Source organism: Actinocorallia sp. A-T 12471 (assembly GCF_033875155.1).
Classification (GTDB): domain Bacteria; phylum Actinomycetota; class Actinomycetes; order Streptosporangiales; family Streptosporangiaceae; genus Actinocorallia.
In genome coordinates this window covers 113,142-168,357 of record NZ_JAWZTE010000004.1, presented here as the reverse complement: position 1 = coordinate 168,357, position 55,216 = coordinate 113,142, and the positions used below count along the sequence as shown (strand labels likewise).

Genomic DNA, 55,216 nt, shown 5'->3' with positions numbered 1-55,216 from the left:
TCGCGGCTCGCGCGCGGCAGCAGTGACGCGTGGCCGGACACCGAGAACCCCGCGTTCGCCGAGGCCAAGGCGCGCACTGGGCGTTCCGCACGCGGGGAGCTGGCGTGGAGGGACCCGCGTCTGACGGGGGACGCGCCCGATCCGTATATCGCGGTCGGCCTTGCCGCCGAGAACGTCGCCGATCATTACGGGATCAGTCGGGAGGAGATGGACGCGTATGCGGCACGGTCGCACCAGCGCGCTCAGCGGCACGCGCGGGCGCACCGGATGATCGCGTTGAAGACTCCGGACGGTGTCCGCGTCACGGGCGACGACTGTCCGCGTGCGGGCGTCACTCCGGCGACGTTGTCCGGGCTCGTGCCCAGGTTCCGGGATGGGGGACGGGTGACGGCGGGGAACAGCGCGCCGCTCTCGGACGGCGCGGCCGCCGCCGTCGTCATGGCCGGGGACGCGGCACGCGCCCGGGGGATCAGGCCGCTGGCCCGGATTCTGGCGACGGGCGTGTCGGCGATGTCCCCCGAGATCGAAGGGCCCGCGCCCGTCGCCGCGACCCGGGAGGCGCTGGCGAAAGCGGGCATGGCCCTTGACGACGTCGACGTGCTCACCGGGAACGAGCCGTTCGCCGCCCAGGTCCTCGCCTACTGCGCGGAACTCGGCATCGACCCGGCCCGGATGAACCCGCTCGGCGGCTCGATCGCGCTCGGCGAACCCTACGGGGCCGCCGGGGTCCGCAACGTCAGCACCGCCCTTGACGCCCTGCACCACACCGGCGCGGCGACGGCCCTCGTCTCGATCGTCGCGGCCGGAGGGCAGGGGATGGCCCTCGTCCTCGAGCGGATCTGAGGCGTCAGGGGAGGAAGAAGGCCGCGCCCGCCTCGGCGGCGAGGCCGGGGCCGAACGCGGGGGTGGGGGTGTGCGCCCCGGGCTCGGCATCGCCGCGTAGGAGGCGGAGCGCGGCGGCGGTGGTGACGTCGGCGGTGAAGTCCATGCCGTCGCCGGTGCGGAGCCAGCCTTCGCGGACCGTCCCGTCGGGCCAGGTGACGACGGCGCGGCCCCACGAGTGCGCGCGGGGCATCGGCGCGGCCTTGATCGGGGCCTTGGCCAGCTGGCTGAGGGCGGCGCGGCGCAGCGCGGGCACCTTCAGCAGCGCTCCGGCGAGCGGGAGGGCCGCGCGGATGACGGCGCCCGTCGGGGCGAGTCCCGAGGTCGCGATGACGTCGGGCGCGCCGCTCGCGCGCTGGGCCGCGACGAGTTCGGCGGAGGGGGCGGACGCGGAGCGCACGGTTTCGCCGTCGGGCAGGACGAGGGTCGACGCGTGCGCGCCGAGCCGGGTCCGCACGAGCCGTCCGCCCGCGTACGCGCGGCCGCCCGTGGTGAGCACGTCGACGATGGTCGCGGCGAAGGCTTCGCCCGTCAGCCCGGCCTCGGAAGCGACCGAGGACAGCGCGTCGACCCGCACCGCGCGCGGCGTGGGCCGTCCGTCGCACAGCTCCGCGACCACGGCCTCGGTGGCAAGGACGCCGAAGCCCGCTCCGGTGACCAGGGTGCTGCCGCCCTCGACCGCCTCGCGGTGGAGGCCGAAGAGCCGGGCCGTCCAGTCGAGATCGGCCCCCTGGTCGAGGTAGTGGCCGCCGGGCAGACAGGCCCTGGCGATCGGCTCAGCCGTCCGCGCGTACCCGCCGAGCGTGTTCACCACGACGGCCGGACGGCGTCGCCGGATCTCCGCGACCATCCGGTCGACGGAGTCGGTGACGAGGATCTTCGCGCCGCTCCCCGACGGCACGACCGCGCCAAGCCGGTCGGCGTCACGCCCAACGAGCACAAGCGGGCAGCCCCGCCCGGCCAGCCGCTCAACGACGGCACGCCCAATGCGCCCCGCCGCCCCGAGAACCCAGATCTCCCCGCTCCGCTCGTCCATAGAGGACCTCCGTCCCACGGGCCTGGCCCGCCTGATGTCTCACAGTGTCATCACCGAGGCTAGCAGGCGATGACACCCTGAGACGTCACTGAGTCCCTGGCGGGGAGCGGGTGATCGCACGCCGGGCCGGCGTTGGGTCCCGGGCGGGGAACACGCGATCGCGCACCGGGCCGTCGCTGCGCGCGGGGCGGGGGAGGAGTGATGACACTGTGGGACGTCGGGTGGTAGCGTCGGGGCATGGCTCGGTGGGATCCCGGTGCGGAGCAGCGCCTGCGCGGCGCGGCGCTCGAGCTCTTCGGCGAGCACGGGTACGAGGCGGTCACCGTGACCCAGATCGCTGAGCGCGCCGGGCTGACCCGGCGTTCGTTCTTCCGCTACTTCCCCGACAAGCGCGAGGTCCTCTTCGCGCACTCCGACCGCCTGCCCCCGGCCTTCGCCGAGGCCGTCGCGGCAGTTGACGCGGCCGAACCGCCCCTGGCCGCCGCCCTCACCGCGGTCTCCTCGGTGGGCGAGCGGCTCGTCGACCTGGTCAGCGACGCCGCGCCGCGCAGGGCGGTGATCGCGGCGAGCGCCGAACTGCGCGAACGCGAACGCACCAAACTCGCCTCAGTGGCCGAGGCGATCCAACAGGCACTCGAAGCCCGCGGCACCGAACCCACCGCGGCCCGCCTCACCGCCCACCTCGCCACCCTCGCCTTCCGCGAAGCCTTCGACCACTGGATCGACGCCAACGGCAAAGAACCCTTCCCCACCTGCCTCGCCGCCACAGTCACCACCCTCCAATCCTGCATAACCCAACCCCACCCCACCCCCTAACCCCTTACCGCGCAGTCCCTTCGGGACTGTGCGGTCCTGCGCTGTGCGGTCCTGCGCTGTGCGGTCCTGCGCTGTGCGGTCCTGCGCTGTGCGGTCCTGCGCTGTGCGGTCCTGCGCTGCGCGCCCCTGCGCTGCGCGCCCCTGCGCTGCGCGGCCTGGCTCTACGAGGTGGGTAGCGCGTGGCCCTGCGCTACGCGCGCTGGCGCTGCGTGGCCCGGCGTCGCGGGGGCCTGCTTGTGCGGCCCTGACCGCGCGGCCCTGCGCTGTGCGGTCCTGCGCTGCGCGCGCCTGCACCGCGCGGCCCTGCGATGTGCGCGCCTGTGCTGCGCGGTCTGGCAGGTGGGTAGCGCGTGGCCCTGCGATGCGCGCGCGTGTGCTGTGGGGGTGTGGTGGCGGTTTTTTTCGTGCGGTCCCGAAGGGAGTGCACGAAAAAAAAAGGGGGTTAGGTGGGGGGGAGGGTTAGGAGGTGGCGGGAGAGGGTGGTGATGGCGGGGGGGATTGTGGGGTTGGCGCGGAGGTGGGGGGTGCGGGCGAGGTCGTGGGCGAGGGAGAGGGTGGCGTGGACCGTGATGCGGGCGGGGGTGTCGTCGAGGTCGGGGCGGTGGAGGCGCAGCAGGTGGGTCCACTCGGTGACGTATTCGTGTTGGGAGCGGCGGACCTTGTGGCGGTGGTCGTCGGGCAGGTGGTCGATGTCGGTGATGACCAGGCCGAAGATCTCCGGTTGGGCCTGGCTGAGCGCGACGTAGGAGCACAGCAGCCGGTCGAGTCCGTCGGCGGGGGAGACGGCGAGCCGGTAGGCCGTCGCGGCGTCGGTGGCCAGCGCCGCGACGCCGCGCCACATGGTGGCGATCAGCAGGTCGAGCTTGCTCGCCCAGTGGTTGTAGACGCTCGGCCCGGCGATCCCGACCGCCCTGCCGACGTCCTCGATGCTGACGCCGCTGTAGCCGTGCGCGGCGAACATCCTGACCGCCTGGTTCAGCAGTTCCTCCCGGCGTGTGACGGGCCGGAGGCCCGCGCGCGGCGGCGTCCTCGCGTCCGGGTCGATCGGGGGGAGTTCCGCGGTGAGCACGGTGTCGGCGAGTCTGGCGAGCACCTTCTCGAACACGTGCCTGGGCGGGTCGAGCCGGTGGAAGGCCGGGCTCGTCAGCACCGACAGCAGCGCCCACGCGCGCACGTCGGCGCTGATCGCCGTCTCCCCGGGCCGCACCGCGCGGATGTAGGCGGCGAGACCCGCGCCGATCGCTCGGATGACGTCGCGGTGCCTGCGGCGTTCCTCGGGTGGGAGGTTGCGGCTTTCGCGCTGCCACATCAGGCCCACGTGCCGCTGGTCGAGGGCGAAGGACGCCATCGCGGCGGCGGCGTCGGCGGGGGCCTTGCCCGGCAGCGCGCGGACGCCTTCGAGGACGGGGCTCAGCCCCGCCCCCACCACCTCCGACAGCACATCCGGTTTGCCGGAGAAGTGGCGATAAAGGGCGGAGGGGCCCACGCCGACCGCCTCGGCGATGTCGCCCATGCCGACCCTCGCGTAGCCGCGCTCGGCGAACAGGCGCGTCGCCGCCGCGAGGATCTGCGCGCGCCTGTCGCGCGGGCGGGTGCCGCGCGGTGCGGGCGACGGGTCGGCCATGGGCCCCTCCCTGGGGTCAGCCGGGCATCGGGGGGCCGCCGACGATCTCCTTCATGATCAACGTGGTGCCTCCGCAGATCCGGAAGATCCCGGTGTCGGCCCTGGCTCGGGCGATCGGGTGTTCGAGCATGTAACCGTACCGTCCGCTAGATCTGGAAGCCGCCGCCGCAGACCAGGGTCTGCCCGCTGACGTAGTCGGATTCGGGAAGGCACAGCAGGTACACCGCGCCCGCCGCCTCGGCCGGGGTGCCCGCGCGGCCGAGCGGGATCGACTGCTCCATCGCGGTGAGCAGCGCGGGGCTGACACCCACCTTGATCTCCCTGCCCTGCACGTCGATGCTCGATCCCGAGTCGGCGGGGGCCTGGGTGAGCCGTGTGTTGATCAGCCCGAACGCGACGGTGTTCACCGTGACGTTGTAGCGCCCCCACTCCTTGGCGAGCGTCTTGGTGAGTCCGGTGACGCCCGCCTTGGCCGCCGCGTAGTTGGCCTGCCCCGGGTTCCCGCCGAGCCCGGCGATCGAGGAGATGTTGACGACCTTGCGGCACGGCACCGCCGCGCCCTCGGCCGCCGCCGCCTTGACCAGGCCGGAGATGATCGGCTGGGCCGCGCGCAGGATGCGGAACGGGGCCTTCAGATGGACGTCGAGGATGGCGTCCCACTGCTCGTCCGTCATCTTCTGGATGACCGTGTCCCAGGTGTATCCGGCGTTGTTGACGATGATGTCGAGACCGCCGAACGCCTCGAGGGCCGTCTGGGTGAACCGCTCGGCGAACCCGTCGTCGGTGACGCTGCCCGTGCACGCGACGGCACGCCCGCCCCGGCTCTCGATCGCGGCGACGGTCTCCTTGGCCGGTCCCTCATCGAGGTCGTTGATGACGACCGACGCGCCGTCGGAGGCGAGCTTGCGTGCGATCTCCGCGCCGATGCCCCGGCCCGAGCCGGTGACCAGGGCGACCTTGCCGTTGAGCTTTCCCATGGGTGTTCCTTTCGCGGGGGAGGGGGTCACGCGGTCTCGGCGATCGCCTCGCCGAGCAGCGTGACAGTGCCGTCTTCGAGCGTGACGCGCAGTTCGAGGACGGCGAGGCCGTCGGCGACCGAGACGACCTCGGCGGTGCAGGTGGGCCTGGCATGGATCGGGGTGATCGCGGCGAACCGGACGCGGAAGGAGCGCAGCCGCTCCTGCGGGACCCAGTCGGTGAGCAGCCGCCCGAGGTAGGCCATCGAGAGCATGCCGTGCGCGAACACGTCGTCGAGCCCGGCCGCTCGGGCGTCGTCGAGGTCGATGTGGATGGGGTTGTGGTCGCCCGACGCGCCAGCGAACAGCGCGAGCGTGGTCCGCGAGATGGGCTCGACGGTCAGCGGCTGCGGCCAGGTGAGGGCGGGCGTCGAGGTCATCGGGCCGCCTCCGGACGCCGCACGACGAGCACGCCGACGGACTCCGCGACGGGCTCCCCGTCTCGGGTCACCGTCGTCTCCTTCGTGAGCAGTTCGAGCGCGCCGCCCTTCTTGACGGCTACGTCAGTGATCCTGGTGGTCAGGGTGAGTTCGTCCCCGGCGTAGGCGAGCGCGTGGTACGTGAACGCCTGCTCGCCGTGCAGCACGTGCCGCAGGTCGACGCCGAGGCCCGCGAGCCAGCCGAACGGCTCGGGCCGCTCCATCTCGAGCCCGAACAGGAACGTCGGCGGGACGGGCAGGTCGGGGTGTCCGGCGGCGCGCGCGGCGCTGACGTCGGTGTAGACCGGGTCGGTCTGCCCGGTGGCTCGCGCGAAGAACACGAGCCTGCCGCGCTCGGCGGTCACCGTGAGGGGCGGGAAGTCGAGCGCCAGCGCCCTGGCCCGATCGACGGCCATGCTCAGCCCACCTTCTCGTACAGGGTGACCACTGCCGCGCCGCCGAGGCCGATGTTGTGCTGGAGCGCCAGCGAGGCGTTCTCGACCTGGCGTCCGCCCGCCTCGCCGCGCAGCTGCCAGGTCAGCTCCGCGCACTGGGCGAGCCCGGTCGCGCCGAGCGGGTGGCCCTTGGCCAGCAGCCCGCCCGACGGGTTCGTCACGACGCGTCCGCCGTAGGTGTTGTCGCCGTCGAGGACGAACTTCTCCGCGGTGCCCTCCTCGGTGAGCCCCAGCGCCTCGTAGGTGATGAGTTCGTTCGTGGTGAAGCAGTCATGCAGCTCGACCACGGGGATGTCGCGGGGGTCGACGCTGGCCTTCTCGTAGACCTGGCGCGCCGCCGAAGCCGACATGTCGTAGCCGACGAGCCGCATGAGGTCGCCGTCGAAGGAGGCGGGGGTGTCGGTCGTCATCGCCTGGGCGGCGATCGCGACGTCGGCGCGGATTCCGTGCGTCCTGGCGAAGTCGGCGCTGACCAGCACGGCGGCCGCAGCGCCGCAGGTGGGCGGGCAGCACTGGAGCCGGGTGAGCGGCCCGAAGACGCGCGGCGAGTTCAGCACCTCGTCAACGGTCAGCGGGTCGGTGAACACCGCGTACGGGTTGTGCGCGGCGTGCCTGCGCGCCTTGACGGTGATGTGCGCGAACACCGACGGGTCCATGCCGTACTTGTCGCAGTATGCCTGGCCCGCTCCGCCGAAGTAGCGGGGCGCGAGCGGGATGTCGCCGACGTCGCCCTGCTCGCGTAGGACGACCTCGTCAAAGCGGGCGAACGGGCTCGTCCTGTCGTCCCAGTGCGAGGTGAGCGCGCCGCGCCGCATCTGCTCGAACCCGAACGCGAGCACGCAGTCGGCCGCGCCGGACGCGACGGCCTGCCTGGCGAGGAACAGCGCCGACGAGCCAGTCGAGCAGTTGTTGTTCACGTTGACGACCGGGACGCCGGTCATGCCGACGTTGTAGAGCGCGTTCTGGCCGCTGGTCGAGTCGCCGTACACATAGCCCGCGTACACCTGCTGGACCTGCCGCAGGTCGACGCCCGCGTCGCGCAGCGCGGCGCCGATCGCCGCCCCGGCCTGCGCCTCGTAGCCCTCGCCGCGGCTCGGCGTCACGAACGGCGCCATGCCCACTCCGGCGACCGTGACTCTCTCCGTCATAGCTCCTCCTCGGTGCTAGTGGAAGTTCACTTAATACCTACCACGCGCTTGACGCTTAAGCTAAGAGCAATAACACTGTGAGCCATCGCACTATCGGCGGTTCACATAAGACCGCTTGACCTACGGAGTGCCCTGATGTATCTGACCCAGAGCCTGCACCGCGCCGTCCAGCAGCAGCCGGACGCGGTGATGACGACCTACGCCGACCGCACCCGCACCTTCCGCGAGACCGCCGACCGGGTGGCCCGCCTCGCCGGGGCGCTGCGCGACCTCGGCGTCGGGCGCGGAGACCGGGTGGCGATCCTCGCGCTCAACTCCGACCGCTACCACGAGTACCTGCTCGCCGTTCCGTGGGCGGACGCCGTCCTCGTGCCGCTGAACATCCGCTGGAGCCCCGCCGAGGTCGCCTACGCGCTGCGCGACTCAGGCGCGCGCGTCCTCCTGGTGGACGACGCCTTCGCGCCCGTCCTGCCCACCCTGCGCGCCGAGGTCCCCGACCTGGCGTCCGTCGTGCACATCGGCGACGGCCCGCTGCCCGAGGGGGCGCTGGCGTACGAGGGGCTGATCGCGGCGGCGGAGCCGGCCGAGGACGTCAGGCGCGGCGGCGACGCGCTCGCCGGGATCTTCTACACCGGCGGGACCACGGGTTTTCCCAAGGGCGTCATGCTCTCGCACGCCAACCTCTACGTGTCGTGGGCGGGTTCTGCGGCCTCCGGGTACCTCGCCGGGGCGGACTCGCGCAGCCTGCACGTCGCGCCGCTCTTCCACCTCGCCGCCTTGGCGGCGTGGGGCGTGGCCCTGATGGTCGGCGCTTCGCATGTGATCGTCCCCGCGTTCGAGCCCGTCGCGGTCTTCGGCGCGATCGCGACGCACAAGGCCACCGACGTCCTGCTCGTTCCGACGATGATCCAGGTTCTCGCCGACCACCCGGCCGTGGTCGAGCACGATCTGAGCAGCTTGCGCGGGGTGTTCTATGGCGCGTCGCCGATCACCAAGCCGGTCCTGGAGCGGGCGATGAAGGCGCTGCCCAGGGCGTCCTTCGCGCAGGGGTACGGGATGACGGAACTGTCGCCCGTCGCGACCTTCCTCAGCCCCGCCGACCACACCGACCCGGCGCTGATGCGGTCCGCGGGCCGCGCCGCGCCGCACGCCGAGGTCAGGGTGACCGACGCCGACGGCGTCGAGGTCCCGAACGGGACTGTCGGCGAGGTCGTCGTCCGGGGCGGGCACGTCATGCTCGGGTACTGGAACAAGCCGGACGAGACCGCCGCGGCGCTGCGCGACGGGTGGATGCGCACGGGCGACGCCGGATACCTCGACGACCGGGGCTACCTGTTCGTCGTGGACCGGGTGAAGGACATGATCGTCACGGGCGGCGAGAACGTGTACTCGGTCGAGGTCGAGAACGCCGTCGCGGGCCACCCGTCAGTCGCGCAGTGCGCGGTCATCGGCGTGCCGGACGCCACGTGGGGCGAGGCGGTCCACGCCGTCGTCGTCCTGCACCCGGGCACGACCCTCACCCTTGACGAACTGCGCACGCACACCAAAACCCTCATCGCCGGCTACAAGGCCCCGCGCGGCCTCGACATCGTCGACGCCCTCCCCATCTCCGGCGCAGGCAAGGTCCTCAAACGCGACCTCCGCTCACCCCACTGGACCAACCGCGACAGATCAGTCAACTGACCGGCCTACGGAGCCCCACCCCCGCGGTCGACTGGTTCACCGAGTACCTCAAGCCCTGACCAGTCCCCCTTGCCGCCCGCTGCGCCGCGCGTGTGCGCGGCGGAGCGGGCGGCGTGCGGTGGGGCGGGCAGGATGCAGGCGTCCTCGCGGAGGCCGGGAAGACGCCGGGCGGCTGGTGTTAGGTTTGGTGGTTGTGGGGCATAGGGATGAGACGCGGGTGGCGTATGACGGGGTCGCGGAGCTGTATGCGTCGATGTTCGCTGATCGGCTTGAGACGAGGCCGTTCGCGCGGGCGATGCTGGGGAGTTTCGCGGAGTTGGTGCGGGGGGCGGGGAATGTGCGGGTCGGTGATGTCGGGTGTGGGCCGGGGCATTTGACGGCGATGTTGGGTGATCTTGGGCTTGACGCGGTCGGGTTTGATCTGTCTGCGGCGATGGTCGGGCACGCGCGTCGCGCGAATCCGTCGCTGGGGTTCGTTGAGGCGTCGATGGAGGCGCTGCCGGTTGAGGACGGGGTGTTCGGGGGAGTGCTTGCGCACTACTCGATGATCCACACGCCGCCCGCCGAACTGCCTGCCGTGCTGGCGGAGCAGGTCAGGGTTCTCGCGCCGGGTGGGCTGCTGCTCGCCTCGTTCTTTGCGACCGACGCGGCTGACCCGATCCGTTTCGACCACAAGGTCACGCCCGCCTACAGCTGGCCCGTTGACGCGTTCGCCGAGCTTGTGTCGGACGCCGGACTTATCCCCTTCGCGCGTCTAGTCCATGATCCGGCGTCCGAGCGTGGCTTTCTTGATGCGCACCTGATGGCTCGCCTCTCCTGAGGTTCCGGTCGTCCGGGCCGGGGTTCGGGGTGGCACTCCCCGGGCGGCGTCTCGACGCGACGGTCGCCTGGGGACCCGGGCCCGGCCCGGAGTGCGGGCGGTCAGGCGGAGCCTGGCCTTTGTCGGCCCGTGTTCCGGGCCCTATAAGCAGGGCCCGGACGGCGGGTCAGGAGGGGATCGGGGTCCAGATGCTGGAGGAGGCGGCGCTGGTCTCTACGGCCGCTAGGACGCGTTGGACCTGGAGGCCGTCGGCGAAGGACGGCGTGGGGGGCTTCCCGGTGGCGACGGCGTCGAGGAAGTCGCGGATCTCGTGGGTGAAGGTGTGCTCGTAGCCGAGTCCGTGCCCTGGCGGCCACCACGCGGCGGCGTAAGGGTGGCCGGGTTCGGTGGCGAGGATGCGGCGGAAGCCCGATTCTTCGGCGGGGAGGGTGTGGTCGTGGAAGAGCAGTTCGTTGAGCCGTTCGAAGTCGAACGCGATGCTGCCGAGCGAGCCGTTCACCTCGAGGCGGAGCGCGTTCTTGCGGCCCGCCGCGAACCGGGTTGCCTCGAACGTCGCGAGCGCCCCGCCGGACATCCTGGCGAGGAAGACCGCGGCGTCGTCCACGGTGACGGGTCCGCTGCCGCCCCCGTCAGGTAGCGGACGTTCCCTGACAAAGGTCTCGGTCAGCGCCGAGACCCCCGTGATCGCCTCCCCCGTGACGAACTGGGCCATGTCGATGATGTGCGCGCCGATGTCGCCGAGCGCGCCGGACCCGGCCCGGTCCCGGTCGAGCCGCCACACCAGCGGGTGTTCCGGATCGACGATCCAGTCCTGAAGGTAGGTGGCGCGCACGTGCCGGATCTCCCCGAGCCGCCCCGACGCGACGAGTTCACGCGCGTACGAGACGGCAGGGACACGCCGGTAGTTGAACGCGACCATGCTCAGCACGCCGCGCCCCGCCGCCTCCTCGGCGGCGGCCGTCATCTCCTCGGCCTCGGCGACCGAGTTGGCGAGCGGCTTCTCGCACAGCACGTGCTTGCCCGCCGCCAGCGCCGCGAGCGCGATCTCGCGGTGCGCGTCGCCGGGCGCGCAGATGTCGACTATCTGCACGTCGTCGCGCGCGACGAGGTCACGCCAGTCGGTGACGGCGTGCGCCCAGCCGAGGTCGGCCGCGGCGCGCTCAACGCGCTGCGACCGACCGGCGAGGACCGCCATCGAAGCCCGCACAGGCAGGTCGAAGAACGCCCCGACGCTGCGCCACGCCTGCGAGTGCACGCGGCCCATGAAGGCGTATCCGACCATGCCCACCCCGAGCGTGGGCCTGACGTCAGTCACGAGTGGTTCTCCGTTCTCAGGATTCGAAGCCGAGCGGCAGGTACTCGTCGACGTTGTCCTTGGTGATGGTCTCCGAGGCCAACGTGATCGACTGCGGCACCTGGTGCTCGACGAGGTCGCTCATGCCCTTGCCCTGCGCGATGAGGCGGGCGAGCTTCACGGCCGACGACGCCATCGTGGGGCTGTAGGTGACGGTCGCCTCAAGGACGCTGGAGCCCGACTGGATCTCCCGCATCGCGTTGGCCGACCCCGCGCCGCCGACGAGGAAGAACTCGTTGCGGCTCGCCTCCTTGATGGCGGCCAGGACACCGATGCCCTGGTCGTCGTCGTGGTTCCAGATCGCGTCGATCTTCTTGTGCGCCTGGAGCAGGTTGCCGGTCACCTCGTTGCCGGACTCGACGGTGAAGGCGGCGTCCTGCTTGGCCGTCACCGAGAAGCCATAGGTCTTGAGCGCGTCGGCGAAGCCCTTGCTGCGGTCCTGGGTGAGCGGGAGCGTCGCGATGCCCTGGATCTCCAGGATGACGGGGTTCGAGACGCCCTTGTCCTTGAGCTTCGCGCCGATGTAGTGCCCGGCGGCGACGCCCATGCCGTAATTGTCGCCGCCGATCCAGGTCCGGTAGGAGAGCTTGTCGGGGAAGATCCGGTCGAGGTTGACCACGGGGATGCCCGCGTCGCTCGCCTTGCGCGCGATCTGGTTGAGCTGACCGCCGTCGTTCGGCAGCAGCACGAGCGCGTTGACCTTCGCCGCGATAAGCGACTCGACCGCGGCGATCTGCTGGTTGATGTCGTTGGTCGGCTCGACCGGCTTGAACTCCACGTCGGAGTACTGGCCGGCGGCGGCCTCGGCGTTCTTGGCGATGGCGGCGATCCAGCCGTGGTCGGCGGCGGGCGCGGAGAAGCCGATGACGACCTTCTGGCCGGGCTCGTCGTTCGCGCCCGTCGCGGCCGGGACGGCGGCGGCCGAGCCGGTGGGCTCGGGGTCGTTGCCGGTGCACGCGGTGGCGAGGGCCGCGGTGCCGACGACCGCGCCGCCGAGCAGGAAGCCGCGGCGTCCGAGGTTGGAGGACATGGTTCTCCTAAAGGGGGATGGGGGTGGATGGGTCGAGCTAGGAGGTGCCGGGGAGGCTGCGGCGCTGGAGCAGCACCGCGACCACGATGATCAGGCCCTTGGCGATGAGCTGGTCGCTGGTGTTGAGCCCGTTGAGGATGAAGAGGTTGGTGATGACCGTGAAGATCAGCAGGCCGAGGATCGAGCCGATGATGGTGCCGCGCCCGCCGGTGAGGAGGGTGCCGCCGATGATGACGGCGGCGATCGCGTCGAGCTCGTAGAGGTTGCCGTGGGTGGAGGAGCCCGTGGTGGTGCGGGCCATGATGAGCAGCGCCGCGACGCCGCAGCAGAACCCCGACAACGCGTACAGCAGGACGGTGTGCTTGCGGACGTCGATTCCGGCGAGACGCGCTGCCTCGGGGTTGCCGCCGACCGCGAACGTGCGGCGGCCGAACGTCGTGCGGTTGAGCAGGACCCACCCGGCGACGACGACCGCGGCGAAGACGTAGACGAGGATCGGCAGGCCGAGCACGCGTTCGGTGGACAGCGCGACGATCGCGTCGTTCTCCGGCTTGACCAGCTGGGTCTTGCGGTCCGACAGGCGCTGCGCGAGCCCGCTCGCGGCGACCATCATGGCGAGCGTCGCGATGAACGGGACCATCCGCCCATAGGCGACGAGCAGCCCGCTGACGGCCCCCGCCCCGGTCCCCACGAGGATCGCGCAGACCGCCATGACGACCGGCCCGTACGACTGGGTCGCCAGGGTCGTCGCCCACACCGACGCGAGCGCCATCACCGCGCCGACCGACAGGTCGATGCCGCCGCCGATGATGACGAACGTCATCCCGACGGTGATGACGCCGATCGTCGCGGCGAGCGCGAGGATGCTCACGAAGTTCGAGGACGTGGCGAACGAGTCGGGCGCGGTCAGCAGCCCGACGATGGCGAGCAGCGCGAGCGCCGCGAGCAGGCCGAGGTGGCGGCGTCCGGCGAGCAGGCCGGCCACGGGGGCGGCGAGCGCCTTCGGGCCCGCGAGGGTGGGGGAGCCCTTCACAGCGCGCTTCCTTCCATGATCATGTCGAGCACTCGGTGTTCGTCGAGGTCGGCGGCCGGGGCGGTGTGCACCGCCCTGCCCTCCCTGAGGACCACGACGCGGTCGGCGAGCCCGAGGACCTCGGGCAGTTCGCTGGAGACGAGCAGGACGCCGATGCCGTCGTCGGCGAGCCGTCGGACGACGGAGTAGAGGTCGGCGCGCGCCCCGACGTCGACGCCCCGGGTGGGCTCGTCCAGCAGGAGCAGGCGGCGGCGTTCCAGGAGCCAGCGGGCGAGGACGGCCTTCTGCTGGTTTCCGCCGGAAAGCGTCCGGATCGGGCGGTCGGGGTCGGCGGGGCGCAGGCCGAGCCCGTCGATCTGGGCGACGGCGTCGGCGCGCTCGCGCCTGCGGTCGAGCCAGCCGAACCGGGAGTACCTGCCGAGGCCGCCCAGGGTGATGTTGCGGGTGACGCTCTCGTCAAGGAGCAGGGCCTGTGCCTTGCGTTCCTCGGGGGCGAGCCCGATCCCGCGCGCGACCGCCTCGCCGATGCCGCGCACCGGCTTGCCTTCGAGCAACACCTCCCCGGTGAAGGGACGCGCGCCGTAGACGGCCTCCAGGATCTCCGACCTGCCCGAGCCAACGAGCCCGGCGAGGCCGACGATCTCCCCGGCCCGCACGGTGAAGGACACGTCGGACACGACGCCGGGGACGGTCAGCCCCGCGACGCGCAGGACCTCGGGCTTGTCGTCGTGCGCGCCGGGTCCTGGCCGGTCGGGGAAGACGTCGGCCATGTCGCGGCCGGTCATCAGCGCGACGATCTCGCGGGTCGGGGTGGTGCGCGCGGGCAGCCCGGACGCGACAGTTCGCCCGTCCTTGAGCACGGTGACGCGGTCGCCGATCTCGCGGATCTCCTCGAGCCTGTGCGAGATGTAGACGACGGCGACGCCCTGCGCGGTCAGCTCCCCGATGATCCGGAAGAGGTTGGTGACCTCGTCGTGCGCGAGGGCCGCCGACGGCTCGTCCATCACGATGACACGGGCGTCGTGGGAGAGCGCGCGGGCCATCGAGACGACCTGCTTGCCCGCCGGGGACAGGGTGCCGACCTCGGCGGCGGGGGAGACCTCGCCGTGGCCGAGCCGCTCGAGCAGGGCGGAGGCCGCGCGGCGCGCGTCGCCGGAGCGGACGAAGCCGAGGTGGGCCTTCTCGTGGCCGAGGAAGACGTTGTCGGCGACGCTCAGTCCGTCGACCAGGTCGAGTTCCTGGTAGAGGGTGGCGATGCCGCGCCGGAGCGCGGCGACGGGGGTCGTCAGCCGCACTTCCTCGTCGCCGAGCCGGATCGTGCCCTCGTCGGGCTGGTGCGCGCCGGCCAGGGTTTTGATGAGCGTCGACTTGCCCGCTCCGTTCTGCCCGAGCAGGCAGTGCACTTCGCCCGGCAGCACCTCGAGATCGACCCCGTCAAGTGCACGGACGCCGGGAAACTGCTTGACGATGCCCGTCATTACGAGGATCGGACTGCGTATGTCCTCCATGTTTCCGGACAATAGAGAGAGCTTATGATTTTTGTCAACGAAAGCAAAGGCCCGTTCGCGATAACATGGCGGCCATGCCACAGGAACCCCAGACGGCCGGAGCGGGGGCGCTGCTCGCGATCCTCCGGGACGGCAGGGCCCGCACCCGCGCCGAACTCGTCCAGCTCACCGGGCTAGCCCGCTCGACGGTGTCGCAGCGGCTCGACGCGCTGATGCAGGACGGCTGGGTGGTGCCGACCGAGGACGCCATCGCCTCGGGCGGACGGCCCGCCGTGGCGTTCGTCTTCAACGAGTCGGTCCGGGTGGTCCTGGCCGCCGACCTCGGCGCGACCCACGCCAGGCTCGCCGTGCTCGACCTGGGGATGTCGGTCCTCGCGGAGAAGGCCGTCGAGCTGCACGTGGACAAGGGGCCGCGCGAGACCCTCGACAGGGTCGTCGTGGAGTTCGAGGAGTTGCTGGGCGGGCTCGGCCGCGACCTCGCGCAGGTGTGCGGCGTCGGCGTCGGGCTGCCGGGACCCGTCGACCACTCCACCGGACGGCCCGCCAACCCGCCGATCATGCCGGGTTGGGACGCGTTCCCCGTCCCCGAATGGCTGGGTGAACGGCTCGGCGCGCCGGTCCTCGTCGACAACGACGTCAACATCATGGCGCTCGGCGAGCACTGGACCGTCGGGGGGAACACCGACCACCTGATCTTCATCAAGATCGGCACGGGCATCGGCTGCGGCATCATCTCCGGGCGGCGGCTGCACCGGGGGGCGCAGGGCGCGGCGGGCGACGTCGGCCACATCCAGGTCGTCTCCGCGAGCGAGGAGGTGTGCCGGTGCGGCAACGTCGGCTGCCTCGAGGCCGTCGCGAGCGGCGCGTCGATGGCCGCCGCGCTGCGCGCCGAGGGCGTCGAGGCCGAGGGCAGCCGCGACGTCGTCACGCTCCTGCGCGCCGGGGACACCCGCGCGGCACGGCTCATCCGGCAGGCCGGACGCGAGGTCGGCGGGGTGATGGCGGCGATCGTCAACTTCTTCAACCCGTCGACCATCGTCATCGGCGGGGACATCGCCGAAGCCGGTGAACATGTTCTCGCCGGGGTGCGCGAGGCGATCTACAGCCGCTCGCTTCCGCTGGCCACCCAGCACCTGACGATCCGGGCGAGCCGTCTCGGCGACCGCGCGGGCGTCATCGGGGCCGCGGCGATGGTCGTGGAACACGTTCTCGCGCCCGACACGATCGACCAGTCCGTCCAGACGCCCCCCGTTGACCCGGCGGCGCTCGGCGGGTGACAATGCTCGCGTTCCGGACTCGGGCGGTGGCACGCCAACGGGCCCGGGCCCTTCCACCGTGACGTGATCGACGCGCACGTCCCCTCATTTCACCTCACCGAGGAGATGTTCCATGCCGCGTCCCGTCACGCTCTTCACCGGCCAGTGGGCCGACCTGCCGTTCGAGGAGGTCTGCCGCCTCGCCTCCCAGTGGGGCTACGACGGCCTGGAGATCGCCTGCTGGGGAGACCACTTCGAGGTGGACCGCGCCCTCGCCGACCCCGACTACGTCAAGGGCCGCCGCGCGATCCTCGAGCGGCACGGCCTGAACGTCTGGACGATCTCCAACCACCTCGTCGGCCAGGCCGTCTGCGACCACCCGATCGACGAGCGGCACAAGGCGATCGTGCCCGACCGCATCTGGGGCGACGGGGAGGCCGAGGGGGTGCGTCAGCGGGCCGCCAAGGAGATCGCCGACACCGCGCGGGCCGCCGCGCTGCTCGGGGTCGACACCGTCGTCGGGTTCACCGGGTCCTCGATCTGGCACACCGTGGCGATGTTCCCGCCGGTTCCCGACTCCGTCATCGAGCGGGGTTACGCCGACTTCGCCGAGCGGTTCAACCCGATCCTCGACGTGTTCGACGCCGAGGGCGTCCGCTTCGCCCACGAGGTCCACCCGAGCGAGATCGCCTACGACTACTGGACCACGGTCAAGACCCTCGAGGCCGTCGACCGCCGTCCGGCGTTCGGCCTGAACTGGGACCCGAGCCACTTCGTCTGGCAGGACCTCGACCCCGTCGGCTTCCTCCTGGACTTCGCCGACCGGATCTACCACGTCGACTGCAAGGACACCCGCCGCCGCACCGGCAACGGCCGCAACGGCCGTCTCGGCTCCCACCTCCCGTGGGGCGACCCCCGCCGCGGCTGGGACTTCGTCTCCACCGGCCACGGCGACGTCCCCTGGGAGGACTCCTTCCGCGCCCTCAACCACATCGCCTACTCCGGCCCCATCTCCATCGAATGGGAAGACGCCGGCATGGACCGCCTCCAAGGCGCCCCCGACGCCCTCGCCTTCATCCGCTCCCTCACCCAGATCGAACCCCCCACCTCCTCCTTCGACTCCGCCTTCAACCAGAACTGATCAGCCCTCGACCGGGCTCGGACCTGGGCCGGGCCCGGCGGGGTGGGCGGGGAGGGGGGTGCCTTCTAGGTCTTGGATTAGGGATTCGATGAGGGTGGTGGTTTCGGGGTGGCCGGTGGTGAAGCCGAGGGCTTCTTCCATGAGGAGGACGCGGGAGATGGCGGTGAGGAGGAGGACGAGGACGGTCGGGGGGTAGCGGTCGGCGGGGAGGTCGTAGCGGTTGAGGATGTCGGTGAGGGCGGTGACCTGGGCGGCGCGGAAGCGTTCGGAGTAGGCGGCGATCTCGGCGCGGACGGCCTCGCGCTGGCCGGCCAGGCCGACGAAGGCCATGGTGATGGCGACGGCGTGCGGGTCGGTGCTGAACCGCCACAGGGCCCACAGCGGCTGCGGGGAGGCGAGGGCGGCGGCCTGGGCGGCGAGGCCGTCCTCGGCGCGGCGGCGGAAGACGGCGAGGATGAGGTCGTCCATCGTGCGGAAGTAGTAGTGGACGAGCTGGGGCTTCAGGCCCGCCTTCGCCGCGACCCGCCGCGAGCTGACCGCGGTGTGGCCCTCCTCGAGCAGCAGCCGTTCGGCGGCGTCGATGAGGACAGTCCGGTTCTTCGCCTCGGGCGCACCGATCCGGCGCGGCGATGCCATGCGTGACCTCCCATAACGTCCGCCGCGGATGATCTCCGGGCGCTGCGCGAACATCGTAATGGCACTTCACCCGCTGTTCTGACCACCCGATCATCTCGTGCTAAGCGCCTGCTTAGCGTCGTGGGTCGGGGTGGGGTCCCGTGGTTTTCCAGCCGGTGCGTCCTGTTCGCCTCTAAGATCGCGATCGCTCCCTGAACGTCCGTCGATCGCTGGAGTCCACCTTGAAGCGCGCCCTGTGCCTGCTGCTGCCCGCTGCCGTCGCGGCCCCCCTCGTCGCGGCTCCCGCCGAGGCCGCTCCGGAGTTCTGGAAGACGTTCCGCAAGACCGACCGCGCCCTGCTGGAGCGGGTCGAGTCCTTCGGCAAGGGGAACACCTGGTTCTACGGCTACGCCGTCAACGCCGGGGCCTCGCCGGTGCTGTGGCAGTGGAACGGGAAGAAGCTCGTCAAAACGAAGGTCCCCGGCGCGTTCAAGGGCGGGGTCGCCGACGTCGACTTCTCGTCGCGGACCAACGGCTGGGCCGTCGGGTACAACATCACCCAGTCCGGCGCGACGAAGGTGAGCGTGCTGCGCTGGAACGGCAAGGCGTGGCGGATCGTCAGGGAGGCGGCCACCGAGGCGCTGTTCCCGCAGGTCAAGATCCTCGGCGGCGGGGCCGTCGTCGTCACCGGGATCACGCGCGGCGAGGAGACGCTCCTCGAGTGGCGGTTCGACGGCAGGGCGTGGACTGAGGTCGAGACCGGGACCTGGCTCACCGGCTTCTCCGGGAACTACGCCCTCGGCAGCTTCGACAACGGGCAGGACCTCGCGCGCTGGACGGGCAAGGCGTGGAAGCGCGTCAAGGTCGGCGCGCGCCCCGGCGGCTTCTCGGTGCTCGACCGGCTCGAGGTCAGGTCCGCCAAGGAGATCTGGCTGACCGCCGAGACCCTCAAGGCCGATGGGTCGGGTACCACGCACGTCCTGCGCTGGGACGGCAAGCGGTGGACGCGCGCGAAGGTGCCGGTGCCCGCCAAGGGCGCTGTCCTGGACATCGCCGCCGACGGGAGCGGCGGGCTGTGGGTGACGGTCGACCCGGCCGGGCGGTCCGTCAGCGGCGTCGGGAAGAAGACGCTGCTGCTGCACCGCCTTCCGTCGGGAAAATGGGGCAAGACGTCGACCAAGGTCCTCGCGCGCGGCATCGCCCGGGTGCCCGGTACCAGGTCGCTGTGGGCGATCGGCACGCTCCTGCCGCGCACTGAGGGCATCTTCACGCGGGGCGGAGCCAGGTAAGGCGTCCGGCGGCCCATTGACACGGGACCGCCCGTCGGTTTCCCTCGTGGGCATGGCTTACGACACCGTCATCCGCGGCGGGCTCTGGTTCGACGGGACGGGCGGGCCCTCGGCCGTCCGCGATCTCGGCATCAAGGACGGGCGGGTCGTCGCCGTCTCGGCCGAGCCGCTCGACGCCTCGGGCGCGCGGGTCATCGACGCCGAGGGCAAATGGGTGATGCCGGGCTTCATCGACATCCACACCCATTACGATGCCGAGGTGCTCGCCGCGCCCGGCCTCGGGGAGTCGCTGCGGCACGGGGTGACGACGGTCGTGTTCGGCTCGTGCTCCCTGTCGACGGTCCACGTCGATCCGCTTGACGCCGCCGACCTGTTCAGCCGGGTCGAGGCGGTGCCGCGCGAACACGTCATACGGTCGCTTGAGGAGCGCGGCGGGTGGAAGGACGCGGCCGGATACATCGCGGCCCTTGAGGAGTTGCCTCTCGGGCCGAACGTGACGGCGTTCCTCGGGCACTCGGATCTGCGCGCGGCAGTCATGGGCCTCGGGCGTGCGACGGACAAGTCGGTGAAGCCGTCCGCCGCAGAGCTGCGCAGGATGGAACTTCTCCTGGTGGACGCGCTCAAAGCGGGCATGCTCGGCCTTTCGGAGATGCGGAACCCCTGGGACAAGCTGGACGGTGACCGGTACCGCTCGCGCACGCTTCCGTCGACGTTCGCGACGCGGGCGGAACGTCGTAGATTGCACAGGATTGTCCGGAGTGCGGGGCGGGTGCTGCAGTCGATTCCGAACCTCGTGTACCCGGTCCAGCTGCTGCCCGCGCTCGTGGAGTCGATCGGGCGGGGGAAGCGCAAACCGCTCAAGACCAGCTTCCTGACGGCCGCCGACGTCAAGGCGAACCCGCTGGTCATGCACATCATGGGGCCGCTCGCCAAGGCGGTGAACCGGCTCGGCGCGGACTTCCGGTGGCAGCACCTGCCCGTCCCGTTCCAGGTGTACGCCGACGGGATCGACCTCGTCGTCTTCGAGGAGTTCGGCTCGGGCGCGGCGGCCCTGCACCTCAAGGACCAGGTCGAACGCAACGCCCTCCTCCAGGACGAGTCCTACCGCCGCAGGTTCCGCCGCGACTACGAGAACAAGTGGACCCCGCGCGTCTGGCACCGCGACCTCTATGACGCCCACATCGTCGCCTGCCCTGACGACTCGGTCGTCGGCAGGACCTTCGGCCAGGTCGGCGACGAACGCAGCATCCACCCCGTCGACGCCTTCCTCGACCTCGTCGTGGAACACGGCCCCAAGGTCCGCTGGCACACCACGATCTCCAACCACCGCCCCGCCGCGTTGAACAAACTGAGCAGCCTCCCAGAAGTCCAAATGGGCTTCTCCGACGCAGGCGCCCACCTCCGCAACATGGCCTTCTACAACTTCCCCCTCCGCCTCCTCCGCCGCGCCCATACCGAAGGCTTCATGAGCGTGGAACGCGCCGTCCACCGCCTAACCGGCGAACTGGCCGCCTGGTACAACCTCGACGCAGGCTTCCTCCGCCAAGGCGACCGAGCCGACCTCGTCATCGTCAACCCCACCGCCCTGGACGCCACCCTCGACGAGCCCCACGAAGCCCCCGCCGACGCCTACAACGGCCTGATCCGCATGGTCAACCGCAACGACGCCACGGTCACCGCAGTCCTAGTAGCCGGCACCCCCCTCTTCGCAAACGGCACCTTCACCCCCGCCTTCGGCACCCACCGCACCGGCCGCTTCCTCCGCCCCACCGACCCCCCAGGCACCGTCGACCCCCAAACCCTCCCCACCCCCTAACCCACCCACCCCGCGCGCGCGGGGAGTTGACAAGAGCGCGGCCCCCCAGCAGGTCGCGACCGGGGACACCCCCGCGCGTGCGGGGAGAGGATCGTGCCCGGCCTGTGCCCGAGGGCGGATTCGGGGACACCCCCGCGTGTGCGGGGAGTAGAGCCGTTTCTTGGGTGAAAACTTTCTCTGACTAGGGACACCCCCGCGTGTGCGGGGAGTAGAGGGGCTGACCAGCGGCTTTAGGTGGGGAGGGGGGGTGTTTTTCATTATTTGTGTGGTTGTGGTCATTTTAGGTTGGAGGGGATTCGATATTTTGGGTGGGTTCGGTGGGGTGGGGTGGGGTGCTTCTTTATTGTGCGTCTGGAGGAGGGAGGGGAGGGGGTGGGGTTAGGGGCGGGGGGTGTACATGATGATGGTGATGCCGATTAGGCAGATCAGGGCGCCGGTGAGGTCGTAGCGGTCGGGTTTGAAGTTGTCGACGGCCATGGCCCAGGCCAGGGAGCCGGCGACGAAGACGCCGCCGTAGGCGGCGAGGATGCGGCCGAAGTTGGGGTCGGGTTGGAGGGTGGCGACGAAGCCGTAGACGCCTAGGGCTATGACGCCCGCGCCTGCCCAGAGCCAGCCGCGGTGTTCGCGGACGCCCTGCCAGACCAGCCATGCGCCGCCGATTTCGAAGAGGGCAGCGGCGAGGAAGAGGGCTATGGAGCGGGCGATGGTCATGGGTGGGTCCTTTGGGCGGGGGCTACCAGGGCGTCGATGGTGTGGGCGTGGGCCGGGTCGGTGGTGAGTTCGAGGTGCAGGGTGGGGGTGCGCAGGTCAAGGCGGACGGTCAGGTGGGGGTTGCCGCGTTGTTCGGCGAGGGCGAGTTCGGCGACGGCCGGGGCGTGGGCCGAGGGCAGGGTGAGACGCCAGCCGCCGGGGATGGGGGTGCGGGTGGCTTCGGCAAGGATCCGGGTCCAGGGCGAATACGCGGAAACCGGGACGGGCCGGCCGGTGAGGAAAGGGCACGTGGGGTCGCAGGACGTGTGCCGGTCCGGGAGCGCGTCAAGGCGGTCAAGGGCGTCGCGCAGGGATGTGGTGAACGCCGCAAGGTGGGCGGTGCGCTGTTCGGCCTCGGCGAGGCGCGCCGCGATCATCGGGCGCAGGTTCGCGCGGACCTGGACGCAGGGGCCGTCACGCCAGACCGTCAGCAGGTCGCGGATCTCCTCGAGCGCGAGGCCCAGCTGTTTCGCCGCGCTGATGAACGCGAGTTGGTCAAGCGCCTCGGGCCCGTACGTGCGGTACCCGGCGGGGGTTCGGGCGGCGGGGAGCAGTCCCTCGGTCTCGTAGTAGCGCAGCGTGGTCGCCGGGACCCCGCTGCGCTCGGCGAGCTGGGAGATCCGCATGGTGGCCATGCGCACAGGGTAAACCTTCGAGTCGACTCGAAGGTCAAGCGCACGAGCAGGCCGCGCGCTTCCCGCACCCGCACCCGGCCTTGCGCCGCCGCGCCGCGACGGAGAACGCGACGACTGCGGTCACCGCCAACACGACGGCGATCAACGGCATCCGCTCGGCCAGCACCGCGGCCCCGGCCCCCGTGAGGACTCCCGCGCCGATCAGGACGGGCAGCGCGCAGCACGCCGCGCACGCAAGCCCGGCGAGCACGCCAAGCCCGGTCCCCGCCGCTTTTGTCCTCCTCATGGGCGGCCCTCCGAGAGCTTGGCCAGCGGGGTGAACGGGATCGGGCAGCACCCGGCCTCGGCGCACTCGACGAGGTCGGCGCAGCCCGCCTCGATCGTCTCCCGCAGCGCCTGCCTGATGACGGACAGGTCGGCGATGCGCTCCTCGACCTCAACGAGCTTCAGCCTTGCCCGCTCGCCCAGGTCGCCGCCCCGGTGCCGGTGCCCGGCGGTGCTGAGGAGGTCGGCGACCTCGTCAAGGGTGAAGCCGAGGCGCTGGGCCGCCTTGATCACCCGGAGCACGGTGACCGCCTCCGCCGGATACAGCCGGTGCCCGCCGAGCGTGCGCTCCGGTTCGGCGAGGAGGCCGCGCCGCTCGTAGTACCGCAGCGTCTGCGCGTTGACGCCCGCGGCCGCGGCCAGCTCACCGGACCGCAGCCCCTCGTATCCGCTCACCGAGGCCACCTCTCCGCGACCTCCCTGGCCGACGCCCGGCGCTCGGCGAGCTCCTGCAGGCCGTCCAGCGCCGCCCCGGCCTCCGACGGGGCGGTCACCGACGCCGTCACCAGCTCCGCGCCGCTTTCGACCCGGAAGGTCAGGAACGCACAGCACTCGGCCTCCGCCGCGAACAGCGCGCGCACCCGCTCCTCGGCCGACGCCCTCAACTTCAGCCGTAGGGTCAGCGGCTCGCGTTCCCAGCCCGTCAGGGACGCGGCGAACAGTTCGGCGAACTCGCCGAGCCGCGCCGTCATCGCCTCCCCCGACAGCGTGCACGCGACCACCGGCCCGCACCCGCATCCAGCTCCGCACATCTCGGGCTCCCTCTCCGGGCCGCCCTGACGGCCGCCCACACCAGCGAAGGTAAGCCTGTACCCGGGTACAGCCTGCAACCCGAACCTCGGTAACGCGGTCGGCCGAGGGCTGACCCCGGCGACGGCAAGGCGGAAGAGCCGGTCGGCCTGGGCGGCGGCGTCGGGGTGGTGCTCGGTGGCCAGGGAGATGCCGACGGCGAGGGTGATGAGGTCGGCGACTGCGGTGCCGGGGGTGATTGCGCCGTCCCGCGCCGCGCGGTCCACGAGCGGGCCAGCCGCCTCCCCGAGGGCCGCCGCGCAGCCGTTCTCCTGCTCCTTGTCGGCTTCGACGCCGTCGTAGGAGAGCGCGGCCGCGAGGCCACGGGCGGAGACGCAGTAGGCGACGAGGTCGCCCAGCCACTCGAGGAGCGCGGCGCGGCTGTCGTCCGCGCCGGTCAGCTCGACCGCGCGGGCGCGCAGGGCCTCGATGCGCTTCTGGGAGACGGCTTCGAGCAGGGCGCGCCGGGTGGGGAAGTGGCGGCGCACGGTCGCCGAGCCGACTCCGGCGGTGCGGGCGATCTGCTCGAGGGAGGCGCCGTAGCCGTGGGCGGCGACCTCCTCCTCGGCGACGGCGAGGATGCGCGCGTAGTTGCGTCGGGCGTCCGCGCGCTGGGCCACGGCGTCACCTCCGGGTTGCTAAACGGCGGGGTCCGCCATATCGTACCGGAAGGATAAACGGCGGACCCCGCCGTTTATCCGCCGAGCATCCGAGGAGCAGCATGTCCCCCGATTCCGCACACGTCCTGGTCACCGGCGCGACGGGCAAGCAGGGCGGCGCGACCGCCCGTGCGCTGCTCGCGGCGGGCGTCCCCGTCCGCGCGCTGGTCCGCGACCCCGCCTCCGCGCGGGCCAAGGCGGTCGAGGCGCTGGGCGCGACGCTGGTCGCCGGCGACCTCACCGACCGCGACTCCGTGATCCGCGCGGCCGAGGGCGCACGCGCCGTCTTCTCCGTCCAGATCGCGCCCCTGACCGCCGACGGGTTCGACTTCGCGGGGGAGGTGGCCCAGGCCGTCAACCTCGTCGAGGCCGCCAAGGCCGCGGGGGTGCCGCAGTTCGTGCAGACCTCCACCGTCGGCGCGGGGCAGCACACCGAGACCCCCGGGTGGGCCGAGGGCCGCTGGGGCTCGGTCGCGCCCTCGATGGACGCCAAGGCCGAGATCCAGGACCACGTGCGCGCGGCGGGCTTCCCCCGCTGGACGCTCATCAAGCCGGGCTTCTTCATGGAGAACTTCCTGCCGTCGGCGGGCTTCCTGTTCCCGCGCGGCGTCGAGGGCGGGCTGGTGAGCGTGCTGAAGCCGACGACCCGGCTGTCCCTCGTCGCGACCGACGACGTCGGCGTCGCCGTCGCCGCCGCGGTCGCCGACCCCGCGCGGTTCGACCGGGTGGAGTTGGAGTTCGCGAGCGACCACATGTCGCTGACGGAGATCGCCGCGATCCTCTCCCGCGCCCTCGGCACCCCGCTGGACGCGCCCGACATGACGGAACATGAGGCGCTCGCCGCAGGAATGCCCGCGATGGGCGCGTCGCACGAGTGGCTGAACGTCGCCGAACAGCCCGGACGCCCGCGGTACGCCCGCGACCTCGGCATCCCGCTCACCACCTTCGCGGAATGGGCGGAAAGGAACATGCGCGCCGACGCCTGACCCACGGGACGCGTCTGATTCGCAGGTCACCGGCTGTGGCCGATAGGGTGCTGGGATGTCTTGGATGCCTCCTGCCGTCGCTGATCTGTCCGCCGAGGTCGAGGAGAATCTGCGGATCGCTCCGGTGATCGAGCGCGTCGGCTCGGACGTCTGGCGGATGACGATCGAGAACGAGCGCGTGAAGAACGTCATCGACTTCAAGCGCACGTCGGGCTCGCGTTGGATCTGGAAGAAGTCGATCCTGCTGGTCGACGGCGAGCCGTACCCGCCGCGCGACACCCACGAGGAGTTCTACGACCTGTTCCTCAACACCGACGAGGCGCTGGAGCGCGCCGCCGCCGAGGAACCCGCCGAGCACGGCCATGGCCACGGGCACGGCCACGGTCACTGACCCCCCGACGACCTGACGAGCGCGAACCGTTCGTCCGATTCGTGCGTCTCAGGGGCATGAGCGATGTCCTTGAGACGAACTGGTACGAGACCGAACAGCCGGAACGTCCCCGTCAGAAGCGGCGTCGTGCGGTGGCCGCGGTGTTCGCCCTGCTGGTGATCGCGGGCGTGGTCGTCGCGTTCGCGGGCTGGGCCGCCGCGGGTGAGGCGCCGGGCTGCGGCGGCGGTTGATCACGGTTTGAGCAGGTACGGCAGGTGCGCGGTGAGGAAGCGCCGGGGGAACTCGTCGCGCAGCCGCCACAGGCCCGCGTCGATCACAAAATGCGCCATCGTCACGCCGAGGAACGCGCCATAGAGGGCGCGTTCCCAGGCGTGCGGTGAGCCGTGCAGGTGGGACGCGAGGTTCAGCAGGAGCCCGCCGACCAGGGCGACCGCGAACATCGTCGCGACCCCCGGCAGGCCGCCGCCGGGCCGCGGCGTGACGGCCACCATGCCCACGATCAGCAGGTACTGCAGTCCGTGCGCGACGATCAGTCCCGCGACCGCCGCGTACGGCGCGTCGAGCACGAAGACCGGCGTGAAGAACAGCAGCGACCCCAGGTAGACGGCCGCGAAAGCGGGTGGTCGGCTGCGGCGGCGGCGCATGCCGTGCAGGCCGAGGCCGATCCCGGCGAGGAAGACCGCGCACGCGACGGGGAACACCCACCCGAGCCGCGCGTCGTGCAGCGCGAGCAGCTCCGGCCTGCTCAGCAGCGCGACGGTTCCGGCGAGCCCGGTGACGGTGATCGCGTCGCGTTCCGCGCGCGACAGCGACCCGGCCCGCAGCGCGCCGGCCGTCAGCGCCGCCATCCCCAGGTTCTGCTTCTGGAAGTGGAAGAACTGCCAGGCGAAGAAGGCGTACAACGCCCAGCGGAAGGCGGGTTCCGTCAGTGCCGCGGCGACCGCCGCCGTCCCGGCGACGAGCGCCAGCGGGACCGTCGCGTACCTGCCGAGGTTGGCGCGGGCGTGGGCGCGGATCTCGGGCAGAGTGTAGAACCATCCGGTCGCCGCGACGTGCATGGAGCTGCCGAGGAACAGCAGGCCCGTCAGAGCCCGTCCGGGGTCGGTTCCGGGCGCGGGGGCCAGCGCGATCACGACGGCGAACGCGCCGAACGACAGCAGCAGCGTGCCGTAGAGCCAGGTGCCGCGCAGCCGCGACAACCGCAGGTCAGGGGTGGCCATAGACCCTCAGACGCCCGCGAACCGGTCGTGGTTCGCGCGGCCGCGCTGACACTGGCGCAGCGGTATGCTTCGGCCGGTGAGCGGATACGACGATCTTGACTGGTTCGAGCACCTTGACGCCGGCCACCTGCCGGAGCGGCAGCAGCGGATTCTCGTCGTGATCCGCGACTGGGTGGCCAGGCACGGGTACGCGCCGAGCACCAGGCAGATCGGCGACGCGGTCGGGCTGCGGTCGTCGTCGGCGGTGTCGAGGCATCTCGCGAGCCTTGAGGACAAGGGGTTCCTGCGGCGCGGCACGACCGTCGCGCGGCCGATGGACGTGCGCGCCTTCCTGCCGAACGCCCGCTCCGCCGAACCCACTGACGACGCCGTCGCCGTGCCCGTCGTCGGCGACATCGCCGCGGGCGTCCCCATCACCGCCGACGAGCACGTCGACGACCTGCTGCGCCTGCCCCGGGGACTCGCCGGCCGCGGCACGGTGTTCGCGCTGCGGGTGCGCGGTGACTCGATGATCGACGCGGCGATCTGCGACGGCGACATGGTCGTGGTGCGCCAGCAGCACGAGGCGCACTCGGGCCAGATCGTCGCCGCGATGATCGACGGCGAGGCCACGGTCAAGGTGTTCCGCCGCCGCGACGGCCATGTCCTGCTCGAGCCCCGCAACCCCGCCTACGAGCCGATCGACGGCGACGCCGCGTCGATCCTCGGGGTCGTGGTCTCCGTCCTCCGCAGCCTCTGACGCCGCCTACCCGTCGGCCCAGACGAGCACGACAAAAGGGACGGCACTCGACGGATGCCACACCCGCTCCCGCGTGATCAGGTACCTGGCTTCGACCCCGTCAGCGCCGCCGGGATCCGCCACGACGACGATCCCCACCTCCTGCTCCACGAAGACCAGCGCGCCGTGGAACGGCCCGCCATGGCACATCGCGTTGACCGCGCTCATGTCCCCGCACCACGCCCCCGCCGCAAGAACTCAGCCACCCCTGAACTCTAACGAAACCGCATCTGCCACCCACAAACGGGCTCCCGGCATCGCAGATGAGTGGATCAAAGCCCGAACTGACCAGCAGATGAGATCTTCGCCGAACCCGGGATTACTTCTCGGGTCGGGAAGGTGGAATAGAGTACTCCGGTGCCGCCGAAAGAGCCCTCGGACGCCGGGTCGTCAGCGCCGCGCAGGCGGGCGGGGCGGCTCGAAGCCCACATCATCACCGCGCTCGCGGAGGCCGATCGGCCCATGACGCCGGGTGAGGTGCTGGAAGCGCTCGGCGAGTCGGCGAACCTGTCCTACAGCACGGTCGTGACGACGCTGACCCGGCTGCACCAGAAGGGCGCGGTCACCCGGGCGCGTTACGGGCGGGCCTTCAGATACCGGGCGGTCGCCGACGCGGCGGGACTGATCGCGGAGCGGATGAACCGCCTGCTGGCCGAGGAGTCCGACCGGGCCTCGGTGCTGCGCAGGTTCGTCAGCGCGCTCGAACCGCAGGACGAGGCGATCCTCCGGCGGCTGCTCAGCGATCTCGACGACTGACGGGCCGGAGAATTCCAGCCTGGTCGGCCGGGGGAGGCCCTTCGTCCGGGGCTCCGCATCGATTCCATAACGGCCATACGCCCGGTTTCCGGACGTCGCTCGGCGTATCCGCGACGCGTCTGTACGACCTGCCAGACGACGGCACGCCGCCCTTCCGGGGTCGTGTGACCTTGCCGTGCTCCTGGTTTCGGAACCCGTCCTGACCTGGGCTTTCTTCGCGTACTCCCGGCTCGCCTCAGGGTGACCGGCCGTCACTCGCCGCGCCCGTCTCCGAACCGTGCGACGAACCCGTCACGGCCCCTCCCGACGCACACGCTGCCGGGCTGATGCGCCGCCGACAGCGCCGAGCCAGGCCGGGAAGTAAGGCAAGCCTCTGCTAACTTCTATCGCCTGTAGAAGGTGCCGCGATTCGGCCCTCCCGAACCTAGGAGCACAGTGTGCGTTCCCCCTACAGAACCCTGGCGACCGCCGCCGCCCTCGTGACCCTCGCCGCCGCGGCCCTCACCGCGTGCGGCGGCGAGGACGACGCCCCCGCCGCGGCCGACAAGACGATCACCGTCTACAGCGGCCGCAGCGAGGAACTCGTCAAGCCGATCCTCGACAAGTTCAGCGCCGACACCGGCATCAAGATCGACGCCCGTTACGGCAACACCGCCGCGACCGCGACCCAGCTCCTGGAGGAAGGCGACAAGTCCCCCGCCGACGTCTTCTTCTCCCAGGACGCCGGCGCGCTCGGCGCGGTCGCCAAGAAGGGCCTGTTCGCCGTCCTGCCCGACGAGGTCACCGGCAAGGTCCCCGCGACGTACCGGGCCAAGTCCGGCGAATGGGTCGGCGTGACCGCCCGTGCGAGGGTGCTCGTGTACTCGTCGGACAAGGTCAAGGAGGACGAACTTCCCAAGTCCGTCTTCGACCTGACGAAGCCGGAATGGAAGGGCAAGGTCGGCGTCGCGCCCACGAACGCCTCGTTCCAGGCGTTCGTCACCGCGATCACCGTCCAGCACGGCGAGGCCAAGGCCAAGGAGTTCCTCGCCGGGCTCAAGGCCAACGACCCGCAGGTCCGCGACGGCAACGGCGCGATCGTCGAGGAGGTCGACGCGGGCGAGATCCCGGTCGGCCTCGTCAACCACTACTACCTCGGCGAGATCGCCAAGGAGCGCGGCACCGCGCCGGACGCGCTGAAGGCCAAGCTGCACTTCTTCGAGGGCGGCGACACCGGGGCCCTGGTCAACATCGCCGGCGTCGGCGTCCTGAAGAAGGCGGCCGACAACCCCGATGCCCGCGCGCTCGTGGACTACTTGCTCAGCCCCGAGGTGCAGGCCCTGTTCGTGGAGCAGACCGCCGAATACCCGGTCGTCTCCGGCATCCCGGGCCCGTCCTACGCCCCCGCGCTCGACGCCCTCGACGTCCCGGACGTCGACCTGAACGACCTCGACCAGCTTGAGGCGACCATCGCCCTCATCAAGGACTCGGGGCTCGTCCCCTGATCACCGCGGTCCGTGCCGGGGGACGCGCGCGCGTCCCCCGGCCCATGCTCCTCGCCATGTCCGTCGCGGCGGTCGCTGTCGCGTCGATCCCGCTGGTCTACCTCGCCGTCCGCACGTCGGAGGCGGGGACCGCGCGCATCATCGAAGAGGTCGTCTCGGCCCGCGTCGGGTGGCTCGCGCTGCGGACCGTCGCGCTTGCTGCCGTCGTAACGCTCGGCTGTCTTGTGCTGGGCGTCGGCTCGGCGTTCCTCGTCGTCCGTACCGACATCCCCGGACGACGCATCCTCGGCGTGCTTGCCGCGCTTCCCCTTGCCGTGCCCACCTACGTCGCCGCGTTCGCGTGGACGTCCACGTTCCGGGCCTTCGAGGGGTTCTGGCCCGCCGCCCTTGTGCTCGTCCTGTGCTCCTACCCTTATGTGTTCCTGCCTGTGGCCGCCGCCTTGGCGGGGGCGGATCCCGCGCAGGAGGAGATCTCGCGGTCGCTCGGACGCGGCCCCGCACGCACGTTCGCGGGTGTCACGCTCCGGCAGATCCGTCCGGCGATCGCCGGAGGCGGCCTGCTCGTCGCGCTGTACGTGCTCTCGGACTTCGGCGCGGTCTCGATCATCCGCGCCGACACGTTCACCCGTGCGATCTTCATCGAGTTCGACCTTGGCTTCGACCGGACCGGCGCGCTCGTCCTGTCCAGCGTCCTCGTGCTTCTCACCACGGTGATCCTCGCGGCGGAGACGTTCAGCAGGAGCAGGGGGGCGCGGTTCGCGTCGCTGTCGAGCACCCGACGGCCGCCGCACCGGATCGCGCTCGGGGCCGCGCGGTGGCCCGCCGTCGTCGTGCTGCTCGGAGTCGCGGGACTGTCGCTGGGGATGACCGCGTTCAGCCTCGCGCGGCGGATGGCCGTCGGCGTCTCAAGGCCGGGCGCGTGGTCCGACGTGCTCGCGGCGGCGGGCAACTCGCTGTGGCTGTCGCTCGCGGGCGCGGCCCTGACGATGGCGCTCGCGCTGCCGCTCGGCCTGCTCACCGCCCGCGCGCCCGGCGTGGTGACGTCGGCGCTGAACCAGCTCAGCTATCTCAGCCACGCGCTGCCCGGCCTCGTCATTGGGCTGTCGCTCGTGTTCTTCGGAATCAACGTCGCCTACCCGATCTACCAGACGACGTGGCTGCTCGCGCTCGCGTACGCCGCGCTGTTCCTGCCGCTCGCGGTCGCGGCGGTCTCGGGCGCGGCAGTGCAGGCTCCGCCGATCCTCGAGGAGACCGCGCGGTCGCTCGGCAAGGGACCCGTCACGGTGTTCCGGACGGTGACGCTCCCGCTGACGCTGCCCGGCATCGGCGCGGGCGCGGCGCTGGTGTTCCTGACCTGCATGAAGGAGCTCCCGGCGACGCTCCTGCTGCGGCCCACCGGCATGGACACCCTCGCCACCCGGCTGTGGTCGCACACCTCGGTCGCCGCCTACGCCGCCGCCGCGCCTTATGCGGCGCTGCTCGTCCTGCTCGCTTCCCTGCCGACCTGGCTGCTCGCGGTGCGGTCCGGCGTCCTCGCCAAGGAGGTCGGCAGATGAGCCGACTGGAGATCACCGGACTGTCCAAGGGCTTCGGCCGGGTCAGCGCGCTTGAGGGCGTCGACCTTACGGTGCCGAACGGGACGCTGCTCGCGGTGCTGGGGCCGTCCGGGTGCGGCAAGACGACGCTGCTGCGGTGCGTCGCGGGGTTCGAGCGGCCGGACGCGGGCGTCATCACGATCGACGGCCGGGTCGTCGCGTCGGGTTCGTCGCACACGCCGCCGCACCGGCGCGGGATCGCGATCGTGCCGCAGGAGGGCGCGCTGTTCCCGCATCTTTCGGTGCGCGGGAACGTCGCGTACGGGCTGGGCCGCGCCGACCGGCGCGGCAAGCGGGTGGACGAGGTGCTGGAGATGGTCGGGCTCGCGGGCAAGGGAGACAGGATGCCGCACCAGCTGTCCGGCGGGCAGCAGCAGCGGGTCGCGTTGGCCCGCGCGCTCGCGCCGCGCCCGTCGCTGATCCTGTTCGACGAGCCCTTCAGCGCGCTTGACGCCGGACTGCGCACCGACCTTCGCCGCGACGTACGCGCCGCCCTACGCGCGGCTGACGCCACGGGCGTCCTGGTCACCCACGACCAGTCCGAGGCGCTGTCGACCGCCGACGCGATCGCCGTCATGCGGGACGGCTCGATCGTCCAGCTCGGCGAGCCCGCCGACGTCTACCGCGCGCCCGCCGACCCGTGGGTGGCGACGTTCCTGGGCGAGGCGATCCTCCTGGAGGCCACCGTCGAAGACGGCCGCGCCGAGACGCCCCTCGGCACCGTCGAGGTGACGAACCCGCTGCCCGGCCGCGCCCTGCTCATGATCCGCCCGGAACAGATAGCTCCCGGCCCGGGCCCGGCCACGCACACCCCCGCCAAGGCCCTGGTCGAGGACCTTGAGTTCTACGGCCCCCACACCATGCTCACCCTCCGCCTTGCCGACGGCACCCGCGCCCTCGCCCAGACCCCCGGCACCCTCGACCTCCCCCCGGGCACCACGACCCCCGTCCACGTCACCGGCCAAGCCCACACCTTCCCCCTCCCACCCTGACCCCATCAGGCCGCGGCGCTGTGGCCTGGCCCGACCCCTCTGCGGGGGGTCTTGGACGGCGGTCGCGGCGCTGCGGCCCGGCCTGACCCCTCTGCGGGCACCTAGGACGGCGGTCGCAGCGCTGCGGCCTGGCCCGACCCTCTGCGGGGGGTCTTGGACGGCGGTCGTGGCGCTGTGACCTGGACTGATCCCTATGCCGGAGCGCCCCGGACGGAGGTCGTGGCGCTGCGGTCGGGCCTTATCCCTCTGCGCGGGGCTTCTCGGGAGGTCGCGGCGCTCCGGTCAGGGGGCGAGGAGGGTTTGTAGGGCGGGGGCCGTGGTGGTGATGATCGTGTCGAGGGGCTCGTCGGCGACGGTCGGGACGCGGACGACGGAGCGGGCGACGATGATGCCCACGAGCATGGCCGAGGCGACGCCGACGCGCAGGCGGGTGTCGGCGTCGTCGCGCAGGTGCGCCTGGGCGCCCTTCATCAGCCGCGCCTCGAGGAAGTCGCGGAGCTGGGCGGCCGCCTGTTCCTTGGCGATCGCGCCGCGCAGCATCGCCAGCAGCGGCTCGGACGCCTCCGCATCGTTCTCGAAAGCCTCGAGGAGGGCGCGCGTGACGCGTTCGCCGATGCCGTCCCTGGGGCCCTGCCACGCGTCGGTCATGCGCTCGAGCGCGGCCGGCGGCACGGACATGACCGCGCCGAAGAGCTCGTCCTTCGACTTGAAGAACTGCATGACGAGGGCCGCGTCGACGCCCGCGTCCGCGGCGATCGCGCGGATGGTCGTCGCGGTGAAACCGTCGGTCGAGAAGCGGGCGCGCGCGGCGTTGAGGACGGCCTGCCGGGTCTCGGTCTGACCCGGCCTGCGGCCGCGCCGCCGGGGCGCGGGGGCGTCTTCCCGGTCTGCCGACATGCCGATGCCCCGATCTTCCGTTGAACCCATGATTACGCTGAGTATATCAGCGCCTGTTGACATCCCCCTTCCCTCGACGTCGCGGGGCCGGCGGCTGTGACGCAGCGCACTCCCTTCAAATATCAACGTGTGTTGATATTAATCTTCAGGAGACGTAGTCTGCTCACAGTCGGTGACGTTTCGGGCTGTCCGAAGTCCGGAATGCCACCCCGAAAAAGGACAGGGAGCCTGCCATGAGCGATGACCAGAAGGTGTACATGCCGTCCCGCCCGCTGGAGCCGGGCGACAGGTACGGCATCCTGAGCGGGTTCGACCCGGGGACGCGGACCCTCGAGGCGGGTTACCGGATCGCGCCGCAGTTCCGGTCGATCCCGGTCGACATCGTGTTCGAGAAGGACATTCCGGTCACCCTGCGGGACGGTGTGACCATCCATGTCGACGTGTTCCGGCCCGTGGGGGCGGAGAAGGTTCCCGTCATCGTCGCGTGGAGCCCGTACGGCAAGGGCCAGGGGACGTCCACCAGCGTGATGGGCGTGTTCGGCCTCGTCGGGCTGGACAACGGGATCGTCTCCGGCCTTGAGAAGTTCGAGGGGCCGGACCCGGCGTACTGGTGCGCGCGCGGATACGCGATCTGCAACCCGGACATCCGGGGCGTTGCCGACTCCGAGGGCGACAGCGTGCTGTGGGACCGGCAGGAGGGACGTGACTGCCACGACCTGATCGAGTGGCTGGCCGTCCAGGAGTGGTGCACGGGGAAGGTCGCGATGAGCGGCACCTCGTATCTCGCGGTGTCGCAGTGGTTCACCGCCGCCGAGCAGCCCCCGCACCTCGCGGCGATCAACCCGTGGGAGGGCGTGAGCGACGTCTACCGCGACCTCGTCATGCGGGGCGGCATGCCGGACCACGGGTTCGCCAGGCAGCTGCGCGACTACAGCTTCTGGGGCAAGAGCCGCAAGGAGGACATCATCGCCGAGGCGGACATCTACCCGCTGATGAACGACCTGTGGGAGAACAAGATCCCTCAGTTCGACAAGATCACGGTTCCGGCCTACGTCGTAGCGAGCTACTCCAACACGCTGCACACGGCAGGCACGTTCCGCGCGTGGCGGCGGATGGCGTCACAGGACAAGTGGCTCCGCGTTCACAACACGCAGGAGTGGCCCGACTACTACGAGGAGGAGAACGTCGAGGACCTGCGCAGGTTCTTCGACCACTACCTGAAGGGCGAGGACAACGGGTGGGAGCAGACCCCGCGCGTCCGGTACTCCCTGCTCGACCTCGAAGGCGGCGACCAGACCGGCGTCCCGGCCGACGAGTTCCCCCCGACCGACGTCACCCTGACGAAGTTCTACCTCGACGGCCGCTCACGCACCCTGGCGACCTCCGCGCCCGACGACGGTGCCTCGGTGGGCTACACCGTCGGGTCGAACCCGGACACCGTCTCGTTCATCACCCGGTTCGACAAGGAGACCGTGCTCGTCGGCTACCCGAAGGCGCACCTCCACGTCGAGGCGCGCGGCGCGGACGACATCGACCTGTTCGTCCTGGTCCAGAAGCTCGACGCCTACGGCACGCCGCTCCAGCAGTTCACCGTGCCCAACCAGGGCGCGCTCGCGCAGGACCTCACCGAGCGCGGCGCGTCGATCCTGCGCTACAAGGGATCCGACGGACGCCTGCGCGTCTCCATGCGCCACCTTGACGAGTCCCTGTCGACCGACGCCGTCCCCGTCCACACCTTCGACCGCGTCGAGAAGCTCTCACCCGGCCAGATCGTCGCGGTCGACATCGACCTGCTCCCGATCGGCCTCACCTTCCACCCGGGCGAACAGCTCCGCCTCGTCATCAGCGGCCGAGACCTCCTCGGCCCCATGATGCCCAACCTCGTCGAATACACCCCCGCCAACACCGGCCAACACATCATCCACACCGGCCCCGCCCACCCTTCCCACCTCCAACTCCCCGTCCGAACCAGCTGAACACCACGAAGGGCTGCGGGCTTCTCTGCCCACGGCCCTCAGCGACGCGGCCGTCGAACTCGTCCACGGCCGCGTCGCACTTTGGCTCATAGTGAATTGGGTCGGTAATTTGGTGGGCGGGTGTTAAGGGGTTCTGTTATTTGGGTGGGTCGTTGGGTACGGTTCCGCGCATGGCGACCAGGGGGGTGCGGGGATCGCGGGGGGTGTGGGCCGCGGTTCCTTTGCGGTTCTTTTTGGTCGTTCTTGCTTTGGTGGGAATTGTCGTCATGCAGGGTGTGTGTGCGGACGCTGCGGTTGAGCACGGCGCGGAGCAGCGTGGTGCGGGCGTTGTCGAGATCGCGGCCGCCGGTTCCGTCGAGTATCACCGGCACAGTCATGACGGGCACAGGTCATGCCATCTCGCGCCCGACCTCGACCACAGTTTTGTGGCTGAGGGCGTGTTCGAGCTGGTTCCGTGGCTGGCGGCGGTGGTCTTCGCGGGGGACGGAGTCGCGGCGCTGCCGGGTGGGCCGCCGCGGTCCGTGGGGAACGAGGGGGCGGGGCGGGTGCCCCGTCAGGCCCTCTGTGTGATCCGCGTATAGGAGTCCCGTTTCACCGCGTTCTGTGATTCGGTATTTCCACTGCGGAAATGGCTTCGGCCATTCGGGGGGTTCACTCATGGCGATGCATGTCGATGTCGCGCGCCTGAAAACGGCGGGCGGTTCGCCGCCGGTTCGGCGCGGGCATTCCTCACTTCAGATGATCATCGGTAACACGCCGCTCGTGCGGATCGCCGACCCGTTCGTCGCGGGCGGGGGAGGGTTCTGGGCGAAGCTCGAAGGGTTCAATCCGGGCGGGATCAAGGACCGCACCGCGCTGCACATGGTCCGGCGGGCCAGGGCGCGCGGGGAGCTCGTGCCCGGCGGCACGATCGTGGAGTCGACCAGCGGCACCCTGGGCCTCGGGCTCGCCCTCGCCGGGATCGTGCTCGGGCATCCTGTCGTGCTGGTCGCCGACCCCGGCCTCGAGCCCGGCATGCGCAGGTTGCTCACCGCGTACGGGGCGCGGCTCGAGCTGGTGGACAAGCCCGACCCCGTCGGCGGGTGGCAGGAGGCGAGAAGGAGACGGGTGCGCGAGGTGATGGCCGCGGTCCCCGACCCGTACTGCCCCGACCAGTACGACAACCCGGACAACATCGGGGCGTACTCGGGGCTCGCGCACGAACTGCTCGGCCAGCTCCCGCACATCGACGCGCTGGTGTGCGCGGTCGGCACCGGCGGGCACAGCGCGGGGATCGAGCGGGTGCTGCGCGGGCACTTCCCCGGGCTGCGGCTGGTCGGCGTCGACACCGTCGGCTCGACGATCTTCGGGCAGCCCGCGCGGGCGCGGCTGATGCGGGGGCTCGGCAGCAGCATCCACCCGCGCAACGTGCGCCACGACAGCTTCGCCGAGGTCCACTGGGTGAACGCGGCGGAGGCGGTCTGGGCGTCGCGCGAGCTGGCGGCGCGGCACTACGTCGCGGGCGGGTGGAGCACCGGAGCCGTCGCGCTCGTGGCGCGCTGGCTCGCCGCGAGGCTGCCCGGCGAGGCGAACGTCGTCGCGATCTTTCCGGACGGGCCGTGGCGCTACCTCGACACCGTCTACGACGACGGCTACTGCGCCGACCACAGACTCCTGGACGCGCCGCCCGCACCCGACCCCGACGAGCTCGCGCACCCCGCCGAACGCGAGGTGACGCGGTGGACCCGCTGCGCCCGCGTCTCGGACCCGCTCACCTGGACGGGAGGGCTCCCGTGGTGATCTCCACGGCGCGCGAGTTCGCCTCCTTCGGCCGCCCGGCCCGTGTGCTGTTCGTCAACCAGGTCGGCATCAACATCGGCTTCTACATGCTGATGCCCTACCTCGCGGGCCATCTGAGCGGCGCCGGCCTCGCCGTCTGGCTCGTCGGGTTCGTCCTGGGGGTGCGGAACTTCAGCCAGCAGGGCATGTTCATCGTCGGCGGCACCCTCGCCGACCGGCTCGGCTACAAGCTGATGATCATGATCGGGTGCGGGCTGCGCGTCGTCGGGTTCTGCCTGTTCGCGGTGTCCACGGCGGTTCCCCTGCTGATCGCGGCGTCGGCGTTGACGGGTCTGGCGGGCGCGCTGTTCAATCCGGCGGCCCGCGCCTACCTGGCGCACGAGGAGGCCGCGCGCAAGGTCGAGGCGTTCGCGCTGTTCAACGTCTTCTACCAGGCGGGTCTCCTCATCGGCCCGCTGCTTGGCATGCTGCTGCTCGGAGTCGACTTCCGCGCGGTGTCCGTCGCGGCGGCCGGGGTGTTCGCCGTCCTGACGCTCGTGCAGTGGCGCTTTCTGCCCGCGCGCGCGGGCGCGGAGGCGGGCACGGACCGTCCCGTGCTGACGGACTGGAAGGAGGCGTTCGGCAACCGGACGTTCCTCGCTTTCGCGGTCGCGATGACCGCCTCCTACGCGCTGTCCTTCCAGGTGTACCTGGGGCTGCCGCTCGAGGTGCGGCGCTTCACGGGCGGTGAGACGGGCGTCGTCGCGCTGTTCGCGGTCTCGGCACTGCTCGGGATGGTCGGACAGGTCAGGCTCACCCGGTGGTGCAGGGCACGGTGGCGCCCGGGGCAGGCGATGGCGCGGGGCCTGTGCGTGATGGGGGCGTCGTTCCTGCCGCTTGCCCTGCCGGTCGCGGGGGCGTCAGGGCTCGGCGCGGTGCTGGTGTGCGGGACGCTGCTCGCGGTCGGCGGGATGATGGTGTTCCCGTTCGAGATGGCGACCATCGCCGACCTCGCCGGGGGCCGCCTGATCGGCACCTACTACGGGCTCTACAACCTGCTGTCGGGCGTCGGCATCCTCGCCGGGAACCTCGTCAGCGGCGCGGCCCTCGACGTCGCCAGGGCCACGGGCCTGACCGCCGCGCCCTGGCTGCTCCTGGCGGCCGCGGGCGTCATGTCCGCGCTGGCCGTCCGCCGCCTCGACCGCGCCGCCCGCCTCGCACCCGCGCCCACGGGATAGCCCGCACACCTCCGGGAGGCCGCTCCACAAGCGCCCTCCCGGAGGTCGTGCTGGGCCTGGACGCGACGGTCAGGGCTGCGCGGGACGGTGGGGGGCCAGGGCTCGGTCGACGTGCAGGGAGAGCCAGGCGGGAAGGGGTCCGGCGGACTCCACGGCCCAGGTGATGAGGGCGCCGGAGTAGACGACGTAGAGGGTCTCGGCGACGGTGGCCGGGTCATCGACGGTGAGATCGCCGAGGTCGACGGCCTCCTCGACGAGCGCGGTCAGCTCGGCGCGGACGGCGCGGCTCTGCGCCTGGGCGTGCGCGCGCAGGTCGGGGTCGGCGAGGTCGAGCTGGAGGAAGGCGAGGCTGTGCGCGAGCGCCTCGCGGGTGGTGATCGCCGAGGTGAGGGACGCCAGCGCCAGATGGATCGCCTCGACCGGGCCGGGGGACGCGGCGCGCGCCTCGCCGAAGATCCGCGCGGCGTTGCCGCTCTCCCCTTCGGCGAAGGCCAGCAGCAGCCCGCGTTTTGAGCCGAAGCGCTGCGCCAGGGCGGGCGCGGTCAGGCCGGCGCGCCGGGCGACGGCGGCGAGGGTCAGCCCGGTCGGGCCGCTGTCGCCGATGGTCTCGGCGACGGCGCGGAAGATCGTCTCGTCGGACACTGATCTGGGACGTCCCGTCATGGGGCAAGCATAGGCCGATTACTTTCTTAATGCTCATTAAGTAACCTCCTCGGCATGACAAGCACCCCCGAACGCCTCGGCGTGCCGGGCGGGACGCGCGGCCGCCGCGCCGTCCTCGTCCTGCTCTGCCTCGCCCAGGCCATGCTCATCGTCGACGTGGTCGTCGTGAACGTCGCGCTGCCGTCGATCCGCGCCGACCTCGCCGTCCCCGACGGACGGATCCAGCTCGTCTCCATCGGGTACACGCTGACCTTCGGCAGCCTCCTCATCGTCTTCGGCAGGGCGGGAGACCTGTTCGGCAGGCGGCGGCTGTTCCTGATCGGCCTCGCGGTCTTCACCCTGACCTCGCTGGCCACCGGCCTCGCCCAGTCCGAAGGGCAGCTCATCGCGGCCCGTGCCGGGCAGGGCGTCGGCGCGGCGATGGTCGCCCCCACCGCGCTCGCCCTGCTGACGACCGCGTTCGCCGAAGGCCCGTCCCGCACCAAGGCGCTCGGCTACTGGGCGGCGGTCGGCTCGGCCGGGGCCATCGGCGGCCAGCTCGTCGGCGGCGTCGTCACCGACCTGTTCGGCTGGCGCTGGATCTTCCTCATCAACGTGCCGCTCGGCTGCGCGGCGCTCGTCGCCGCCCGTCGGTACCTGACCGAGAGCGTCGCCGAGCGGGGCGCGACGGTCAACGCGCGCGGCGCGGTCCTGCTCTCGACCGGGCTCGCCTGTTCGATCCTCGCGCTCACCCGGTTCGCCGAGGGCGGCCACGCGGTCCAGGGCGGCGTCCTCGCCGGGACGGCCTTGCTCGCCTGGGCCGCGTTCGCGGTGACCGAGCGGCGGCACGCGACCCCCGTCCTCGACCGCCGACTGCTGCGCACCGGCTCGGTGGCGCGCGCGAACATCCTGCTCGCGGTCAACGCCGGGACGCTCGGCGCGACCCTGTTCTTCACCACGCTCTACCTCCAGGTGGTCCTCGGCTACTCGCCCATGGAGGTCGGCCTCGCCTTCGCCCCGATCACGCTGCTCATCCTCCTGATCTCACCGCGCGCCGCGGCACTCGTCACCCGGTACGGCACGCGGCCCCCGCTCGCCGCAGGGTTCGTCCTCCTTGTGCTGGGCACCGCGCTGCTCGCCCGGATGCCCGACGACGGCACCTACCTCCGTGACGTCCTCGGCCCGTTCGTGCTGCTCGCGGCAGGGAGCGGCCTGTCCTACGCCCCGACGTTCGTCGCCGGCACCGCGGGCGTCCCCGCCTCAGGCCAGGGCCTGGCGTCCGGCTTCCTCAACTCCGCCCAGGAACTCGGCGCGGCCGTCGGCCTCGCCGTCCTCGGCGCGCTCGCCGCGGCGCGCACCACGGCCCCCGGGGACCTGACGTCCGGCTACCGCGTCGGCCTGCTCGCGGGGGCCGCCGCCCTGGTGCTCTGCCTGCCGCTGATCCGGGCGCTGCCCGGCGCGACGCCGCAGCCCGACGGCCCCGTGAACGCCGACGACCCGGCCCCCAAGGCCCCATAACCGGGACGCGGTGCCCGGGGGACGGACAAAGTGCCACTTCCCGCAAGGAAAGTGGCACTTCAGGCGGCTGGAAAAGGGTTGGACGGGGTGGGGGAGGGCTTGTAGGTTGTGGGGATCGTGACCTGGCTTTGAGGAGGTGAGACCCGTGAACGCTGTAGCGATGTGGGTGCTCCCCCTGCCGTCACGGTCGGGCGACTGACCTGAGGGTCGCCGGGAGCGCCTCGCCACCTGAGGTACTCCTGGAAGGCAGGGCCTGTGCGCTCTTCGCAGTTCACCGTCGGGTCGTCATCGGACGACGTGCGGGATTCGTTTGTGTTCGACGTCGTCGTCGCCGGGTGTGGTCCGGTCGGGGCGATGCTGGCCGCCGAGTTGCGGCTGCATGGTGTGCGGGTGCTCGTCGTGGAGAAGGAGAGCGAGCCGGGGTCGCTCGTCCGTGTGGTCAGTCTGCATGTGCGCAGCCTTGAGCTGATGGCGATGCGCGGACTCCTTGACGGGATCGTCCGGCACGGCAGACGGCGTCCGATCGGCGGGGTCTTCGCCGGCATCGCCAAGCCCGCGCCCGAGGGTCTGGATTCCCGGTATGCCTTCCAGCTGGGGATTCCGCAGCCGGTCGTCAGTCGGCTGCTTGAGGAGCGCGCGGTCGCGCTCGGGGCACGGGTGCTGCATGGCTGCTCGGTGGTGGGGTTCGCGCAGGACGATGCGGGCGTGGTCGTCGGGCTGTCTGACGGGCGGGAGGTGCGCGCGCGTTATCTCGTCGGTTGTGACGGGGCGCGCAGCACGGTGCGCAAGGCGCTCGGCGTCGGCTTTCCCGGTGAGGACTCGCGGAACGACACGCTGATGGGGGAGATGGAGGCCGGCGCGTTGCCGGAGGAGATCGCCGCGAGGGCGCGCGAGATCAGCGCCACGGACAGGCGGTTCTGGGTAAGGCCCTTCGGGGACGGGGTTCTACAGCGTCGTCGTTCCCGCCGCCGAGGTCAGCGACCGGACGGAACCGCCCACGATCGAGGACTTCAGACGGGAGCTGCGCGCCGTCGCCGGGACCGACTTCGGGGTGCACTCGCCGCGCTGGCTGTCCCGTTTCGGGGACGCCACGCGGCTTGTGGAGCGTTACCGGGTCGGGCGGGTGCTGCTCGCCGGGGACGCGGCGCACATCCATCCGCCGGCCGGAGGCCAGGGCCTCAACCTCGGCGTTCAGGACGCGGTGAACCTCGGCTGGAAGCTCGCCGCCCAGATCCGCGGCTGGGCTCCGGAGACGCTGCTCGACACCTACCACGCCGAACGCCACCCGGTGGCCCGGGACGTCCTGGAGAACACCCGCGCCCAGACGGAACTGCACGACGCGCGTGCCTTGCGCGGGCTGCTCACCGAACTCATGGACATCCCCGAGGTCAACCGCCACCTGACCGAGAAGATCACCGGAACCGGCATCCGCTACGACTTCGGCGAGGGCCCCGACCTCGTCGGCCGCCGCCTCCCCGACATCTGCCTCGCCCAGGGCAACCTCTACAGCCACCTGCACAGCGGCCGCGGCCTCCTCCTCGACCGCACCGGACGCCTGACCGCCGCCGGCTGGTCCGACCGCGTCGACCACCTCACCGACCCCGCCGCCGACCTCGACGCCCCCTGCGTCCTCCTCCGCCCCGACGGCCACGTCGTCTGGACCGGCACCCACCAACCCACCCTCACCACCCACCTAACCCACTGGTTCGGCGCCCCTTCATCGTGAACAGGATGATGAGGAAGGCTAGGGCGACGATGGCGAGGGAGATGGTGAAGGCGTTGCCCATGCTGTTGGCGATGGCGTCGGCTGACGGGTGGTCGCCGAGGCCCGCGGCGTAGACGGTGGAGAGGATGGCGATGCCTAGTGATGCGCCGGCGAGGAGTGCGGTTTGGAGTACGCCGGCCGCGACGCCGGACTCGGCGGGGTCCACTGTCGACATGATGGCGATGTTGAACGGCACGACGACAAGGCCCATGCCCGCGCCGACCAGCAGCATCGGCCCGGCGACGCCGGTGAGGTAGGCGGTGTCGGCGGCGAGGGGGACGAGCCAGCCGATCCCGCCCCCGAGGATCACCGTCCCGGCGAGGGCGGTGGACCTGCCGCCGATCCTGCCGATCAGCTTCGGCGCGTTCTGCGCGGTGACGAGCATGCCCGCCGCCATCGGCAGGAACGCGAGCCCGGCCCGCAGCGCGTCGTGGCCGAGCACCTCCTGGAGGAACTGGATGATGAGGAACTGCATGCTCATCGTCACCATCGGGATGAGCAGCAGCGCGGCGAACGCCCCGGCCCTGGCGCGGTCGGCGAACAGCCGCAGCGGCATGATCGGCGCTTTCACCCGCGCCTCGATGAGCACGAACGCGACGACAAGCACGACTCCGGAGACGAGTGCGGTGAGCGCCGTGGGATCGGACCAGCCGTGCTCGGCGGTGCGCACCAGCCCGAAGGTGACGGCGACGAGGCCGAGCACCGAGGTGAGCGCGCCGCCCACGTCGAGCCGTCCGGGCCGGCGCGGCGACTCGTCGACGAACTTCGGCGCGAGCGCCAGCACGAGCAGCCCGATCGGGACGTTGACCAGCAGCACCTAGCGCCACGACAGCGCGCTGGTGATGACGCCGCCCAGGATCAGCCCGAGCGTCATGGCCGAGGCGGTGACTGAGGAGTACACGCTGAGCGCCTTGGCCTGGAGCGGCCCCTGGAAGTTGGTGACGAGCAGCGCGAGCGTGCTCGGCGCGGCGAGCGCCGCGCCGAGGCCCTGCGCCGCGCGGGCTGCGGTGAGCCAGCCCGGCCCGTCGGCGAGGCCGCCGGCCAGGGACGCGGCGGTGAAGACGGCGATGCCGACGAGGAACGTGCGGCGGCGGCCGATGATGTCGCCGACGCGCCCGCCGAGCAGCATCAGCCCGCCGTAGGCGAGCAGGAAGGCGTTGGAGACCCAGGACAGCCCCGACGGCGTGTAGCCGAGCCCGGTCCGGATCTCGGGGAGCGCCACGTTGATGATCGTCCCGTCGAGCATCAGCATCAGCTCGCAGGACACGATGATGGTCAGCGCCACCGCGGCGACGCCGGTGAGCGCGGCGGCCGGCACTGGTGGCGCGCTGGCGCGCTCGGCTTGACTGGACAAGACTCCCCCTAAGGACGACGGGCGATCCGGGACGTGGCACGGCCCCGAATAGGGAACCACCTGGTTCGCTATAGGGATTGGTAGGGTGGGCCGCAACGGCCTTGCGACGGCGTCGGCCTGCCCGGATCGAGGCCGCGGGGCCCGAACGGGAGGTGCTGATGGCCAGGGCGGACGCCGCCGACACCGTCGGGGAAACGGCTCCGGACGCCGCCCCGGCCGTCCAGCGGCGGCGCGGCGAGGCGCTGCGCAGGGCGATCCTCGACGCGGTGATCGAGCAGCTCGGAACCGTCGGCTACGCCAGGCTGAGCACCAACACTGTCGCCGCGGCGGCGGGCACGGGCAAGGCCGCGCTCTACCGCCGCTGGCGCGACAAGGAGGAGCTGGTCCGCGACGCACTGCGCGACCTGCTCCCCGAACCGCCGGAAGTCACCGCCGAAACCCCGCTCCGCGACGGCCTCGTGACCCTGCTGCGCTACCTCGACCAGGCCGTCTACGACTCACGCGGCGCCGCGTTCCAGGCGGTCGCCGCGGTGGGCACGCAGCAGACATCGGGGCTGCGCGACCTGTTCCACGAGTCGGTCACCGGCCCCTGCGAGCAGCGCATCGCCGACCTGATCCACCGCCACGGCGGCGACCACGCGACCGACGTCGCCGCGATCGCCGCCGCGGGACCCGCCATGATCCTCTACCGCTGCATGAACGGCGAGGGCGAGAGCACCGACCGACAGATCGAGCAGATCGTCGACGGCCTCCTCCTACCCCTCGTCCGCCCGCAGCCCACGACCCCGCCGCCCTGACCCCGCCCGCCGACCCCGTCAGCCTCCGACGGACCGCGCCGCCGCCGCGAGCACCTCGTAGGAGCGCACCCGCGCGCCATGCTCATGGATAGGCGAAAACCCCATCACCTCGTCCGCGCCGGTCTGCGCGAGCAGCCGTGCCAGCGCGGCGCGGACCGTCTCAGTTCCGCCGACGAGCTGGCCGGTGAGCTGCCGCTCGATGAGCAGCTGTTCCGCCGTGGTGTAGCGGTGTTCCGCCACAAGAGCGGGAGGCGGGAACCTGATGAAGGGGTTGCGGCTGCCTTCGACCAGCGCCCACCGGAACGAGGTGGAGTGCCAGACCGCCTCCGCGTCGGTGTCGGCCGCGACGACCAGCGCCGACACGATGACGTACGGCTCGGCGAGGTGGTCGCCGGGGGTGAAGTTCTCCCGGTAGGCCCGCACCGACGCCGCGGCCGCCGAGGGCACGAGGTGCCCGGCGTAGGCGAACGGCAGACCGCGCGACGCCGCGAGCAGCGCACTCGACGAACTCGACCCCAGCAGCCAGACCGGCGGCGGGTGGGGTGGGGGTGGACGTGGTGTGGGGGGGTTAGGGGTTGTGGAGGGGGGGTTGGAGGTGGTGGGAGATTTCGGTTAGGGCGGTGCGTTGGGCGGGGGTGAGGGGGGCGAGGAGCCAGCGGCGGATGTGGGCGGCGCGTTGGGGGAGGGCGGCGGTGATGGCGGCGCGGCCCTCGGGGGTGAGGGTGATGATGGCGGCGCGGGGGGTGTCGGGGCAGGGGGAGCGGGTGATGAGGCCGCGGCCGACCATGCGGGTGAGGTGGTGATGCAGGCGGCTTTTCTCGTAGTCGGTGACCTCGCTGAGCTCGTACGGGCGCAGTGCGCCGTCGGGGGCCTCAAGGAGGGCGGAGAGGATGGCGAAGTCCGGTTCGGACAGGCCCGTGTCGTGCTGGAGGTCGCGGGCCATCCGCCGCCAGAACAGGACCTGGGTCTCGAAGAAGGCGCGCCAGGTGCGGTCCTCGTCCTCGTCGAGCCATTCGCCGGGGGCGTCATGCATGAGGTGAAGCCTACAAGTCCGGCTTCAGGGCGGGGGCCGCGTCGGGAGGCGGGGCGGGCGCGTGGGCGGGGGTGATGCGTGGGTCGAGGAGCGGGGTGATCAGGTCGACGAGGAGGTTGAGGAGGGCGAAGACGGCCGAGCCGAGGAGGACGAGGGCCTGGACGACCGCGAGGTCCTGTTCGGTGACCGAGGTCGCGGCGAGCCGTCCGAGGCCCTGCCGGGAGAAGACGGTCTCCACGACGACCGAGCCGGACAGCAGCCCGCCGACGAGGACCCCGGTCATGGTCAGCGTCGGCAGGACCGCGTTGCGCAGCGCGTGCCGCAGGACGACCGCGCGCCGCCCGAGCCCCTTGGCGCGTGCGGTGTCGGCGTAGCCCGTGGCCATCGTCTCGGCGAGGCCGCGCGCCAGCAGCTGGGCGACGAGCGCCGCGATCGGCAGCGCCAGCGTAAAAGCGGGCAGCACGAGGCCGCGCGGTCCGGTTCCGCCTGCGGCCGGGAACAGCGGCCACCGGAAGGAGAACTGCTGGATCAGCAGCAGCCCCACCCAGAACGCGGGAAGGGCGACGCCCACGGGCGGCAGGCTCAGCAGCGCCTCCCGGAGCGCGCGGCGGCGGGTCAGGGTCGCGGCGAGCGCGAGCGCCACCCCGAGCAGGACGCCCAGGACCAGCCCCGCGACGGCGAGCGCGGCCGTCGGCGGCAGGGATTCGGCGAGCAGTTCCGCGACGGGCCTGCGCCGCTGCACGGACCGGCCGAGGTCACCGTGCAGCAGCCGGTCAAGAGCCGCGACGTACTGGTCGACAAGTGACCCGTCGAGCCCGAGGTCGACCCGGATGGCGTCGATCTCGGCCTCGGACAGCCCCATGTTGGGCCCGACCATGACCGCGACGGGGTCGCTGGGGAGCGCGAAGAGCACGAGGAAGGACACGGTGAAGGCCGCCCAGAGCACAAAGAGCGTCTGGGCGGCCCGGCCCAGCAGGTGGCGCGTCATCTCGCTAGGAGCCCGCCGTCAGGGGCCTGCTCGGCAGTTCCCGGCGCAGGACCGGCGCGATCTCGGCGAAGAACAGCTCGAGCGTCGCGTGGTGGTCGGCCTCGCCGAGGATCTCCGCGTCGACGTGGACGTGCAGCGCCTCGTGGCCGAACAGCTCGTGCTGCGCGTGCACCTTGTCGATGATCTGTTGGGGGCTGCCGACGAGCACGGAACTGTGCTCGACCCATTCGTGCACGTCGGCGTACTTGATGGAGCCGCCGTCGTACTTCCGGTTGACCGCGAGCCGCGCCTCGAACACCGGACGGTACTTCGCGATCGCCTCCTGGGACGTCCGCGCGCCGAAGTAGCCCGAGGTGCCGATGCCGACGAGCGCGTCGGCCGGGTCGTGCCCGTAATGCTGCCATCTGTCCCGGTAGTAACGGATCAGTTCCGCGTACGGCTCGGGCCTGCCCCGTCCGTTGGAGGAGAAGATCGGGTCGCCGTGCTTGGCCGCGAAGTCGGCGGACTCGAGGCTGCTGGCGCTCCCGTGCCACACCCGGAGCCGCTTCTGTGCCGGACGCGGCAGCGCCTCGGCGTCCGCCAGTGACCTGCCGAGCGTTCCCTCCCAGGTGACGTGGTCGCTCTCCCACAGCCTCCGGAAGAGCTCGTAGTTCTCCTGAAGACGCGCCCACTGGTCGTCCGGCGTGACCCCGAACAGCCGTGACGTCCGGGGATATCCGCCTTTGCCGATCATCAGGTCGAGCCGTCCGCCGGACAGGTTGTCCAGCGTCGAGTAGTCCTCGAACGCGCGCAGCGGATCGAGCATGCCGAGCGTCGTCACCGCGGTGAACAGCCGGATCGCCGACGTCCTCGCCGCGATGTGCGCGAGGATCACGGGCGGCGACGACGACACCGCGGGACGGTCGTGCCGTTCCCCGACGCCGTAGCCGTCAAAGCCCCATTTCTCGGCGAGGACGGCGTTGTCGACAAGCTCCCGCACCTGGGCTTCGTCGGACTTGTCCTGACTTGGCACATGCGGCAGCAGCAGGAACTTCATGGGGTCTCCTCCCGGAAAACGCGGTTCAGGAAAGCCAGGTGTCGCGCAGCCCGCCAAGGCCCGAGCTCGCGGTGAAGGCGAGGCCGTGCACCTTCGGGGACGCCGCCAGCAGCGCCGTCGGCTCGAACACCGGCAGGTACAGCCCCTGGTCGACCACGTGCTGCTGGATCTCGGCGAGCGTCTTGTCGCGGACCCCGGGGTCGCTCTCGCCGATCTGCCGCTGTAGCAGCTCCTCAAGGCCGGGGTCGGCGATGCGGTAGAAGTTCGGCGGCGCGCCGGAGAACGTGGCGCGCAGGACGTCGCCGTCGGCCGATGTGGCGTTGGTCCAGAAGAAGTCGTATTTGGCGTTCTTCAGGCCGTCCAGGAGCTGTGCCCCGGTCTGTTCCAGCAGCTCGAGCTCGATGCCGACCTTCGCCGCCTGCGCCTTGATCAGCTCGAGCACCTTCTGGTTGAAGCCGTAGATGGGGAACCAGCCGACGACGAGGCTGAGCTTCTGCCCGTCCTTCTCCCGGACGCCGTCGCCGGCGCGCTTCCAGCCCGCAGCGTCGAGCAGCCTCGCCGCCTCGGCGGGGTCGAACCTGACCTGCGCGCTCAGGTCGGCGTAGCCCGGCGTGGTCTTGGCGAGCACGCTCGTCGCGGGCGCGAAGTCCGGGCTGAGCACGGTGTCGCGGACCTCGGCGGCGTCGATCGACAGCGCGACGGCCCTGCGCACGTTCGCGTCCGACAGCGCGGGCCGCGCCTGGATCGGGATCAGGCCGAGCACGAGCCCGGGGTTGGGCCGGGCGATGACCTGCCGGCCGCCGTCCCTGAGGGCCTGGACGTCGGCGGGCGGCACGTCGCCGATCGCCAGGACCTGGCCGGACTGGAGGCTGCCGGTGCGCACGCCGGACTCGGGGATGACGGTGAACTCGACCTTGTCGAGGTGGGCGTCGCCGGTCCGCTCCTCGCGCGCGGGCTGCCAGGCGTAGCCGGTGCGGCGGCTCAGCGTGGCCCCGCTCTGGCCGAACGCGTCGAGCCGGAACGGGCCGCTGCCGACCGCCTTGTCCGCGCGTTCCTCGAACGGGAGCTTCAGGCTCGCCGCCCCGACGATGCTCAGGCCGGGGCTGGAGACCGCCTGGAGGAATGGCGCGCTGGGCTTGCCGAACGTCACGGTGACGCTGTCGCCGTCGGCCTTCGCGCCGGTCAGATTGGCGACCGAGGGGGCGATCGCGGGGTTCAGTTTCGCCCGGTTGGCGATGATGTCGTCGAAGTTCGCCTTGACGACGTCGGCCGTCAGCGGGGTGCCGTCGGAGAAGGTGACGCCGTCGCGCAGATGGAACGTGAACGCCGTCGCGTCGGCGTTGGCCTCCCAGCGTTCGGCGAGCCAGGGCCCGATCTCGCCGGTCGCCGGGTCCTGCGCGACGAGCGAGTCGAAGAGCTGGCGGGTGACGTACACCGATGCGCTGTCGGTGAAGGCGCGCGGGTTGGCGCTGAGCGGCGGCGACTGGAGCGCGAACGTCAGGGCGCCGCCGGGCTTGGGCGTGCCGCCGGCGGCGTCGCCGTCGTCGGCGGTTGTGCCGCCGCAGGCCGAGGCGGCGAACAGCGTCAGACCGGTCAGGACGGCGAGCGCGCCGTGGGTTCTTCGGGTGGGGGACATCGGGGGAATCTCCTGATTCTTAGGGTTGCCGCGTGGAGGGAAGGGCTCGGTGACGCGCGTCGCGTCCGGGCACCGCGGCGAGCAGCTCGGCGGTGTAGGGGTGCGCGGGACGGCTCAGCACGGCGTCGGCGTCGCCGAGTTCGACAAGCCGTCCGTGCCGCATCACCCCGATCCGGTCGGCGACGCGCCGCACGACGGCGAGGTCGTGCGAGATGAAAAGGCAGGTGAGGCCGAGCCGCGCCTTGAGGTCGGCGAGCAGGTCGAGGATCTGGGCCTGGACCGTCGCGTCGAGCGCCGACACGGGCTCGTCGCACACCAGCAGGCCGGGGCCCGGCGCGAGCGCGCGGGCGATCGCGACGCGCTGCCGCTGCCCGCCCGACAGCTCGGCGGGCCTGCGCCGCAGCAGCTCGGCCGGCAGCGCGACGAGTTCGGCGAGCTCGCCGACGCGGGCGCGGCGCGTCGCCCGGTCGCCGATCCCGAACGACACGAGCGGGTCGGCGATGATCCGCGCGACGGTCATGCGCGGGTTCAGCGAGGCGTAGGGGTTCTGGTAGACGACCTGGATATCTCTGCGTAGCGTGCGCAGTTCGCCGCCGCGCAGGGCGGTGACGTCCCTGCCCTCGAAGAACACACGTCCGGCGGTCGGCTCGGTGAGCCGCAGCAGCATCCGCGCGACCGTCGACTTGCCCGACCCCGACTCGCCGACCAGCGCGACGGTCTCGCCGCGCGCCAGGGTGAGGTCGACGCCGTCGACCGCGCGCAGCGTGCCGCCGCGATGAAGCCGGAAGTCCTTGGTGAGGCCGTCGAGCCGGGCGTGTTCCTCCGCGCTCTCGCGCCGGGCGACGCGGGCGCGGGGCCCGTCGAGGCCGGGTGCCGCGGCGACGAGTTCCCGGGTCCTCGGGTGCCGCGGCGCGGCGACGATCCGGCGCGCGGGCCCCTCCTCCACGACGCGGCCCCCCGCCATGACGACGATCCGGTCGGCCCGCTCGACGGCGACCCCGAGATCGTGGGTGACCAGCAGCAGCCCGGTGCCGGTCCGCGCGCCAAGGTCGGCGAGATGGTCGAGGATCCGGCGCTGCACGATGACGTCGAGCGCGCTGGTCGGCTCGTCGGCGATGAGCAGGTCGGGCCCCGCGGCGATCGCGATCGCGATGAGGACGCGCTGGCGCAGCCCCCCGGACAGCTCGTGCGGGTACTGCGCGGCCCGCCGCCCGGGATCGGGGACGCCCGCGCGGGCCAGCAGCTCGACGGCGGCGTCGCGGGCGGCGGCCCGGCTCGGACGCTTGCCGAGCAAGCCGTGCGCGGTCAGGGCCTCGGCGACCTGCGCGCCGATCCGGTGCACCGGGTTGAGCGAGGTCGCCGGGTCCTGCGGCACGAACCCGATGCGCCGTCCGCGCAGCGCGCCGAGCCGTCGTTCGCCGGTGATGTCGTGGCCGTCGAAGCTGATCCGGCCGCCGGTCACCCTTGCGTCGGGGGGCAGCAGGCCGAGGACGGCGTGCGCGGTCGTCGACTTGCCGGACCCCGACTCGCCGACCAGCGCGACGGTCTCGCCGCGCCCCACCGTCAGGCCGACCCCGTGGACGGCGTCGGCGGCCGCGCGCCGGTACCGCACGGTCAGGTCGTCGATCCGGAGCAGGGGCTGGTTCATCGGAGGCCGCCTTCCAGCGCGCGGGAGACCCGGTTGGCGGCGACGACCGTCACGACGACCGCGAGGCCGGGGAACGTGGTGAGCCACCAGGCCGTGCGCAGCGCGTCCCTGCCCTCGGAGACCAGCGCGCCCCACTCGGGGTGGGGCGGCTGGACGCCGTAGCCGAGGAAGCTGAGCGCGGAGACGGCGAGGATCGCGCCCGCGAAGTCGAGCGCGGCCAGGGCGCGGACCGGGCCGAGCGAGTTGGGCAGCACATGTCGCAGCAGCACCCTGGGCAGCCGTGCGCCGCCCGCCCGCGCGGCCTCCACGAAGGGCTCCTCGCGGACCCGCAGCACCTCGGCGCGGGTGATCCGCGCGAAGGCGGCGATCCCGGTGACGCCGACCGCGACGGCGACGTTGCGGGTGCCGGGACCGAGCACCGCGATCAGCGCGAGGGACAGCAGCAGGCCGGGGATCGACAGCAGCATGTCCATCAGCCGCATGATCAGGGCGTCGGCGGGGCCGCGCAGGAATCCGGCGAGCAGGCCGAAGACGCCGCCCGCGACGAGCCCGACGAGCGTCGCGAGCGCCGCGGCGGTGAGCGAGGCCCCCGCGCCGTGCACGACCCTGGCGAACAGGTCCCTGCCGAGCTGGTCGGTGCCGAGCGGGTGGGCGGGGGACGGGCCGCTCAGCCGTTCCGCCGGGGCCACCGCGAGCGGGTCGAGCGCGGTGAACCAGGACGGGAGCAGCGCCGCGGCCCCGACGAGCGTCAGCCAGACCAGCGCCAGCGCCGGTCCCGGCCGGAGGCGCGGGGGCATAGCAATCCAATCCGATAGGAAAAGTGGGGAATCTCGCCGGGCTCCGCCCTCGGTTTGGGGGAGACGGTGTTGCCGCAATGATGTGGCGCATCGGGGTGACACGTCAACTCAAACTTTCGGGGGCCGCTCCCAGAAGACCCGGGTTCGTCCCCCCGTGACGGCTAGTTCAGCCCGATCCGCAACCGCTCCGCGCCCCCGGCGACCTCGCCCGACACCGCGTCAGCCTTCTCCCGCCGACCGGAGTTTGAGCCTGCCCGGCGCTTCGTACCACGGGTTGGTCCCGAGCGGTCGTGGCTCATGACGGTTCTCGGTGATCGACCGAAAGGCGCGCGCGGCCTCGGCGGACGTGGGCCCCGGCCCGGTCCCACGCGGCGTGTTCAACAACACCGAGGTCTCGGTGGTGAGGATCTTGAAGCTGACGTAGTGGGGATGGGAGTCGTAGTCCCATCCGAGCCGTTCATCGGCGGAAATACACCGCCGCAGCGTCTTGAACGCTTGACGGACGGCGCCGAGTATCTCGATCTGCACGGGATCGAGGCGGCGCTCCGCGACGAGTTTGGCGAGCAGCGCCTCGACGGCTCCCTCGGTCGAGACGGCCCGCTCCAGACACTTCCAGACGGGATCCTCGGCCTGGTCGCGCAGCTTGTGGCCGTCACGCCCCTTCAGGATGTTCCAGAGTTTCCAGACCGCGACGAACTCGCCGTAAAGCTGCTGGAATTCCTGAGCCGCCGCGAGGTCCATCTCGCGGGCCTTCTTGACGCTGTCCCAATGGTCGGTGACCCGGGTCGTGACGAACCAGCCACTTCCCAACGTGGCCGCCACGGTCAGGAGAGGAATCAAGATCGACGAGACGAATGACATTCCGGCTCCCTACGCGAATGCTCCTCACGCACGCGGGTGCCAGTGAACCAGCCGGGCGACGTCGAATCGCGCCTTTTCGGCAAATCGCGTCCCGTCGGGCACACTCGCCGGAAGCTGTGCCCGATCCGGGGGGTGGGGGGCTTTGAGGTGGCGCGGCGGCTGCGGGAGGGGGAAGTGATGTTCCGGTTGTTTTTCTTACGCGACGCCGGCCGACCGCTCAAGGTCGATCTCGCTGGACGACCTCGCGACGATCCGCCTGCTCTTCAGCAGGCTCGGTGAGGCGTTCCCCGAACTCGACTCCGACGAACTCCGGCTCCTCGCGGCCACCGCCGACGGCGTCGAGCAGGTTCTCCCCCCGGCCCCAGACCCGGGGCCGAACCTCCCCGGCCTCGCCGCGCTGCGAACGCACGTCGGGAAGGGGCCGTTCACGGTCTCCGGTGCCGACGGCGCCTCCTGGCGCGTGCGGGTGGTCGGTCCCGAGCGGGGCGAGGCCCTCCTCGTCGTGGCGTCGTCGCTGGCGCGGCTCGACGCCGGGGCGGCCAGGCTCGCAGGCGCGGATGCGGGAGGCGCTCGAGGCGTGCCGCGACAAGATGCCGCAGCAGAACAGTGAGCTGGAGAAGCTCAGCAACCCCGACGCCGCGACCAAGGCCAAGATGGTCGTGTTCGCCCAGTGCATGCGTGACGAGGGCCAGGACTTCGCCGACACCGGCACCGACGCGGCCGCCGCGCCGACCGGCCCGCCCGCCACCGCGCCGATCGAGCGACGGACCCTGACCGAGACCGAGGCGGTCTCCGGCGCGCTGGCCTCCACGCTCGTCATCGGCGCGCTGGCGGGCCTCTATCCGGCACTCCGCGCCGCCCGCCTGGCCCCGACCGAAGCGGCGTCCTCCCCCTGAGCCCTCGGGTTGGCGGCGCGGTTTATTCGTGGAGCGGGAGCAGGGGGATCGGGTGGTGCGGGGCGGTTCCGGGAGGGATCGCGGCGAGGGCGTCGGCGAGGGCTGCGCCGTTGAGGAAGGCCGGACGGTCTCCGCCCAGCGGCCGGACCGCGGGCCCGTCCCAGACGACGGGGACGAGGCGTGTGCGGCCCGCGGGGACCGGTACCGGGGTCGACAGCGGGGCGTAAGGCAGGCGCGGGAGGGGGCGGCCGGAGAGGCCGGCGAGGAGCGGGCCGAGCAGGGTGTGCGCGGCGACCAGCGCGGCGAAGGGGTTGCCCGGGAGGCCGACGACGTGGGCGCCGTCGGGCAGGCGGGCCAGGAGCTGCGGGTGTCCGGGGCGGCAGGCCACCGCGTCGACGATCCAGTGGGCGTCGCGTGCGGTGAGGAGGCGGCGGAGGCCGTCCGTGACGCCGACCGAGGTCGACCCGGTCACGACGAACACGTCAGCGCGCGCGGACAGGGCGTCGGCGAGCGCGTTCTCGGGGCGGTCGGGGACGTGGACGAGTTCGTCAAGCCCGCCGCCCAGGTTCTCGATCAGGGACGGGAGCAGCGGGCTAAGGGCGTCGCGGATTCGGCCGGGCCCCGGCATGCCGTGCCCGACGAGCTCGTCGCCGGTGACGACCGCACGCACCCTCGGCAGCCGGCGCACCGGGAGCGCGTCGTACCCGCACGCCGCGGCGAGGCCGAGGAGCGCGGGCCCGACCGGCGTTCCTGCGGGAGCCAGGCACGCGCCCGCCGACGCGTCCTCACCCGCGCGACGGATGTGCTTTCCCTCGGGAAGCGCGGGACCCGTCACCCGGCCTCCGACGAGCACGGCCGCCTCGACCGGAAGCACCGCCCCCGCCCCCGGCGGAACGACCGACCCGGTCGAAATCTCCACCGCGCACCCCGACTCAAGCCGCGCACCGGCCCAGGGAAGACCCGGCCGCGCACACCCGCTGACGACCCACGGACCTGACCCGGAGACGGCGAACCCGTCCATCGCCGCGGTGTCGAACGCGGGCAGCGCCGTCGCACAGACGAGATCCGCCGCAAGCCCCCGCCCCGCCGCCCGCCCAAGCTCAAGAACCTCCACAGCCAGGGGGTCGGCCGCCGCATGCGCCAACTCCCGCGCCCGCCCCCACACCACATCCCGCCGCGTCCCCGGTTCGACAGTCATGCCCATACCCACACCGTCCCACCCCCACATTTCCCCCACACATCAACGCCCTCACCCCAGCACCCCCACCCCCGTGAGCCGCCCCCACCCCGGAGTCAAGGACTAGTCGTTTGGAGGTTGGGAGAGACAGCCGGACAGCACCTGACCTGTGCTGATGCCCGAGCGGATTCACAGCAGATCAAGCAGAAGGCGGGGGAGACGGCGGGCGTTGGCTTCCCTCTGCGGCTTCCCCGCCCTCCTCTGGCTTGCACTAGGTCTGCAAGACTCGGAGTTGCTCCCGCATGGTCTTGACTTCGGGAACATCCTTCCAAGGAAGCGAAAGCTTCGAGATCTCGGACAGGCGTTCGTCCAAGCGCGCCGACGAGACTAGTGGAGCGACACGAGCGAGCGGCATCATGAGTTCCGCGGCCAGGAGGGGCTGAGACGCGTTGAGGGCGGCTTGGACTCGGCGCGCCATGATATATGCCCCAAGCCAGGGGGACTCGGAAGAGACTCCCTTGACAGCCTCTCCGAGCGCGTCTTGCGCGGCTTTCCAACTGCCCTGTTTGTAGAGCAGGAGACCGACGTTGGCGGTCAAACTCGCATGCTGCGAGTCAGGAAGATCCGCGACGATCTCCCGCGCTCTGTCCAGAGCGATAGAGGCGTGCCGCTTCTCATTGAGCAGGCCAAGACCGCCACCAAGATTCATCCAAGCATCCGCTTCTTGAGCGGGAGAGATCTCCGGAACCGTCAGCGCCTGGCGCGCGTAGTGCTCGTTTCGTCTCCCATCACCCTGGTACCCGTGGACCGTTGCGAGAACGCAAAGAGCGGTAACGCGCCCACCGTGATCCCCGGCCGCCTGCGCGTAAGAGGCGGACAACTGGCCCGCTTGCTGCGCG

54 protein-coding genes and 2 pseudogenes (2 of these 56 only partly in view) are annotated in these 55,216 nt (G+C 71.7%); 23 read left to right on the top strand and 33 right to left on the bottom strand.

Annotation, left to right across the window (positions count from 1 at the left end; genetic code table 11):
• Window positions 1-843, top strand: the 3' portion of a protein-coding gene (locus tag R9X44_RS13135; protein ID WP_319814383.1) for an acetyl-CoA C-acyltransferase. The gene continues 360 nt to the left of window position 1, outside the view; the window shows 843 of its 1,203 coding nt (coding positions 361-1,203); its start codon lies beyond the left edge, outside the window; its stop codon occupies window positions 841-843.
• A 4-nt stretch (window positions 844-847) separates the two neighbouring features.
• Here R9X44_RS13135 and R9X44_RS13130 read toward each other — a convergent pair whose 3' ends face one another.
• Window positions 848-1,918 carry a saccharopine dehydrogenase NADP-binding domain-containing protein gene (locus R9X44_RS13130; RefSeq protein WP_319814382.1) on the bottom strand — a complete coding sequence of 357 codons (1,071 nt, stop codon included), beginning with the start codon at window positions 1,916-1,918 and terminating at the stop codon, window positions 848-850.
• 237 nt (window positions 1,919-2,155) lie between these two features.
• Here R9X44_RS13130 and R9X44_RS13125 point away from each other — a divergent pair, with 237 nt between their 5' ends.
• The gene (locus R9X44_RS13125) at window positions 2,156-2,734 is read left to right on the top strand and encodes a helix-turn-helix domain-containing protein (RefSeq protein ID WP_319814381.1); all 579 of its coding nucleotides are present in this window, start codon (window positions 2,156-2,158) and stop codon (window positions 2,732-2,734) included.
• Between the two features lie 442 nt (window positions 2,735-3,176).
• Here R9X44_RS13125 and R9X44_RS13120 read toward each other — a convergent pair whose 3' ends face one another.
• The 5 genes from R9X44_RS13120 to R9X44_RS13100 form a co-directional block, all read right to left on the bottom strand.
• Window positions 3,177-4,358: a TetR/AcrR family transcriptional regulator gene (locus tag R9X44_RS13120; RefSeq protein ID WP_319814380.1), complete on the bottom strand. Its 1,182-nt coding sequence runs from the start codon at window positions 4,356-4,358 to the stop codon at window positions 3,177-3,179.
• A 146-nt stretch (window positions 4,359-4,504) separates the two neighbouring features.
• Window positions 4,505-5,335 carry an SDR family NAD(P)-dependent oxidoreductase gene (locus tag R9X44_RS13115; protein ID WP_319814379.1) on the bottom strand — a complete coding sequence of 277 codons (831 nt, stop codon included), beginning with the start codon at window positions 5,333-5,335 and terminating at the stop codon, window positions 4,505-4,507.
• Between the two features lie 26 nt (window positions 5,336-5,361).
• On the bottom strand, window positions 5,362-5,754 hold the full coding sequence (locus R9X44_RS13110; RefSeq protein ID WP_319814378.1) for a MaoC/PaaZ C-terminal domain-containing protein: 393 nt from the start codon (window positions 5,752-5,754) through the stop codon (window positions 5,362-5,364).
• Window positions 5,751-6,209: a MaoC family dehydratase N-terminal domain-containing protein gene (locus R9X44_RS13105; protein ID WP_319814377.1), complete on the bottom strand. Its 459-nt coding sequence runs from the start codon at window positions 6,207-6,209 to the stop codon at window positions 5,751-5,753. Before R9X44_RS13105 ends, R9X44_RS13110 begins: the two co-directional genes overlap by 4 nt.
• 2 nt (window positions 6,210-6,211) lie before the next feature.
• The gene (locus R9X44_RS13100; protein WP_319814376.1) at window positions 6,212-7,396 is read right to left on the bottom strand and encodes a lipid-transfer protein; all 1,185 of its coding nucleotides are present in this window, start codon (window positions 7,394-7,396) and stop codon (window positions 6,212-6,214) included.
• Between the two features lie 135 nt (window positions 7,397-7,531).
• Here R9X44_RS13100 and R9X44_RS13095 point away from each other — a divergent pair, with 135 nt between their 5' ends.
• Entirely contained in the window at window positions 7,532-9,079 is a 1,548-nt protein-coding gene (locus R9X44_RS13095; RefSeq protein WP_319814375.1) for a long-chain fatty acid--CoA ligase, read from the top strand.
• Window positions 9,080-9,332: 253 nt separating this feature from the next.
• Window positions 9,333-9,899: a class I SAM-dependent methyltransferase gene (locus tag R9X44_RS13090; RefSeq protein ID WP_413774948.1), complete on the top strand. Its 567-nt coding sequence runs from the start codon at window positions 9,333-9,335 to the stop codon at window positions 9,897-9,899.
• Between the two features lie 166 nt (window positions 9,900-10,065).
• Here the strand turns inward: R9X44_RS13090 and R9X44_RS13085 are convergent, their stop codons facing one another.
• From R9X44_RS13085 to R9X44_RS13070, 4 genes are read right to left on the bottom strand one after another with little or no spacing between them, the layout of a single operon-like run.
• Window positions 10,066-11,214 carry a Gfo/Idh/MocA family oxidoreductase gene (locus R9X44_RS13085; RefSeq protein WP_319814373.1) on the bottom strand — a complete coding sequence of 383 codons (1,149 nt, stop codon included), beginning with the start codon at window positions 11,212-11,214 and terminating at the stop codon, window positions 10,066-10,068.
• Window positions 11,215-11,230: 16 nt separating this feature from the next.
• The gene (locus R9X44_RS13080; protein ID WP_319814372.1) at window positions 11,231-12,283 is read right to left on the bottom strand and encodes a substrate-binding domain-containing protein; all 1,053 of its coding nucleotides are present in this window, start codon (window positions 12,281-12,283) and stop codon (window positions 11,231-11,233) included.
• A 37-nt stretch (window positions 12,284-12,320) separates the two neighbouring features.
• Window positions 12,321-13,316 carry an ABC transporter permease gene (locus R9X44_RS13075; protein ID WP_319814371.1) on the bottom strand — a complete coding sequence of 332 codons (996 nt, stop codon included), beginning with the start codon at window positions 13,314-13,316 and terminating at the stop codon, window positions 12,321-12,323.
• On the bottom strand, window positions 13,313-14,794 hold the full coding sequence (locus R9X44_RS13070) for a sugar ABC transporter ATP-binding protein (protein ID WP_319814370.1): 1,482 nt from the start codon (window positions 14,792-14,794) through the stop codon (window positions 13,313-13,315). The genes R9X44_RS13075 and R9X44_RS13070 overlap by 4 nt, the downstream gene beginning before the upstream one ends.
• A gap of 104 nt (window positions 14,795-14,898) precedes the next feature.
• On the opposite strand from R9X44_RS13070, the gene R9X44_RS13065 reads away from it, so the two are divergent.
• Together R9X44_RS13065 and R9X44_RS13060 are read left to right on the top strand one after the other, a co-directional pair.
• Window positions 14,899-16,101 carry an ROK family transcriptional regulator gene (locus R9X44_RS13065; protein ID WP_319814369.1) on the top strand — a complete coding sequence of 401 codons (1,203 nt, stop codon included), beginning with the start codon at window positions 14,899-14,901 and terminating at the stop codon, window positions 16,099-16,101.
• Window positions 16,102-16,213: 112 nt separating this feature from the next.
• Entirely contained in the window at window positions 16,214-17,221 is a 1,008-nt protein-coding gene (locus R9X44_RS13060; protein WP_319814368.1) for a sugar phosphate isomerase/epimerase family protein, read from the top strand.
• Here R9X44_RS13060 and R9X44_RS13055 read toward each other — a convergent pair whose 3' ends face one another.
• Complete coding sequence (locus R9X44_RS13055) at window positions 17,222-17,857, bottom strand: helix-turn-helix domain-containing protein (protein ID WP_319814367.1); 636 nt, start codon at window positions 17,855-17,857, stop codon at window positions 17,222-17,224.
• Between the two features lie 221 nt (window positions 17,858-18,078).
• Between R9X44_RS13055 and R9X44_RS13050 the strand changes: the two genes are divergently transcribed.
• Together R9X44_RS13050 and R9X44_RS13045 are read left to right on the top strand one after the other, a co-directional pair.
• Window positions 18,079-19,125, top strand: coding sequence for a hypothetical protein (locus R9X44_RS13050; protein WP_319814366.1), 1,047 nt, complete (start codon window positions 18,079-18,081; stop codon window positions 19,123-19,125).
• Between the two features lie 52 nt (window positions 19,126-19,177).
• Window positions 19,178-20,941: an N-acyl-D-amino-acid deacylase family protein gene (locus R9X44_RS13045; protein ID WP_319814365.1), complete on the top strand. Its 1,764-nt coding sequence runs from the start codon at window positions 19,178-19,180 to the stop codon at window positions 20,939-20,941.
• Between the two features lie 378 nt (window positions 20,942-21,319).
• Here R9X44_RS13045 and R9X44_RS13040 read toward each other — a convergent pair whose 3' ends face one another.
• From R9X44_RS13040 to R9X44_RS13020, 5 genes are read right to left on the bottom strand one after another with little or no spacing between them, the layout of a single operon-like run.
• Window positions 21,320-21,652 carry a YnfA family protein gene (locus R9X44_RS13040; protein WP_319814364.1) on the bottom strand — a complete coding sequence of 111 codons (333 nt, stop codon included), beginning with the start codon at window positions 21,650-21,652 and terminating at the stop codon, window positions 21,320-21,322.
• Complete coding sequence (locus tag R9X44_RS13035) at window positions 21,649-22,326, bottom strand: MerR family transcriptional regulator (RefSeq protein ID WP_319814363.1); 678 nt, start codon at window positions 22,324-22,326, stop codon at window positions 21,649-21,651. Before R9X44_RS13035 ends, R9X44_RS13040 begins: the two co-directional genes overlap by 4 nt.
• 34 nt (window positions 22,327-22,360) lie before the next feature.
• Window positions 22,361-22,612: a hypothetical protein gene (locus R9X44_RS13030; protein ID WP_319814362.1), complete on the bottom strand. Its 252-nt coding sequence runs from the start codon at window positions 22,610-22,612 to the stop codon at window positions 22,361-22,363.
• Entirely contained in the window at window positions 22,609-23,046 is a 438-nt protein-coding gene (locus R9X44_RS13025; protein ID WP_319814361.1) for a MerR family transcriptional regulator, read from the bottom strand. Before R9X44_RS13025 ends, R9X44_RS13030 begins: the two co-directional genes overlap by 4 nt.
• Window positions 23,043-24,059 carry a helix-turn-helix domain-containing protein gene (locus R9X44_RS13020; protein WP_319814360.1) on the bottom strand — a complete coding sequence of 339 codons (1,017 nt, stop codon included), beginning with the start codon at window positions 24,057-24,059 and terminating at the stop codon, window positions 23,043-23,045. The genes R9X44_RS13025 and R9X44_RS13020 overlap by 4 nt, the downstream gene beginning before the upstream one ends.
• Before the next feature lie 101 nt (window positions 24,060-24,160).
• Here R9X44_RS13020 and R9X44_RS13015 point away from each other — a divergent pair, with 101 nt between their 5' ends.
• The 3 genes from R9X44_RS13015 to R9X44_RS13005 are packed head-to-tail and all read left to right on the top strand — an operon-like array spanning window position 24,161 to window position 25,705.
• On the top strand, window positions 24,161-25,084 hold the full coding sequence (locus R9X44_RS13015) for an NmrA family NAD(P)-binding protein (RefSeq protein WP_319814359.1): 924 nt from the start codon (window positions 24,161-24,163) through the stop codon (window positions 25,082-25,084).
• Between the two features lie 55 nt (window positions 25,085-25,139).
• Window positions 25,140-25,475, top strand: coding sequence for a hypothetical protein (locus R9X44_RS13010; protein WP_319814358.1), 336 nt, complete (start codon window positions 25,140-25,142; stop codon window positions 25,473-25,475).
• A gap of 56 nt (window positions 25,476-25,531) precedes the next feature.
• Complete coding sequence (locus R9X44_RS13005; protein WP_319814357.1) at window positions 25,532-25,705, top strand: hypothetical protein; 174 nt, start codon at window positions 25,532-25,534, stop codon at window positions 25,703-25,705.
• On the opposite strand, the gene R9X44_RS13000 is transcribed toward R9X44_RS13005, so the two are convergent.
• Window positions 25,706-26,695, bottom strand: a complete 990-nt coding sequence (locus tag R9X44_RS13000) for a hypothetical protein (protein ID WP_319814356.1) — start codon at window positions 26,693-26,695, stop codon at window positions 25,706-25,708. It lies immediately after the preceding gene.
• A gap of 76 nt (window positions 26,696-26,771) precedes the next feature.
• Here R9X44_RS13000 and lexA point away from each other — a divergent pair, with 76 nt between their 5' ends.
• Window positions 26,772-27,434, top strand: coding sequence for a transcriptional repressor LexA (gene lexA / locus R9X44_RS12995; RefSeq protein ID WP_319814355.1), 663 nt, complete (start codon window positions 26,772-26,774; stop codon window positions 27,432-27,434).
• 6 nt (window positions 27,435-27,440) lie between these two features.
• Here the strand turns inward: lexA and R9X44_RS12990 are convergent, their stop codons facing one another.
• Window positions 27,441-27,641: a hypothetical protein gene (locus R9X44_RS12990; RefSeq protein WP_319814354.1), complete on the bottom strand. Its 201-nt coding sequence runs from the start codon at window positions 27,639-27,641 to the stop codon at window positions 27,441-27,443.
• Window positions 27,642-27,830: 189 nt separating this feature from the next.
• On the opposite strand from R9X44_RS12990, the gene R9X44_RS12985 reads away from it, so the two are divergent.
• The 4 genes from R9X44_RS12985 to R9X44_RS12970 all read left to right on the top strand — a co-directional run bounded on the left by R9X44_RS12985 (window position 27,831) and on the right by R9X44_RS12970 (window position 32,300).
• On the top strand, window positions 27,831-28,229 hold the full coding sequence (locus tag R9X44_RS12985) for a BlaI/MecI/CopY family transcriptional regulator (protein ID WP_319814353.1): 399 nt from the start codon (window positions 27,831-27,833) through the stop codon (window positions 28,227-28,229).
• 437 nt (window positions 28,230-28,666) lie between these two features.
• Window positions 28,667-29,713 (top strand): iron ABC transporter substrate-binding protein, encoded by a 1,047-nt coding sequence (locus R9X44_RS12980; RefSeq protein WP_319814352.1) that lies wholly within the window; start codon window positions 28,667-28,669, stop codon window positions 29,711-29,713.
• 56 nt (window positions 29,714-29,769) lie between these two features.
• A complete protein-coding gene (locus R9X44_RS12975; RefSeq protein ID WP_319814351.1) occupies window positions 29,770-31,269 on the top strand; it encodes an iron ABC transporter permease in 1,500 nt (499 codons plus the stop codon).
• The gene (locus tag R9X44_RS12970) at window positions 31,266-32,300 is read left to right on the top strand and encodes an ABC transporter ATP-binding protein (protein ID WP_319814350.1); all 1,035 of its coding nucleotides are present in this window, start codon (window positions 31,266-31,268) and stop codon (window positions 32,298-32,300) included. The genes R9X44_RS12975 and R9X44_RS12970 overlap by 4 nt, the downstream gene beginning before the upstream one ends.
• Before the next feature lie 282 nt (window positions 32,301-32,582).
• Here R9X44_RS12970 and R9X44_RS12965 read toward each other — a convergent pair whose 3' ends face one another.
• The gene (locus tag R9X44_RS12965) at window positions 32,583-33,227 is read right to left on the bottom strand and encodes a TetR family transcriptional regulator (protein ID WP_319814349.1); all 645 of its coding nucleotides are present in this window, start codon (window positions 33,225-33,227) and stop codon (window positions 32,583-32,585) included.
• Between the two features lie 203 nt (window positions 33,228-33,430).
• On the opposite strand from R9X44_RS12965, the gene R9X44_RS12960 reads away from it, so the two are divergent.
• The 3 genes from R9X44_RS12960 to R9X44_RS12950 all read left to right on the top strand — a co-directional run bounded on the left by R9X44_RS12960 (window position 33,431) and on the right by R9X44_RS12950 (window position 38,169).
• Window positions 33,431-35,173, top strand: a complete 1,743-nt coding sequence (locus tag R9X44_RS12960; RefSeq protein ID WP_319814348.1) for a CocE/NonD family hydrolase — start codon at window positions 33,431-33,433, stop codon at window positions 35,171-35,173.
• A gap of 738 nt (window positions 35,174-35,911) precedes the next feature.
• Window positions 35,912-36,952 carry a PLP-dependent cysteine synthase family protein gene (locus R9X44_RS12955; RefSeq protein WP_319814347.1) on the top strand — a complete coding sequence of 347 codons (1,041 nt, stop codon included), beginning with the start codon at window positions 35,912-35,914 and terminating at the stop codon, window positions 36,950-36,952.
• Window positions 36,946-38,169: an MFS transporter gene (locus R9X44_RS12950; protein ID WP_319814346.1), complete on the top strand. Its 1,224-nt coding sequence runs from the start codon at window positions 36,946-36,948 to the stop codon at window positions 38,167-38,169. Before R9X44_RS12955 ends, R9X44_RS12950 begins: the two co-directional genes overlap by 7 nt.
• Window positions 38,170-38,238: 69 nt before the next feature.
• Here the strand turns inward: R9X44_RS12950 and R9X44_RS12945 are convergent, their stop codons facing one another.
• Entirely contained in the window at window positions 38,239-38,832 is a 594-nt protein-coding gene (locus R9X44_RS12945) for a TetR/AcrR family transcriptional regulator (protein ID WP_319814345.1), read from the bottom strand.
• Between the two features lie 54 nt (window positions 38,833-38,886).
• Between R9X44_RS12945 and R9X44_RS12940 the strand changes: the two genes are divergently transcribed.
• Window positions 38,887-40,329, top strand: coding sequence for an MFS transporter (locus R9X44_RS12940; RefSeq protein ID WP_319814344.1), 1,443 nt, complete (start codon window positions 38,887-38,889; stop codon window positions 40,327-40,329).
• A 312-nt stretch (window positions 40,330-40,641) separates the two neighbouring features.
• Window positions 40,642-42,055: pseudogene (locus tag R9X44_RS12935) on the top strand (FAD-dependent monooxygenase).
• Here R9X44_RS12935 and R9X44_RS12930 read toward each other — a convergent pair.
• Both R9X44_RS12930 and R9X44_RS12925 read right to left on the bottom strand, forming a co-directional pair.
• The gene (locus R9X44_RS12930) at window positions 42,012-42,911 is read right to left on the bottom strand and encodes an MFS transporter (protein WP_319814343.1); all 900 of its coding nucleotides are present in this window, start codon (window positions 42,909-42,911) and stop codon (window positions 42,012-42,014) included. The pseudogene R9X44_RS12935 and the gene R9X44_RS12930 overlap by 44 nt on opposite strands.
• Window positions 42,912-43,448, bottom strand: a complete 537-nt coding sequence (locus tag R9X44_RS12925) for an MFS transporter (RefSeq protein WP_319814342.1) — start codon at window positions 43,446-43,448, stop codon at window positions 42,912-42,914.
• 158 nt (window positions 43,449-43,606) lie between these two features.
• On the opposite strand from R9X44_RS12925, the gene R9X44_RS12920 reads away from it, so the two are divergent.
• Entirely contained in the window at window positions 43,607-44,245 is a 639-nt protein-coding gene (locus tag R9X44_RS12920) for a TetR/AcrR family transcriptional regulator (protein ID WP_319814341.1), read from the top strand.
• Between the two features lie 18 nt (window positions 44,246-44,263).
• Here the strand turns inward: R9X44_RS12920 and R9X44_RS12915 are convergent.
• From R9X44_RS12915 to R9X44_RS12875, 9 genes and pseudogenes are all read right to left on the bottom strand, one after another.
• Window positions 44,264-44,794 (bottom strand): annotated as a pseudogene (locus R9X44_RS12915) (LLM class flavin-dependent oxidoreductase); the annotation flags it as partial.
• A gap of 19 nt (window positions 44,795-44,813) precedes the next feature.
• Window positions 44,814-45,278 carry a MarR family winged helix-turn-helix transcriptional regulator gene (locus R9X44_RS12910; protein WP_319814340.1) on the bottom strand — a complete coding sequence of 155 codons (465 nt, stop codon included), beginning with the start codon at window positions 45,276-45,278 and terminating at the stop codon, window positions 44,814-44,816.
• A gap of 10 nt (window positions 45,279-45,288) precedes the next feature.
• Window positions 45,289-46,266, bottom strand: a complete 978-nt coding sequence (locus tag R9X44_RS12905; RefSeq protein WP_319814339.1) for an ABC transporter permease — start codon at window positions 46,264-46,266, stop codon at window positions 45,289-45,291.
• A gap of 4 nt (window positions 46,267-46,270) precedes the next feature.
• Window positions 46,271-47,302, bottom strand: coding sequence for an LLM class flavin-dependent oxidoreductase (locus R9X44_RS12900; protein ID WP_319814338.1), 1,032 nt, complete (start codon window positions 47,300-47,302; stop codon window positions 46,271-46,273).
• 25 nt (window positions 47,303-47,327) lie between these two features.
• Window positions 47,328-48,938 (bottom strand): ABC transporter substrate-binding protein, encoded by a 1,611-nt coding sequence (locus tag R9X44_RS12895; protein WP_319814337.1) that lies wholly within the window; start codon window positions 48,936-48,938, stop codon window positions 47,328-47,330.
• Between the two features lie 19 nt (window positions 48,939-48,957).
• Window positions 48,958-50,586 (bottom strand): ABC transporter ATP-binding protein, encoded by a 1,629-nt coding sequence (locus R9X44_RS12890; RefSeq protein WP_319814336.1) that lies wholly within the window; start codon window positions 50,584-50,586, stop codon window positions 48,958-48,960.
• The gene (locus tag R9X44_RS12885; RefSeq protein ID WP_319814335.1) at window positions 50,583-51,383 is read right to left on the bottom strand and encodes an ABC transporter permease; all 801 of its coding nucleotides are present in this window, start codon (window positions 51,381-51,383) and stop codon (window positions 50,583-50,585) included. Before R9X44_RS12885 ends, R9X44_RS12890 begins: the two co-directional genes overlap by 4 nt.
• A 219-nt stretch (window positions 51,384-51,602) precedes the next feature.
• Complete coding sequence (locus R9X44_RS12880; protein ID WP_319814334.1) at window positions 51,603-52,244, bottom strand: hypothetical protein; 642 nt, start codon at window positions 52,242-52,244, stop codon at window positions 51,603-51,605.
• Between the two features lie 217 nt (window positions 52,245-52,461).
• The gene (locus tag R9X44_RS12875) at window positions 52,462-52,833 is read right to left on the bottom strand and encodes a hypothetical protein (protein ID WP_319814333.1); all 372 of its coding nucleotides are present in this window, start codon (window positions 52,831-52,833) and stop codon (window positions 52,462-52,464) included.
• Between the two features lies 1 nt (window position 52,834).
• Between R9X44_RS12875 and R9X44_RS12870 the strand changes: the two genes are divergently transcribed.
• Window positions 52,835-53,140, top strand: coding sequence for a hypothetical protein (locus tag R9X44_RS12870; protein ID WP_319814332.1), 306 nt, complete (start codon window positions 52,835-52,837; stop codon window positions 53,138-53,140).
• A gap of 22 nt (window positions 53,141-53,162) precedes the next feature.
• Here the strand turns inward: R9X44_RS12870 and R9X44_RS12865 are convergent, their stop codons facing one another.
• Window positions 53,163-54,338, bottom strand: coding sequence for a molybdopterin molybdotransferase MoeA (locus R9X44_RS12865; protein ID WP_319814331.1), 1,176 nt, complete (start codon window positions 54,336-54,338; stop codon window positions 53,163-53,165).
• Between the two features lie 250 nt (window positions 54,339-54,588).
• Window positions 54,589-55,216, bottom strand: partial view of a helix-turn-helix transcriptional regulator gene (locus R9X44_RS12860; protein WP_319814330.1) — the 3' portion only. Its footprint extends 497 nt past the window's final position; 628 of the gene's 1,125 nt are visible here — the last part of the coding sequence; its start codon lies off the right edge, out of view; it ends in the stop codon at window positions 54,589-54,591.

Coding starts and splice junctions, on each gene's coding strand:
- R9X44_RS13130 (WP_319814382.1), bottom strand. CDS start 1,918: ATGGACGAGCGGAGCGGGGAGATCTGGGTTCTCGGGGCGGCGGGGCGC.
- R9X44_RS13125 (WP_319814381.1), top strand. CDS start 2,156: ATGGCTCGGTGGGATCCCGGTGCGGAGCAGCGCCTGCGCGGCGCGGCG.
- R9X44_RS13120 (WP_319814380.1), bottom strand. CDS start 4,358: ATGGCCGACCCGTCGCCCGCACCGCGCGGCACCCGCCCGCGCGACAGG.
- R9X44_RS13115 (WP_319814379.1), bottom strand. CDS start 5,335: ATGGGAAAGCTCAACGGCAAGGTCGCCCTGGTCACCGGCTCGGGCCGG.
- R9X44_RS13110 (WP_319814378.1), bottom strand. CDS start 5,754: ATGACCTCGACGCCCGCCCTCACCTGGCCGCAGCCGCTGACCGTCGAG.
- R9X44_RS13105 (WP_319814377.1), bottom strand. CDS start 6,209: ATGGCCGTCGATCGGGCCAGGGCGCTGGCGCTCGACTTCCCGCCCCTC.
- R9X44_RS13100 (WP_319814376.1), bottom strand. CDS start 7,396: ATGACGGAGAGAGTCACGGTCGCCGGAGTGGGCATGGCGCCGTTCGTG.
- R9X44_RS13095 (WP_319814375.1), top strand. CDS start 7,532: ATGTATCTGACCCAGAGCCTGCACCGCGCCGTCCAGCAGCAGCCGGAC.
- R9X44_RS13090 (WP_413774948.1), top strand. CDS start 9,333: ATGTTCGCTGATCGGCTTGAGACGAGGCCGTTCGCGCGGGCGATGCTG.
- R9X44_RS13080 (WP_319814372.1), bottom strand. CDS start 12,283: ATGTCCTCCAACCTCGGACGCCGCGGCTTCCTGCTCGGCGGCGCGGTC.
- R9X44_RS13070 (WP_319814370.1), bottom strand. CDS start 14,794: ATGACGGGCATCGTCAAGCAGTTTCCCGGCGTCCGTGCACTTGACGGG.
- R9X44_RS13065 (WP_319814369.1), top strand. CDS start 14,899: ATGCCACAGGAACCCCAGACGGCCGGAGCGGGGGCGCTGCTCGCGATC.
- R9X44_RS13060 (WP_319814368.1), top strand. CDS start 16,214: ATGCCGCGTCCCGTCACGCTCTTCACCGGCCAGTGGGCCGACCTGCCG.
- R9X44_RS13055 (WP_319814367.1), bottom strand. CDS start 17,857: ATGGCATCGCCGCGCCGGATCGGTGCGCCCGAGGCGAAGAACCGGACT.
- R9X44_RS13045 (WP_319814365.1), top strand. CDS start 19,178: ATGGCTTACGACACCGTCATCCGCGGCGGGCTCTGGTTCGACGGGACG.
- R9X44_RS13040 (WP_319814364.1), bottom strand. CDS start 21,652: ATGACCATCGCCCGCTCCATAGCCCTCTTCCTCGCCGCTGCCCTCTTC.
- R9X44_RS13035 (WP_319814363.1), bottom strand. CDS start 22,326: ATGGCCACCATGCGGATCTCCCAGCTCGCCGAGCGCAGCGGGGTCCCG.
- R9X44_RS13030 (WP_319814362.1), bottom strand. CDS start 22,612: ATGAGGAGGACAAAAGCGGCGGGGACCGGGCTTGGCGTGCTCGCCGGG.
- R9X44_RS13015 (WP_319814359.1), top strand. CDS start 24,161: ATGTCCCCCGATTCCGCACACGTCCTGGTCACCGGCGCGACGGGCAAG.
- R9X44_RS13010 (WP_319814358.1), top strand. CDS start 25,140: ATGTCTTGGATGCCTCCTGCCGTCGCTGATCTGTCCGCCGAGGTCGAG.
- R9X44_RS13005 (WP_319814357.1), top strand. CDS start 25,532: ATGAGCGATGTCCTTGAGACGAACTGGTACGAGACCGAACAGCCGGAA.
- R9X44_RS13000 (WP_319814356.1), bottom strand. CDS start 26,695: ATGGCCACCCCTGACCTGCGGTTGTCGCGGCTGCGCGGCACCTGGCTC.
- R9X44_RS12990 (WP_319814354.1), bottom strand. CDS start 27,641: ATGAGCGCGGTCAACGCGATGTGCCATGGCGGGCCGTTCCACGGCGCG.
- R9X44_RS12975 (WP_319814351.1), top strand. CDS start 29,770: ATGTCCGTCGCGGCGGTCGCTGTCGCGTCGATCCCGCTGGTCTACCTC.
- R9X44_RS12970 (WP_319814350.1), top strand. CDS start 31,266: ATGAGCCGACTGGAGATCACCGGACTGTCCAAGGGCTTCGGCCGGGTC.
- R9X44_RS12965 (WP_319814349.1), bottom strand. CDS start 33,227: ATGGGTTCAACGGAAGATCGGGGCATCGGCATGTCGGCAGACCGGGAA.
- R9X44_RS12960 (WP_319814348.1), top strand. CDS start 33,431: ATGAGCGATGACCAGAAGGTGTACATGCCGTCCCGCCCGCTGGAGCCG.
- R9X44_RS12955 (WP_319814347.1), top strand. CDS start 35,912: ATGATCATCGGTAACACGCCGCTCGTGCGGATCGCCGACCCGTTCGTC.
- R9X44_RS12945 (WP_319814345.1), bottom strand. CDS start 38,832: ATGACGGGACGTCCCAGATCAGTGTCCGACGAGACGATCTTCCGCGCC.
- R9X44_RS12940 (WP_319814344.1), top strand. CDS start 38,887: ATGACAAGCACCCCCGAACGCCTCGGCGTGCCGGGCGGGACGCGCGGC.
- R9X44_RS12920 (WP_319814341.1), top strand. CDS start 43,607: ATGGCCAGGGCGGACGCCGCCGACACCGTCGGGGAAACGGCTCCGGAC.
- R9X44_RS12910 (WP_319814340.1), bottom strand. CDS start 45,278: ATGCATGACGCCCCCGGCGAATGGCTCGACGAGGACGAGGACCGCACC.
- R9X44_RS12905 (WP_319814339.1), bottom strand. CDS start 46,266: ATGACGCGCCACCTGCTGGGCCGGGCCGCCCAGACGCTCTTTGTGCTC.
- R9X44_RS12900 (WP_319814338.1), bottom strand. CDS start 47,302: ATGAAGTTCCTGCTGCTGCCGCATGTGCCAAGTCAGGACAAGTCCGAC.
- R9X44_RS12895 (WP_319814337.1), bottom strand. CDS start 48,938: ATGTCCCCCACCCGAAGAACCCACGGCGCGCTCGCCGTCCTGACCGGT.
- R9X44_RS12890 (WP_319814336.1), bottom strand. CDS start 50,586: ATGAACCAGCCCCTGCTCCGGATCGACGACCTGACCGTGCGGTACCGG.
- R9X44_RS12885 (WP_319814335.1), bottom strand. CDS start 51,383: ATGCCCCCGCGCCTCCGGCCGGGACCGGCGCTGGCGCTGGTCTGGCTG.
- R9X44_RS12880 (WP_319814334.1), bottom strand. CDS start 52,244: ATGTCATTCGTCTCGTCGATCTTGATTCCTCTCCTGACCGTGGCGGCC.
- R9X44_RS12870 (WP_319814332.1), top strand. CDS start 52,835: ATGCCGCAGCAGAACAGTGAGCTGGAGAAGCTCAGCAACCCCGACGCC.
- R9X44_RS12865 (WP_319814331.1), bottom strand. CDS start 54,338: ATGACTGTCGAACCGGGGACGCGGCGGGATGTGGTGTGGGGGCGGGCG.